Here is a 57,671-nt window from a genome sequence, read left to right as displayed (position 1 = left end):
TAAAAATGAGTTATTATTTGAACATGATCAAAAAGACAGCGTAAGAATCGAATGTCATGTCAGTGGTCATAATGCAGAAAATTTAAAAACTGTGTTGCAGTACCTGATTCAACCGCATTTAACCTGGAATATTCGAAACATTGCGGTTGAATAAGTAAACAAACGCAGCTAGTCTTTTGAAATATAGTAAAAAAATTGAATCTTAGATGGGATGGGTCGATTACAGGCTAACTGAGCAACCTGGCTTCAGTTGGGAATGTAATGGGCAATTGGAAGAGGATAACCAATGCTCGATAAGCGTTATCAGGTTTTTATTTCTACGTCTGGCAGTGAAATGCAGCCAGAACGAATCGTTTTAGCTCAGACTCTCGTGGGAATGGGGTTCTTTTCTTGGGGATTAGAACAACGCACCCCCTTAAGTACGGCATTTGCACGTCGTCAAATTGATGACTGCGACTATGTGGTGATTCTTTTGGGCAGTCAATATGGCGAGCAATCTGTGTCAGGTGTGGGATATATGCACCTCGAATACATTTATGCAGTCACCAAACAAAAACCGATTATTGTCTTTATGCATGATGATCCTGCTTCTCGGGATTTATCTTTACATGACCAAAAACCGGAACTTCGCGAAAAATTTCTTGAATTTCGTAAATTATTACAACAAGAAGCTGATCAAATTTTTACTTACCGCAGCCTTCGTGATTTGGAAATGGCGGTACGTTTTAATATGCCGCAAATGCTTGAACGCTATCCTGTTTCAGGTTGGGTTCGACCACAGAACACGCAATCCTTGCATGATGAAATTGATCAACTCAAAGCTAAAATTGAGCAACTTGAAACAGAAGTGGGCAAACGAGAAGTCGATCCCTTCCTGTCTTTACCCAAAGTTTCCATGCATGAATTATTTTCTTTTGAATATCGAATGCATGCTTATCAAGATGGCAACTTCAAAGAACTGAAAATTCAGAAGAAACTGACCTGGGCACAGTTGCTGAATATTTTAGGCACCATGTTTGTCAATCCGACCCCCGAAGAATACTTTTCTAAATATATGAATGAGTATTTAAATGACACTGGGTTAGAAGATGCACGTGTGGAAATGCCGCGTACACATGCAGTGGCACGTGCACAAATTAATATTCGTGCCTTGCACAGTATTAAAATGCAAATGCGTCAAAATGACTGGATTGTACAATCTGGACGGGATGACCGTCAGCGTATGTTGTGGCAAATAACGTCCAAAGGGCAAAAGCTTTTAGAAAGCAATTTGCTGGATAATAATCGTGTTTTTCAATTTAAATCACCATATTAATCCATATAGAGAAAGTGCAGAAAACTGTTAAAGTAAAGCAGATTCTATATGTTGGAAAAAGGTTTGATGTTTTCTGCACCTAAAGCGAAAGTTACTATTATTTTAGCCAATTTGGGTACGCCAGACGAACCTACTGTTCCGGCAGTGCGTCGTTTTCTGAAGCAGTTTTTATCTGATCAGCGGGTCATTGAAATTCCAAAACCGGTTTGGCAAATCATTTTAAGACTGTTTATTTTACCGTTTCGTCCCAAACGAGTGACCCAGGCTTATGCAATGGTATGGGGACAAGATTCACCGATGCGTGAAATTGTCTTTCAACAGGTTAAAGCGGTTCAAGAGCAATTAATTGAGCGCTATCCGCAGTTTGAATTAAATGTTGTCCCTGCCATGAGTTATGGTAATCCGGGTATTCAAGAATTGCTGCAAAAATTAAGCCTCAATCAACAAGATCACATTATTTTACTTCCGCTATTTCCTCAATATTCGGCAACCTCGACTGCTCCGCTCTATGACGCAGTGGCAAAGTGGATTTTGACCCAGCGCAATTTACCCGGCTTGTCGATTATTCGTGATTATTATCAGCATCCCTTATATATTCAGGCTTTGGCACAGAGTGTACGCGACTATCAGGCTGAGCACGGCGTTGCAGAAAGACTGTTGATGTCATTCCACGGTATTCCACAGCCCTATGCCGATAAGGGAGATCCCTATGCAGACCGCTGTCGTATGACCGGTCAACTTGTGGCACAGGCTTTGGATTTGCAGGAGGGGCAGTGGGAAGTAAGTTTTCAGTCGCGTTTTGGCAAACAGGAATGGATAAAACCGTATACCGATCAGCTGTTGCAAGAGTGGGCAGAGCAAGGGATAAAATCGGTACAGATTATGAGTCCGGCATTTTCTGCAGATTGTCTTGAAACTTTAGAGGAACTGGCGGTAGAAAATGCTGAAACCTTTAAGTCAGCAGGGGGTGAACACTATGCCTATATTCCTGCACTCAATGCCCGTGATGATCATATCGCATTGTTCACCACCTTGCTTCAAGCTAATCTTGATGCATTAACGCAAACATTCGCCCACTAATTTTATCGAGGTTTCGTCATCATGTTGCAAGTCAAAATTGTTCCTGTCACGGCATTTCAGCAAAACTGTTCAATTGTTTGGGATTCAGAAAGTAAAGAAGCAGTTTTGATTGATGCGGGTGGCGAACCTGAAAAATTAACCGCTGAAATTGAAGCACTGGGTTTGACCGTGAAAGCTTTATGGTTGACCCATGGTCATCTGGATCATGCCGGTGCAGTTGGTACCTTAACCAAACGATGGAATGTTCCTGTGATTGGCCCGCATAAAGAAGATGCTTTCTGGCTGGATATGATTCAGGAAGTATCAGCGCGTTACGGTTTTCCAATTCCAGAAAAGGTCGATGTTAGCCAATGGCTCGAAGGTGGGGAAATATTAAAGCTGGGTGATGAAGAATTTGAAGTGCGCTTTGCCCCAGGTCATACCCCGGGTCATGTGATGTTCTATAACAAGAATTATGGTCTGTTATGGACCGGTGACGTGCTGTTTAAAGGTTCTATTGGGCGTACCGATTTTCCACGCGGAAACCATCAACAGTTGCTAGATTCAATTCAGCGTGAATGTTTTAGTTTGCCAGATGAAACTCAATTTATATCGGGTCATGGTCCAATCAGTAGCATTGGTTTTGAAAAACAACATAACCCTTTTGTGGCGAGTAAAGCAGGTTAATACCTTTGTATAAGAGATTGATGAATAAATTTCATCAGTCTCTGCGAAAAGGACCGCTATGTAACTGTCTCAATTCTAAAGCAAAAATAATAGCTGAAAAAATAAACAGGATGCCGATCCAAATAATAATGACATCATGGATATAAATTCCAAAACTTGAACTTACAATACCCAGTAAGAGAAATAAAAAAAACAGAATTTTTAAACACCATAGTCCCATGAGGGGAGCTCCTTTTTTATAGTTATTAATTTTTATCGTTATTAGGTTTCATTACTAAAAAATATCGATTTTAAGTGTTTATTTATTAGAAAATTTTTTACTGGTATTTTCATAATGTTATTATAATTTAAAAAATACTAACTGGTTATCATTTTTACTAATTCATAAGCATAATTTAACAATGGTAAAACATATTGGTCAGTTTCTAATTTTTTTTAATTGTATATTGAAAAAATATTAAGCAATTTAAGACAAAATAATAAAAAAGAGCTTTCAGTCATATTATTTTAAATTTACTTTAAATTGGTAGAGAAAGTTCATGAAACTAGGGTGTGCCAAGGCAACATTATTTATTTTTAGCTTAATGGCATTTTTATGCCTAAGTTTAGCTTTTCCCCGTCACGATCTGATCATTATGGCGCTTGGTATACTTCTTGTTTTTTGCATTATTGTCTCAGGCTTAGAATACAAAAAGCTGAATTCTAACCCCTTTGCTTAAAATTGCTGAGCCTGATTTACTAGCCTGTAAACTGTTTATAATTCTAAAAAATACGTTTAAAACTCATCTTCTCCATGACCGCCATCTGCCTGCGGTGCATCTTGAGTAGGCAATTTATAGTCATCATTTGCCCAAGCGCCCAGATCAATCATTTTACAGCGCTCTGAACAAAAAGGACGGAATTCGTTGCCTTCCCAAGTTGAAGGTTTGCCACAACGTGGGCAAGGAAAAGTGCGAGGCATTTTATTCTCCGGATAAAAATGATGATTCAGTTAGTCAAACTCAGTCGCTCTTGCTAGACTTGAGCCGATTTTTGTTAGTTTGATCTGATTATGCCAATTCGTCAATTTCAAGCACAGCGTATGCATGCGCCTCGTGATTTTCAAATGATTAGCCCAGAGCCAATTTGTGTGGAAATTGGTGCCGGTAAAGGTAAGCATGCCTTGCTTTTTTCGAGTCAGCATCCTGAACATAAATTGATTGCAATTGAACGCACCCGTGAAAAATATGTGGCCATGCAAAAACAGCATGCCTTAGAAGGTCAAACTAATTTACAGGCGATTCATGCCGATGCCATGCCATGGATCGTGCATGCTTTACTACCAGCACAAGTACAGCAATTTTTTATTTTATATCCCAATCCTGAACCGCATAACCCAGCGCAGCGCTGGTTGAATATGCCGTTTTTTGAATTTTTACTGTCACGTTTACAGGTCGGTGGAACGGTGACTTTGGCCAGTAATATTACTGAATATATCGCAGAAGCGCAGCAGCAGTTAATAGAGACCTGGAAATTACCGTTTGTTAAAGAAGTGATTCCGGTGAGCTCTGCACGTACCCATTTTGAAATTAAATATTTGCAGCGTGGTGAATTGTGTCAGCAACTGATCATTACCAAGCCAGAAGGCTACAGCACCCGTTTTGATGATTTTATGCCGCTGCAAGGTCAAAATGCAGTGATCGAAACGGCATCTGAAACTGCTCCAAAAGATGCTGAATAGGATTGCTATGAAAAAGCGGGTCGCAATTATTGGCGCAGGTCCTGCCGGACTAATGGCTGCAGAGGTATTAACTCAGTACGATTATGAGGTACATGTTTATGAGCAGAAACCCTCGGCTGCACGTAAATTTTTAATGGCTGGAAAAACTGGCTTAAATATTTCTCATGCCGAGCCTGTCGCTCAATTTATTCAGCGTTATGACCAAGCCGAATGGCTAGAGCCCTGGGTAAAACAGTGGGATGCCCAATGGATTCAGCAATGGATGAAGGGCTTAGGCATTGAATCCTATATCGGTTCATCCGGGCGGGTATTTCCGGTTGAGATGAAAGCGGCGCCTTTACTTCGTGCCTGGTTGAAACGCCTGGTTGAAAGTGGCGTGATTTTTCATTATCGGCATCAGTGTCTGGATTTAGATGGTTCCACATTACAGTTTGAAAATCTGGTCACGGAACAGGTTGAAACCCAGCAGTTTGATGCCATTGTGCTGGCCTGTGGTGCAGTGTCATGGTCACGGCTTGGCAGTGATGGTGCGTGGCAAAAATGGCTATCTGAGGATGAAATTGAAGCCTTTCAAGCCAGCAATGCCGGCGTAGAGCGAGCTTGGTCCAAATTTATGCAGCCGGTATTTGGTCAGCCTTTAAAACGGGTTGAAGCATGGGTAGAGGGTCAAGCCAAAACCATGGGCGATATTGTGATTAGCCATTATGGTTTGGAAAGTGGCTTGATCTATAAACAGGGGCGTGCGCTACGTCAGCAGCTTAAAGATGGTCAGGCCATGCAACTGTATTTGGATTTAATTCCAGAGCAGACGGTTGAGCAACTCGCGCAAAAATTACAACCGAGTAAAAAGCAGTCTTTAAGTAATGTCTGGCGTAAAGCAGGTCTAGACCCTGCCAAAGCCAGTCTGGTGCGTGAACTGGTGGCTAAAGAGGTGTGGAATAATCCTCTGGCTTTAGCACAGCAGATTAAGCATTTGGCTATTCCTTTAAAAGGCTTTCGTCCGATCGAAGAAGCGATTAGCTGTGCCGGTGGTATTAAACGCGAAGTCTTGTCTGAACAACTCCAGTTAAAGTCAAATCCGCATGTGTTTTGTTGTGGCGAGATGCTGGATTGGGATGCACCAACAGGCGGTTATTTATTGACTGCATGTTTTGCCACAGGTCGTGCTGCAGCTGAGGGAGTACATGGCTATCTTGCTCCTGCCTTGCTGCAAAAATACAGTAAGTAAGAGTTGGAACTGTGATTTGAAGCATGCTAGGGTGAAAGTTCAATCATGATAAAAAATGCAGCTAGTATGTCTGAACACAACCTATATCGCGGAAGCTGTTTGTGTGGCGGTTTACGCTATGAAATTCAGGGTGAAATTGGCGACATTGTGCAATGTCATTGTCAAAAATGTCGTAAAGCCAATGGCACAGCTTTTGCCACCAATGCTCCGATTAAAAAAGCAGATTTTAAAATTTTGCAAGGTGAGCATTTGCTGAAAAAGTTCCAATCCAGCGCAACGACTCAGCGTTGTTTTTGTGCTGATTGTGGCTCACCGATTATCAGTATTAAAACTGAAACACCGGATCTGTACCGTTTAAGAATTGGTACACTGGATACACCACTTCAGCAAAAGCCGACGCAACATATCTTTGCTGCCTTCAAGGCAGAATGGGATACGATTTGCGATGGCTTAGTGCAGCATAACGAGCGACCATAAGTTAAATAATAAAGGTGGAAGGATCAAATGATCCCTGTTTTATGCAGCCAAATTTAGTAGTTAGATTGAGTAGTTTCGGATTTAGCTGTTTCAGCTTTGCTCATTTCCGGATATTGCGATTGCCAATGTTCAAGCTGTTCCTGAGCATGTAAAAACTCACCTAAGCCTTTGACCCGATCGCCTGATTTTTTCATTGCATCTGCTTTGGCATCTTTATCTTCATTATACAGTTTGGCTTGGTTTTGCCAGTATTCTGCCATTAAGCCTTGAATATAGCGGCCTTGCTGGGTCTTTAAGTCCAGTTCTTTCAACATGTTCAATGCCGACTGAACATTGTCACGTTTACGGTCAAGTGCAAATTCATCGGTGAGTGAACCCTTTTCCTGCATTTTCGTCAGCTCGTCTTCCATGTCATCACTCATTTGAGTAAAGCGCCTGTCAAAGTCGATGAGTAAGGCAATATCATGTTGATCATCCGGAGTTTTTTCAAACACTTTCACTGGTTCGGTAATCAGTTCATTCATGACCTTATCTTCAGGTTGAATTTTATCATTTTGAGAAGCGTTATTTTTACTGTTGTCACAGGCAGCAAGGAATACACCTGAACACAATAACACCAGCAGACTCAATTGTTTTAGTTGAAATTTTTTCATGATGATTCCTTTATTGCTAATCAGTTTTTTTAAAAGCATAAGCATGAGTTATATAAGGGAAGCCAATCTCATCGTGTGGATATTTACCAGTGTAGCTGAAGACAATCTGTTCAAATAGGGCTTTTAGTTGCTGTTGTTCTTGCTCTGGCAGTGCAGCAATGAAACTGGTGGAAAGCAGGCGTTTAGACACTACGTTTTCTACTGTACCGACATGCTGCAGCTTAAAAGTCTGGACATTTTTCAGCTGAAATAACGCTTGCTGCTTAAACACATCTTTCCACTTTTCACTATGATAACGAGGTGTGTTACCCTCCAAAGGTTCAATCAGATCTGCCAGTGCCTTGACCCAGTTAACGTTTATATCGCGTTGATTCCAGATCAGCGCCAAATGTCCAGCCGGTTTCAAGGCTTGATGGATTTGCTGTAAATTCTCCATATTGGCAAACCAGTGGAAGGATTGCGCACAGATCACCGCATCCATGCTATTTGCAGTGACAGGCAAATGTTCACTGGAGGCTTGCAGGGTTTGAATCTCTGGATATACAGTTTGCAGTTGTGCCAGCATTTCCTGAACCGGTTCAATCGCGATAATATGTGAAGTAATCTGCTGTAAGTAGGGCAAGAATTTGCCCGTGCCAGAGCCCAGATCAATGACCTGTGAATTTGCGCAAAGTTGCAGCTGATCTTGCAGCCAGCTGACGATATCTTGTGGATAATCGGGACGCACCTGTTGATACAGCTCTGCAGCAGAACTGAAACCTTTTTGAGCAGCTGGATGGAGTGATTGTGTCATATTTTGCGCTTTTTAATATTCTTGGCATCTATAAAATAACATAGTCGCTTTTCGTGAATAGGCAAGCTGTCTATTTGTTCTATTGACTGTACAAAACAAGGGCCGATTTGCTTCGGTGTGGAAATGGAAAAACACATTATTTTTGAAGACGAACAAATTCGTGCCATATTTTTAAAAGGTTCATCGGAGGAGCTGATTTTCTCTTTTGGCGATTTAATTACCCGTGCCAAAGGCTTGTCGATTAATGCTGAAAAATCCTTGCATAAACATGGCTTTAATGTCATTGGGGTTATGCCGAAGCAAAAATCGTGGTTTCCGGAAAGCTCAATGCGGCAGATGTTTGCCGAAATTCAGGAACTGATTGCGCCGTTTGAAAAACGCATTGGCTATGGCGGTTCAATGGGCGGTTATGCTGCAATCAAGTATTCAAATTTGCTTGACTTAAAACGCGTGGTTGCATTGGTACCCCAGTATTCAATCAATCCTGAAGATGTTGAAGACCCGCGCTATAACATGTTTTTCCATGAGGAACTAAATGCCAATATGCAGGTGCAACCTCAGGATGTTTCAGCAGAGCGTGAATACATTGTGGTTTATGATCCGTACTATCCCGAAGATCGTGCGCACTATTTAAAACTTGAGCAGGTTCTGCCTCACATTCAGACCTTAAATTTACCCTTTACCGGGCACGATGCTATTGCGGTTCTGGCCAGTTCAGAATTGCTGCATGACTTCTTGGTGCATGAGTTTGATGAATCCTATTTTTATAAAAAAATCCGTCAGGTCAAAAAGAACAGCAAGTTCTATTATCGTAAAGTGATTGAAAACTTATTGCCGCGACATCGCAATGCTCTGGGTTCGATTTTAATCAACAATGACTTGCAGTTGGATAACCAGTTTTTTGATGCGAAGTTGAAACAGAATTTACTGCGAGAATTGCTGCGTAACAAGCAAGTCAGTCAGCACGATTTACTGAAACTTGGTATTCAGGTGGATTTCCCCCAAGAAAACCGCAGTCATTTACTGGACTGTTTCGGTCATGGTCTGGTATTCAATGTGATTAGCCAGAAAATTGAAAGCTATGCCGCTGGTGCAATTGCCTTAAACCATAAATTTCTGATCCCGATTTTTGCCAAGGGCAGTGGTCTGGTGCAGATTAATTTAAATGATGAGCGTTATGTGGTGGCAATGAATGATCGTCATGTGATGAAGCTGTTTAAGCAACAAGAGCCATTAACCACCGGCATGCATCCCCTTGTGATCAAGAAATATAGCGATTTTTATTTGCTCAGTTATAAGCATTTAAACTTAAGTAATAATGAATACGGCAGTCATGATTTTATTGAAGACACGCCTGAAACTGCTCAATTCGTCACTCAACCGGAACTGTCCTAAACATTATTGAATAGCCTGTTATGGTTTAAAACCAACCCGACTTTGGTCTGATTTTTGATCGCTTGCTTTATATTTTAATCGGTCTAAGATAGAAAATATAAGGCAAGTTAAAGTTGCTAAATGTTGAACAATAAACAAATAAACAAGACAGGGTGCTTAAGGATGAAACGTGATTTTATACCGGCTGTGCTTTTAACCAGCATCTCTATATTCTTACCTTCCTATGCTTTTGCCCAGAGTCCAGATCCGACTTACATCATTATGGGCGGGGGATTGCTTGTGGTTTTTGTCCTGGCAATCTATGTGTTTTATGAATTTCGCAAGTCGATTCAAGTCCATATAAATAAACCCACTAAATAGTGGGTTTTTTCATATCTGCTGCCGGAGTTTAGTTGAAAAAGCATGTGCATCTGGCTTTTAATGTAGAGCAAAGTAATTTCAGCTCCCTCTAAATCAGCCAAGGAATGCATAATGAAAGCCGTATTTTTAGATTATGAATCGCTCGATCAAAATGATTTGGATTTTAGTGCACTCGAAGCGGCTTTTGATGAGTTAAGCCTATTTCCAGGTACCAGCCCAGCGCAAGTTTTAGAACGTGTGCAGCATGCAGATGTCATTATCAGCAATAAAGTGCTGGTGGATGCAGCAACAATTCAGCAATGTCCAAATTTAAAACTGATTTTAATTTCCGCCACAGGCACAAACAATATTGACCTGATTCAAGCGCGTAAGCAGGACGTTGTGGTGTGTAATTGTCAGGGTTATGGTACGTCTGCGGTGGCACAGCATACGCTCGCTTTAATGTTGGCTTTGGCCACTTCATTACTCAAATATGACCGCGCGGTGAAGCAGGGTGAATGGAATAAAGCCTCCCAGTTTTGTTTGCTGGATTTCCCGATTATTGAACTTGAAGGCAAGAGTTTAGGGATTATTGGTTATGGTGAATTGGGACGGGCTGTTGCGAAACGGGCGGAAGCATTTGGTATGAAGGTGCTGATCGGATCACTACCCAATCGTCCAACGGATGCCAGTCGTATTGCTTTTGCGGATCTACTGCCGCAAGTCGATTTCCTGAGTCTGCATTGTCCTTTAACCGACGATACCCGTGATTTGATAGATGCCCAAGCCTTCGATGCCATGAAACCTACGGCATTTTTAATTAACTGTGCGCGTGGTGGAATTGTTAATGAACAAGCACTTGCAGATGCTTTACGCCAAGGAAAAATTGCCGGGGCTGCAACTGACGTTCTGACCGTTGAACCACCGAAAGACGGCAATGTGTTATTGGCAGATGATATTCCGAACCTGATTATTACCCCACATAGTGCATGGGGCAGTGTTGATGCCCGACAACGAATTGTGCAGCAGATGCTTGACAATGTAGCAGCATTTAAAGCGGGTCAGCCGATTCGACAAGTGAATTAACCGACTCCCAATCTCGCCTTCTGCCCATAGGAAGAAGGCATATTTCTTATAAGTTTGTGCGTGTATTGTTTTGTACCGGCTGAGTTCGATTCGAAGGTACGGGTTGAACGGGAACAGAATCCACTCCTGTCGATGACTGACTCAAAGGGTGGGAAACAATAGGTGCAGACTGGTTTTCTGGACTGCCAATAAGACCATCTTTGGTTTCATTGAGTTTATTGTTTACTTTTACCGCAGCATTTTGAGTTTTCTCTATTGCAATCACTGATTTTTCACTGGCAAAATCTTTGGTTCCTTCCCAGGCATTTTCAACTTTAGGTTTTACTTTCGCGATACCTTTTTGCGCTGCATGATCCACTTTTTCAGCTGTGTTTTGCACCGTTGTTTGTGCCTTTTGGGTAAGTACTCTAAAGATATTTGGGTTATCACCATAGGATGCAGCCTGACGCTGGGTTGGAGTCGCTGTTTCGGTCGTAGTTTGAGCAAAAAGGGGAGTTGAAGCCAAAATTGCGCTGGTAATTAATACAGCTTTCATCTTTTTCATTGTGGGTTTTATTCCTGCTTTAACGCTCGTTTCGAGTCATTTCATCTCTATTTAATTTTATTCTATAGGCTAATTTTGCTAGAAATATGAAGGTTGATGAAATGGCTACAGATTCATAACATTAAAAATAAATTCTTGATGGCCTGTAAAAGAAAAAGCCCATAGAAATGAGATTTTAGAGATAAATTTTTAAACACTCAGTTATTCTTGATGACTCACTGACGCATTTGTATCTAGACCTACTTTTGCATTAGCCGCTGGAGTATTTAACTCAACTTTGGTATTTGTATTTAGACCGACATTGCCTGACGGGGAGCTTACAGTTTCTTTGGTTTTTTGCAGTTTTTCACTGCTAAAGTTTTTGGTTTTATCTGCTGTTTTCACAGTTGCATCTTTAACTTTTCCAGCTTTATTTACGACTGTCTGTGATTTTTCTGCAGTAAATTTTTTACTGTTTTCTACAGCATTTTTACCTGTAGTTCGAGTTTTATCAATACCTTTTTCGACCCCGTGATCTACTTTGACCGCAGTGTTTTTAATGCCTTGACCTGCTTTTTATGTTGTATTTTGAATACCTTGACCCACTGTATGGGTGGTATTTTTAACTCCGTTAGACAAGCTATGCAATAAACCCGGTTGTTCTGTTGTTACATCTGCTGTCGCTTGTACTGTGGTATTTGCGAACAGCGGAGAAGTGGCCAATAGTGCAGTCGTAATCAATGCGGTTTTAAGAGTTTTCATTGCTTAAATATATCCTGTATGGCGAAATTCGAATGTTCACCGAATTATAATATTTCACATAATAAAGAGATTAATAGATAAGTTATCGGTTGGAGAATAAAGTCACACGCTTTAGCAACAGTGAATCAACAATATTGATAGGAATATGAAGACACTTTACAGATCTAATTTATAGAATGATTTGAAGTTTATTTGTTTTTATAAAAAATGAGCTTTTGGATGCTCTAAATGTGAATGTTAAAACATCAGATGAAATAGGGATTAAAATCTATATAACTTGCAAGATAAGCAGGATACTGGACTGAAATATTTTGAAAAGAAAAGAATCACCAATTCAAACTTGAGTCAGTGATTCTTGGCGGTATCAGTCACATTGTGCTAAAGCATCTTCATGAAAATGATGGCGTAGTGCAAGGAAGTTTTTTTGCACTTCTGGTGCATTCAGGTCAAAGTTATTTGCTGTACTGGTACCATCTTTGGCAAAAGTTGCTGAGCCACCTGAAATCAGGGTTAAGCCTTTAAAAGCCCATTGTTCTATCGACTTGCCTGCTTTTAGGTTGCCGGTAAATTCAATCACGCATTTCCCAGGAAATTTGGTCAATTTAGCTTTGTTGTGGGTCGTGTTTGGATAGACTTCCAGATTTTGGACTTCCTGTAATACCCCTGTTTCAAGCTGTGGGATTTTGGGTGCAGATGTACACGCTGTAAGAGCAATACCCGCAAGACCAGTCAAAATAATAGCTTTAAATTTCATATGATTCTTTCTTGTTGAGTGTTGTTAAGATGAGTATAGGGATTTGAATGAAAATTGGCTATAGATCAAATTTATCTTTATGACATATCACTGCCAGCGATTTTTTAAATCCACAAAGTTCTCAAAAAAAGTGGGGGAGTCTTTTCGTAAATTAACAATAACGTCTTCAAATGTTGAGTATGTTTTCAATACTTGAGATTTCATCATTCTTTTAACAATTTCTTCATCTAGTTCGTTATATCTGAGTCCGATAGCAATAAACTCATAATAATTCAGAATGTAGTGTATTACCGATTTATCATAATTATTGAAGCCAGTATATTTCTCGTAACTTAATAATTTATGTCCTTTCAACAATTCATATACGTAATCAAATTTCTGGTTATATTGATCAGACAAGCGAGCATTCGCTATCGTGTGAATTGAATGATTTCGCATATTAGTAACAGCTTGCATGCGTACGGTGTATAACCATCCAATGATGGCAGAGCTAATTCCTAGAAAGGTAATAAACTTATCATTAACAGTATCTTGTGTTATTTTTAGACCTAGAAAAAAGTATTCTGAAAAGTAAGAGTTCCAAACTAAACTTAAGATTAATGTGATGGCAACGATCCATATATAAAGATCTATTTTTCTATGGCTTGGAGGCCTTAAAACGAAAGCATCTCTATTTTTAAAATAGTAAATGACATATAAAAGTAGATATGGACAAAGTAATAGTAATGTTTGTGTGATTAAAATCTTATACATAAAGTTAAAATATAGAAAACCCCACTAACTTATAGCGGGGTTTTGTTTAAACTTCAACTAATTAGGTTAATGTTGAAGCACCGAAATATCAGCTACTTTCGTAAATAAGTCACGTAACTGAGCAAGCATACGTAAACGATTTGCCTTAAGGTCAGCATCATCAGCCATGACCATCACGCCATCAAAGAACGCATCCACTGGCGCACGAAGGGAAGCTAAAGCAGACAAGGCAGCAGTGTAGTCTTTGGCAGCAAATAATGGCTCAACCACAGGGGTGATTTTCGCAAGTTCAGCGAACAATGCTTTTTCAGCATCTTCTACCAAGTTTGCTTCAACTACATCACCTGTAGGCGCAGCTTCTTTTGCAAGAATGTTAGCCACACGTTTATTCGCAGCAGCAAGCGCAGCAGCTTCTGGTAAGTCACGGAAGTGATTGACCGCAGTTACACGCTTGTCAAAATCAAGTGGAGATTTAGGCGACAAGGCTTGAACGGCTTGAATCACATCAACTGCAACGCCTTGATCTTCGTATTTGGCGCGGTAACGACCTTCAAGGAATGCAACAGCATCCGCCAGAGTCTTGGCATGATCTGAAACAACATCGCCATAAGCATTGAGTGCAAGCGTAATCAATTCTTCAATTGAAACGTCTAAATCATTTTCAGTCACCAGACGCAAAATACCAATCGCAGAACGACGTAGCGCAAACGGGTCTTTAGAACCTGTTGGTGCCTGACCAATACCGAAAATACCGGTGAGCGTATCTAAACGATCGGCAAGGGCAATGGTTGTACCTGTTTTGGTTTTCGGTAAAACGTCACCCGCAAATTTAGGTAAATACTGCTCACCTAAAGACTCAGCCACTTCATCATTTTCGCCTTCAATCCGCGCGTAATATGTACCTGCAATCCCTTGAAGTTCTGGGAATTCACCCACCAATTCAGACGTTAAATCGCATTTTGCAAGAAGCGCAGCTTTTTCAGCATCGGCAGGGTTTGCAGCTGTAATAGGAGCAAGCGCAACAGCCAATTTTGCAATACGTGTCGATTTATCCCAAAGCGTACCCAGTTGTGCCTGGAATACCATGTTAGCCAATTTTTCTTTACGCGATGCAAGCGGTTGCTTTTGATCTTGCAGGAAGAAGAACTCGGCATCAGACAAACGAGGACGAACGACTTTCTCGTTACCTTCAATAATTTGTATCGGGTCTTTCGACTCAATGTTGGACACAGTAATGAAGTAGGGTTGCAGTTTGTTGTCAGCATTCACCAAGCAGAAGTACTTCTGGTTGTCCTGCATGGTCGTAATAAGCGCTTCTTGCGGAACAGCAAGGAAGCGTTCTTCGAAGCTGGCACGAAGCGCAACAGGCCATTCAACCAATGCTGTTACTTCGTCACGCAGGTCGCTTGGTACAATCGCAATGGCATTGACTTCATCCGCAAGCACTTTCACTTGTTGGTCGATGATCGCTTGACGCTCTTCAAAGTTCGCAACTACGTGAGCAGCTTTTAACTTCGCAAGATATTCATCTGCATGCGTAAGGGTAATGGCTTCAGGTGCATGGAAACGGTGACCATAAGTCACATTGCCTGCTTTGTGATCCTGAATCGTTGCATCAATCACATCGTTGTCTTTCAACAACACAACCCATTTTACCGGACGCACAAATTCAGTACGACTTGCCGCAGAACGCATTCGTTTTGCAATTGGCAGGTTGTCCAAAGCATTTTGCAGAATTTGCGGCAGTAAAACGTCTAGGCTTTGACCTTTGACATCTTTCAAGTAGCAGACTTTTTCAACTTTACCGGCTTGGAAAGTCGATACTTGATCGGCTGTAATACCTTGACCACGCATAAAGCCTTCTAAGGCTTTGGTTGGTTTACCTTCAGTATCATACGCCGCTTGTATAGCAGGGCCGTCAAAACGTTTTTGCGTATCGGCTTGAGCGCCTTCAACATTGACAATTTTTAAAGCCAAACGGCGAGGTGCTGCATAAGCTTCGATTGCATCGAAAGCCAGACCAGCATCTTTTAGGCCTTTAACCGTCTCAGCTTGTAGCGCGTCACGTAATTTTTTTAAGCTTTTTGGCGGAAGTTCTTCACAGCCCAATTCGAACAATACGGTATGTTTAGACATTATTTCTTCTCCGCTGCTTTTTCTGCTTGAGCCGCTTCTGCTTCAACTTGTGCTTTTAACTGTGCAAGGACTTCATCACGTAATTCAGGTTCTGCCATCGGGAAGCCAAGCTTCGCACGAGCAGCTACATAGCTTTGTGCAATTGAACGCGCCAAAGTACGTACACGTAAAATATAACGCTGACGTTCAGTCACCGAAATCGCGCCACGTGCGTCTAACAAGTTAAAGCTGTGTGATGCTTTGATCACTTGTTCATAAGCAGGCAGTGGCAATTCCGCTGCAATTAAACGTGTCGCTTCAGCTTCGTAAAAGTCGAACAGTTCAAACATTTTTTCAACGTTGGCATATTCGAAGTTATAGGTCGATTGTTCCACTTCATTTTGATGGAATACATCGCCATAAGTCACCGTACCGAATTGACCTTTAGTCCAAACCAAATCGTAAACAGAATCTACACCTTGCAGGTACATCGCCAGACGTTCAAGACCGTAAGTGATTTCGCCAGTTACCGGGTAACATTCAACGCCGCCGACTTGCTGGAAGTAAGTGAACTGTGTCACTTCCATACCGTTGAGCCAAACTTCCCAACCTAAGCCCCAAGCGCCAAGTGTTGGAGATTCCCAGTTGTCTTCCACGAAACGAATGTCGTGAACCAAGGGATCAATACCAATCGCTTTTAACGAATCTAAATATAGCTGTTGGATGTTGTCCGGGTTTGGTTTCAGCACCACTTGGAATTGGTAGTAATGTTGCAAACGGTTCGGGTTTTCGCCATAACGACCATCTTTCGGACGACGTGACGGTTGAACGTATGCCGCGTTCCAGGTTTCAGGCCCCAGCGCACGAAGGAAGGTTGCAGTGTGGAATGTGCCTGCGCCCATTTCCATATCGTAAGGTTGTAAAATCACGCAACCTTGTTCAGCCCAGTAAGTTTGTAAGGCAAGAATTAAGCCTTGGAAGGTATCAATATGCGATATGGCGCGACTCATGGTCATCCACTTAAAATTAGAGAAAAATTGTGCTCAATTATAAGGATTTTGTCGAGGAGTGGCAAAGGGTTAATGCGAGGATACTTTTTTGAGAAAAATCAAAGTCTCCTCAAAAGAGACTGCTCATCTATTTGTGTCCTGCAAATTTGTGTTTAATGACCAATTTATCCTGACCTAAAAACCAAGAACAAATCAGATGGATAGCTTTATTTAAATGCAATTATGATAAAGATAAACTGATCTTATACGGTTGCTGGCATGAAATTAGTTTAATCTTCATAGTGTAAAATAATGCTTAAAAATAAGGACGTTCATGACAACTTGTACCATCCAATGCCATTTAAAATACAAGATTGTTCAAACCACAGAATTTGTTTTTCAGATTCAGGCGGCACATCATCCTGATCAAAGCATTATTGAAGAACAACTCACCTTTAATCCGCCCATCGCATGGCGTGAATTTCAAGATTCAAGTCAGCAAAACCGTCATATTCGTTTGCATATCGAACCCTGTGATGCTTTTGAAATAAATTATAACGCGACCGTTGAACGCCATCCTGTAATGGATGCGGATCTTCAGCAAAACCTGAATGAAGTGGCAGTTTCTGATTTACCCGACGAAGTATTGCCTTATTTATTGCCCAGTCGCTATTGTAATTCGGATTTATTGGTCGAAATGGCGAACCGATCCTTTGGCTGGATGAAGCTTGGCTATAGTCGGGTTAAAGCCATTGAACAATGGATTTATAACCATATTTTTTATGTTTCGGGCAGCTCTGACCAGTTTACTACAGCGACAGATGTACTTATCCAGCGGGCAGGGGTATGTCGTGACTTTGCCCATTTGGGCATCGCCTTGTGTCGTGCTTTAGGGATTCCGGCACGGATGGTGGTCGGTTATGTCGAGATTGAAAAATTCCTGCCAGATTTTCATGCCATTTTTGAAGCCTATTTAGAAGGCGGTTGGGTGTTATTTGATCCGACCCGTTTGGCCCCTGTAGAAAATTTAATTCGAATTGGCACTGGAATGGATGCCGGTGAAGTCGCATTTTCGACATTTTATGGTGAGATTGAGCTGATAACGATTGAACCCATCATTACCGATCAAGGTGGTAGGGAGCGGTATTAGCAGAGATTAAATTGTGGCTTAATCCATTAATTTTCTAGCAAGCATTGCTTAATCTTCAGAGACTATCTTTTTTAATATCAGTATATTATGAATTAAATTATTTTTAATTTTATTCCGTAAACAGTGAAAAGATGCAAAATAAATACACCTTTATGCAGCATCATTCTATAATTTGCGACTTCCACTTAAAAACCACAAAAGGCGTGCCGTGTTTCATCCACAACTTGAATGGCTCAATACCCTAAAACCCAATTTTAAAATCCTTCCGCTAAAAGACCGCTTGCTCTGTGGCATAGGTGCCTTGATAGGACTTGCACTTTCATCACTGATCAGTTGGTGGGTGTTGGGCGATATCAATGCCTGGTACATCGCGCCTATGGGTGCATCATCGGTATTGCTGTTTGCCGTACCGGCCAGTCCATTGGCTCAGCCATGGAATATGGTGGTTGGTAACAGTCTTGCAGGCATCATTGGCGTGACCTGTGCAATGTATATTCCTAACTTGACGGAAGCCTTTAGTGTTGCGGTCGGTCTCTCGATTATCTTAATGATGACCACAGATTCCTTGCATCCACCCAGTGGGGCAGTGGCCATTACAGCAGTATTGGGTGGAGAAGCGGTACACCAGCTTGGATACAACTTTATTTTCTATCCGGTTTTATTGAATTCACTTTTATTGCTGGTAATTGCGATTGTGTTTAACCGCTTGCTCGGCAAAAAATATCCGCAAATAGCACAAATTAATCAGCGTTCTAAAGATCCGACACCCACTCAAAAAGTCACTATTCAACCGCAAGATATTCAGGACACGCTGGATCAGCAAACCGAGCTGTTGGATATTAGTGAATATGACTTACAAAAAATTATTTTAGCAGCGCAAGAAAAAGCCAATGCACGAGGTGTGAGCCAGTTCAAGTGTCAGGACATTATGACCAGAGATGTCATTAGCTTAAATGAAAACGATGATATCCATTCTGCTTTGGATAAATTCAAACACATGAATTTAATGAGCTTGCCAGTGACAGATGCTCAGCATCAATTGGTTGGCACCCTGGCTTTATATGAAGTGGTGGAATGGTTTAAACGAGCGACAGACTTGAGAATCACATGGGAACGTCAGGTGAAACATATTATGGTGCGTCAAGTGGTTACTGTAAAACCTGAGCAACCGATCCAGAATCTGGTGCCTTATTTTGTGGAACGTTCTTTTAATTATATTCCTGTAGTTGAACATCAAAAAATGGTCGGAATTATTAGCCGTGCCGATATGATTGCTGCATTAAATCAACAGCTGAATCTGGCGGCTAACCTCTAAAAAATAGGCAAAAAAAAGCTACGACCTATTGGGGTACAAGTCGTAGCATAAAACCGTAAAATATCAAAAGTTAAAACATTAACGGTATGGATTTGAGTCCTGATTTACCGTACGAACCGGATTCTGATAGCCTGATCCAGAATCTATTTGAAACTGTTTCTTGGGCATAATGAGCCATAATACCAAATAGACTAAAATCCCTGGAAATGCCGCGCTCATGAGAGAAACAACTACAAATATAATGCGCAGTAAATTTGCATTCCAACCAAATCGTTCAGCAATACCACCCATTACACCTGCAATCATGTTTTGTCGGTTAGAGCGATATAAACCAACATTGGCCATCTAGATCTCCTTAAAATTAGAAAAAGGTATGATGTTAAAACAACTCACCTATTAATTAAGAAATGGTGATGTAATTTTTTTTTTAAAGTCTGGCGGAATAAAAAATAGTTAAGTTATGTAACCGGCTATGCCTTATCTCTGCAATGCGACATAAAATATATTTATTCTGAAAAAGTTGATTTATTTCAATAAAAATCAATCTACTATCGGAGTTGTTTTATAAGGGAATGAGATTCAAACAGATTACTTATCCAATAAATAATTGAATCTACAACTAAAGAAATCTAACATTTAGGGCTAAGTCAATGTTTCTAAAAGTAGATCAGCGTAAATATATACTGGTGGCAGTTTTATCGGGTCTGGTTGGCTGCAATCAGCCATTCGAAGAGCCGGTGGCTGAACAGATAGAACGAGAAAATCAGGCAGTCAACTCGTCTACTGTAGATACTCAAGGCAATAAACTGACCGAGGTTGCCGGAAAGATCCCTGTACCTGTAGCAGATACAACCACCGATCCTCAGAGAAAAATTCCAGAAAATGCCAAACCTTATGTAGGGCGCTACCAGATTGCCATTAGCTGTACTGATCCTATTGTAAAATGCCAACAGGGGAGTGCAGATTTAGTTATTAATCTATTGGCAGACGGTACGGCATATCGCAGTATTATCCATTTAGGTAAAATCACCTTTACTTCGAACCGTTATCAACGTCAAAATTACTGGTCTTATGATTCCACACATCATCAAGTGATCGTGCATCGATTGAGTGGGGTAGACTTTTTTTATAATATCGATCAAGACCAAAACCTGGTCATGGATCTGGATAAAATTGCGCATGCATCGGCACTCAACGAGCAGTATTTTGCTGAGGGTAATCCATTTCCACAGCAGGCTTATTGTTTAGTCAAAGAAACTACACTCATGAAAACTCGCGAATCCTAAAATTTAAGCAAAAAAAACACTCCAAATGTGGAGTATTTTTTATTCAATAAAATTGAAATTTATTAAAATAATAAAAATTAAATTTGGTGGGTTGTGAGGGGCTCGAACCCTCGACCAATAGATTAAGAGTCTACTGCTCTACCAACTGAGCTAACAACCCTGAACACATTTAAAAACACTGTTTTAAACGAATTACAAGATGAAGCAAAATTTCGAGAATGGCGAATCTACCGAAGGGGTATGGTTTGTCTTGGTCGGAATATTTGCAGGTTTCGTTTCTATTGTAGTACAGAAAGAAGCCTTAAGAAAGATATGGTGGGCCGTCCGCGACTCGAACGCGGGACCAATGGATTAAAAGTCCACTGCTCTACCAACTGAGCTAACGGCCCATATTTTCAGAGAAAATATCTGAGAAGTAAAAAAGCTTCCCTGTAGAGAAGCTCTTTAGAATCTTGGTGGGCCGTCCGCGACTCGAACGCGGGACCAATGGATTAAAAGTCCACTGCTCTACCAACTGAGCTAACGGCCCAAGATAATCAAAAAAATAAGTGGTGGGCCGTCCGCGACTCGAACGCGGGACCAATGGATTAAAAGTCCACTGCTCTACCAACTGAGCTAACGGCCCGAAACCAACATTCAAGCAGTGCTTGGATGTACAGTGCAAGAAAATATAGTATTTTCTAAACACCACTTCGTTTTGATGGGCGTATTGTAGCAAGTTATGAAATGAGCGCAAGTAAAAATTAGCAAACTTGTTGATGTTTGATTATAAATGCAACAAATTTGCTTTATCTACTCAAAAAACAGACGTTTTGAGTTAGAAACGGTATTGATAAGCTTGGATATTGTTAAATATTTCTACTGTTAAATCACAATATTCCGTGGCATTTGGCAATAAAACCAACAAGCGTTCATCTGTTTTATGGGGATCAAAAGCTTGCTCTTTTAACTTGTTCTTTTGATATTTAAATGTACCGGTGGTTTCTACCTGCGCTTGAACCCGCAAGAACACAGGAACAGCATATGCAGGCAAGCATTTTTTAAACTCGCTTGTCATTAGCTTTAAATCTTGTGCTGTTAATTCTGCACCATCTGCCAGTGTAATTGCTGCCATACCGGCACGACCATTGGTATGGGGGATTTCTACCCCGTAAACCACCGCTTCAGCAATTTTTTCATATTCACTGACCACATTTTCAACTTCATTGGTCGATACATTTTCACCTTTCCAGCGAAAAGTATCACCTAAGCGGTCTATAAATTGAGCATGACGGAAGCCAATATCACGTACCAGATCGCCGGTATTAAAGAATGCATCACCCTGTTTAAACACATTTTTCATAATCACGGATTTATTTTTTTCCGGGTCGGTATAGCCATCAAAAGGCGAGCGACGGGTAATTTTACCAATCAGTAAACCTACTTCGCCTTTTTTGACCTTCTTGCACTGGCCTTTGTCATCTTTTACCGGTGCATTGGTTTCTTTGTCAAACTCAATAATGGCATAAGGTGTAGGGGAGAAGCCGACCGTGTTGTCAAAGTTAAACACGTTACTGAAACCGACATTTCCTTCACTTGACGCATAGAGTTCAAGAATTTCTTCGACTCCAAAGCGTTGCTTGAATTTATCCCAGATATTCGGGCGCATGCCATTGCCGATCATCTTTTTGACACGATGGCCGTGTTCAAGTTCAGAAACCGGGGCATCCATGAGATAACGGCACAATTCACCGACATAGCCAATCGCAGAGACATCAAATTTTTGCACATCTTTCCAGAAAGCAGAGGTGGAATATTTTCGTCGTAAAGCCAGTGTGGCACTGCCGGCAATCACGCCGCACCAGCAGACCACGATACCTGTTGCATGATAGAGCGGCAAAGTGACATACATGACGTCGTCTTTATTCAGGTTTAACACATGCCCATAGGTGCCATAGGCCAACGTCCAGCGACTATTGGTGAAAATGACTGCCTTGGGTAAGCCGGTCGTACCCGAGGTATAGATGTAAAACAAGCCATCTTTACCTTGAACACTGTGCGTGGTGGGGGTGTTGAATTTCGGAAAGCTGTCAATTTTATCTGCCAGATTGATCCAGTCTTTCGGTGCTGTACCTGAATCTATTCGAGTAGCTTGATCTGCCAACCAGTGAAAACGATCTTCTAGAAGCACTAAATCTTGACGAACTTCTTCCACAGCTTGACGGCATTCTTCACCGACAATGACGGCAATCGGTTTGACCAGGTTAATGCTATGCATCAGTGCCTTACCAGTTTGCGATGTATTGACCAAAGCTGAAGTCACACCAATTTTCGCTAAAGCGACTACAGTTGCCACCAGTTCAGGGCGGTTTTCCACCATAACGGCAATAACATCACCTTTACGGGCACCAAGGGCGAGATAAAAATGCCCGATTTGGTTGGCCCATTCATTCAGTTGCTGATAACTGAATTTTTGATCTTCAAATAATAGCGCTATACCCTGAGGATTACGCTTGACCGCTTTTTCAAAGGCCATGCCTAAGCCCGCTGGGGTGTTGGGTGTGCGTAAATAGGCTTGTTTCAGACCACTCAAGAGATGAGGGACTTTGCTCATAAATTTGGGTAATTTTACTGCGATATCAGCAATACCAATAAGATCGCTCTGTGTGGTGTGGTTCATAGGAATCCTATTTATTTTTCATAATCCAATATGTCTATTTGTTTGTGGTCATCTGTTCAGGTGTCTTTTTAATCGTTTAATCCTAGTGCAATCAACCTAATTTGACAAAAGTATCAAAAAAAACCTAGTCACCGAAATGACTAGGTTTGTTTTATTCGCTGCTTTAAAGCTAATTATGACTCATTTGCAGGCGTTATTTTCTTTGGAGGGCGACCGCGAGGACGACGGGGGCGGATAGGTTTGTCAGCATCATCATCAGCATCTGGGTTGTCTGGATCAGCTTTTGGCTCAGCCAGTGCTTGGACGTCTTGAGCGACTTCTACCGGTAATTCAGATTTGACCGGTTTTGGCTGCTTTACTGCCTTTTCCACACGGGCTGCTTGCTTGATCGGCTCAGCAACCACTTCTGGAGCTGCTACGACTTCAGGCGTTTCAGTCACGGCTGGAGCTTCTTTGATCACAGCTTCTGGTTCTGTCACCGGAGCAACTTCAGTCGCTGTTGTTTCAACTACTTCTTTTGCAGCTTCAGGTTCATTATGTGCTTGCTTGGCTTGTACTAAAGCCTGTTCAGCAGCAAGTTTTGCCAAACGACGACGTTCACGCGGATCATTGGCAACACGGTTGTCAGAAACAGCAGCAGGCGGGGTTAAAGCCAGCACTGGTGCCGGTTCAGCTTCATGTGCTGCTTTGGTTACCGCAACATCACGCGTAACCGGCTGTGCTGGCGCTTCGGCTTCAGTTGCCTGATGCACGAGAGTCGCCGCATATTGCTCAGTGAATTTCACCAATGCACGGTTGAAGGTTGGGATTAAGCCAAATTGCTCAATCAGCACTGAACAATCCTCACCATAGACATGGCGAATGAGGCTGCCCACTGTATATTGCCCCAACGTTGGAACCTGAGACGGGTTCAATTTTGGAGCTTGAGCCTGTTTTACCTGCGGTTCACGTTTTTTGCGACGACGCATACGCGGATCGTTACTTGCACGTATGTCAGCAGAACGTGGCTGCTGTGGCTCACGAGTTTCAGGGGTTGCAGCAGGTTTTTCTTCCTTCGCAACGACTGGTTTCTCAACTACAGGCGCTTGGGTTTCTGTAACAGCAACCGGTGCAGCTTGAGCGATCGGTGCTTCAACAACAGCAGCTGCTGCATTTAACGTAACAATTTCACTTTTCGCCTGATCAACATTTACCACCAAGGCAGTTGGAATTACATCCTGACGAGGTGTATTAATCACTTCGACTTTAGGCTGTTGTTCGTTAACTACAGGCGCAGCAATGGCTTGCTGAGGAGCAGGAGCCTGTTCGTTCAATACGCTTTGATCGCGGTGGCGATTTGGGCGGTTTGGACGTTGTGGGCTATTGCGGTCACGGCGTGGCACAGCATTTTGCTCTGGTTGAGTTTCAGATGCTTGTTGTTCAACGTGTTGACGTCGTGTCGGGCGCTTATTGTCACGTTGATCTTGACGCTGCTCGTGACGTTGATCTTGACGCTGCTCGTGACGTTGATCTTGACGCTGCTCGTGACGTTGATCTTGACGTGCTTCTTGGCGCGGTTCTTGACGTTGCTCTTGGCGCTGCTCATGACGAGGAACTTGAACAATTTCTTCATGCACTTGATTTTGTTGATTGTCGTGCTGAACTTGTTCACGTTGCTCTTTCGGCTTTGTGGTACGCTTTTTATTGTGACGTTGCGCTTTTTCTTCACGGTCAGAATACTTATCCGCAACTTCATGCTGTTCCTGTTTTGCTGCTACAGGCGCACTTGGTGTTAAATAAATATTGTTGTTTGCAGTCGCCACCGGTTCGCTTACAACTGGTGCAGATGTAGCAACCTGACCGAATTGACCACGGCTCACAGCACCACCATTCACCATTTGTTCAATAGCAGCAGCAGCATTGTTTGCAGTACGTGCTTGATCAACTGTTTTTGCTTGTTTTTGTACAAACAGGTTTTCTAACCATGCACATGGGCTTGCTGAAGCTTGAGCAACAGCTGCAACTTGAACTGGCTGTTGTTGCTGTACTTCTTGAGCAACTTGTTGTGGATGACGTTGTTGCTGCTTGTTGTTTTGGTTTTTGGCTTGTTGCTGAGCAGGCGCTTGAGCAGCAGCTTGAGCAGCCTGTTGTTCACCTTCCAAATGCCATTCAGAAGATTCGTAACCCAGCTCTTTTTCACTTGAACGTGTTGCTTCGGTACGTTCGTAGCTGGTTGGCGCAAAGCCTTCAGCGTTATAAGTGATTTCATAATGTGGTGTTTCTAAGTGCGGATGTGGTAACACCGTTACACGTACATTTGAAGTTTGTTCTAGATACACCAAAGTGTGACGCTTTTCATTCAACATGAATGCAGCGATTTCAACCGGAACTTCGACCTGAACTTCACCTTGACGTTCACGCAGTGCAATCTCTTCCACTTTACGCATGATTGAAAGTGATAAAGAGCGTAAGTCACGCACCATGCCGGTACCATGACAGCGTGGGCATACATAACCGGTTGCTTCTTCTAGCGATGGACGCAAGCGTTGACGGCTCATTTCCATTAAACCAAAACGTGACAATTGACCGAACTGGATACGGGCACGGTCGCTTTGGGTTGCTTCACGAAGTTTTGCTTCAACCATGCGCTGGTTGCGGTCTTTGGTCATGTCGATGAAGTCGATCACCACCAAACCACCGATATCACGTAAACGCAGTTGACGGGCAATTTCTTCAGCAGCTTCAAGGTTGGTATTTAAAGCTGTGTCTTCAACGTCGTGACCACGTGTCGATTTCGCCGAGTTAATGTCGATTGACACTAATGCTTCAGTTTGGTCGATCACGATTGAGCCGCCAGAAGGAAGTTTTACTTCGCGTTCATAGGCTGTTTGAATTTGGCTTTCAATGCCAAAATGAGCAAATAACGGCTCATTTAAAGTGTAGGTTTTAAGTTTTTCTAACTGACGCGGCATGACTGCTTTCACGAAGTTATAGGCTTCGGTATAGGCTTGTTCAGAGTCAATTAAAATTTCTGCAACATCGTCACGTAAATAGTCACGAATAGCACGAGTAACCACGCCCGCTTCTTGGTGCACCAGCATTGGTGATGGACCAGAACTTGCTGTAGTTTGGATTTGTGCCCAAAGATCCATCAAGTGTTGCAAGTCAAGTTGCAATTCTTCTTGTGAACGACCAATACCGGCAGTACGAACAATCACGCTCATGCCACGCGGAATATTCAGTGACGACAACATTTCTTTCAATTCGTCACGAACTGCACCGGAAATTTGACGACTGATACCGCCACCTTTAGGGTTGTTTGGCATAAGCACCAAATAACGACCGGCAAGCGAGATAAAGGTAGAAAGAGCAGCACCCTTGTTGCCACGTTCTTCTTTTTCCACTTGAACCAGAAGTTCTGTGCCTTCAGTGATCAATTCGCGGATGTTTGAAGTCTGGCGAGGGTCTGCCTTGTAGTATGTGTTTGCGATTTCACGCATAGACAGGAAGCCTTGACGACCTGCACCATACTCAACAAATACAGCTTCTAAAGAAGGTTCAACGCGAGTTACGTGACCTTTATAGATATTGGATTTTTTCTGCTCACGGGTACGATTTTCTAAATCAAAATCGTAAAGACGCTGACCAGTGACAAGTGCAACGCGAATCTCTTCGGCATGTGTTGCATTAATCAACATACGTTTCATGGGTGTAACACCTGATAGTGATACACAGCAAAACATCGCTATTCACGCAGCGAACATCACACATTACGGATCAACACCCAGATCTCAAATAAACGCTTGTGGTCTGAGCTTTTTTACCGGCCTTTTTTTGGGCTGCGGTTTTTGATTCACGTATTGATGATGGCAATACGGCTTCAATCTTTAAACGATTAAAGTCACCTGAGCGCTTCACTGGCGGACAAACGGTGCATTAGATGTGAGTAACTTTCACTGTCACGTAGCTTGAAGATCATCCCTTCATTAAGATAGAGAGCGTCTTGATACGGAATTATCATCGTATCTTTGCTTTATGTGCAGATCCAATGCATCAACGTTGTAGCCTGAATGCGACTTCAGGTTGCGATTAATCTGATGTGTATCAGTTTACGTTTAAAAACCAACTTTAAGTTGGCGACATATTTTTTAGAGCAGACTGATTTATGTACCGAAATACAATTAAACGCAACAGTTTGCTTTTTTGCCGATATAATAAGCCTTCGGCGTCGGCATATTCTTTAGGGACCTTTCCGTGTTTAATGTGAATTGTGAAATTTAATTTTTAGCTTCAAAAATATTGAAGGAATTAAATTTTTTCACACTAACGGTGGTATCCGTGCGCTGACTATATCAAACCTTGCATCATCTGCCTATGGGTTAAGCTTATGTTTCTTGTGTAAAGCATAGCCTAAGTGATCAGTTTTTAATCAATTTTAGTATTTTTTTGGGTCATAGTAACTGTATGAATTCTACGCAAGAATGGCAAAGTGTCACTTGGTTTGAAGTTGATGAGCATCAATCAGGCCAACGCATCGATAATTTTCTATTTTCCAGACTTAAAGGTGTGCCGAAAAGTCGTATTTATCGTTTGATGCGTGAAGGACAAGTTCGGGTCAATAAAAAGCGTATTAAAGCGGAAACCAAACTGGCAATTGGTGATCAAGTTCGCGTTGCACCAATTCGTTATGAGCCTAAAGATGAAACGCCGGTACCGGTGTCGGATAAAGTGGCTCAAAGCTTGCTCAGCCGTGTGATTTATGAAGATGAAGGTCTGATGGTGGTCAATAAACCTTCTGGTATTGCCGTACATGGCGGTAGCGGTGTTGCCTATGGTCTGATTGAAGGTCTGCGCGCAGCAAGCGGTAAGAAATATCTGGAACTGATTCATCGTATTGACCGTGATACTTCTGGCCTGGTAATGATCAGTAAAAAACGCAGCACTTTAAAAACCTTGCAAGATTTACTGCGTGAACACAAGATCAAAAAAACCTATGCTGCGATTGTGAAAGGCAATGTTGTGCTCGATCGTCAACTGATTGATGCACCTTTACACCGTTATGAGCTTGCCAATGGCGAGCGTCGTGTGTGCGTATCAAAAGAAGGGAAAGAGTCTAAAACGCAGTGGAATGTGGCTGAGCGCTTTATGCATGCAACGCTTGTATACGCATCACCGCTTTCAGGCCGGACCCATCAAATTCGTGTGCACGGTTTAAGTATTGGTCATCCTTTAATCGGTGATGATAAATATGGTCATGAAACTGCATATAAAGGTCCGAAAGCCCGTCGCTTATGCTTGCATGCACTGCGCCTGGAAATTCCGGGTTATGAAACCATTGAAGCGCCATTGCCGGAAGATATGCAAAGTCTGGTGGCCCAGTTGCGTGCGCAGAAGAAAGATAAAGAACCGGCTTTAACGGATCGTGACGAAGATTATAAATAGTCTTATCTCAAGTAACGGGAATGTTGGATAAATGGTCCCGTTACTCAAAAGCGATTAAAAAACTTTGGCTGTGAAAATGATATGCATCAGGCGACATCTATGTCGTCATTGCGTATCAGATATTTGTCTTGAATTTTCCTTAAAGAAATTTTTCATCTTCTTTTGTCTTATTTGTTTGTAGAAAAGTGGACAGGGAGATTTAAGCGGAAATGCTATGTTTTGCATTGAATCAAATATTGGATTAATTCATGAAAAAAACTTTAGAACTTGTGATCTTTGATTGGGATGGTACTTTATTTGATTCAGTGGGACAAATTGTACAAAGCCTACAATTCGCTGCCAAAGCGTATCAACAACCTTTAACCGAAGAAGCTGCAAAAAGCATTATCGGTTTAGGATTGCCTGAAGTCGCGCAAGTCTTGTTTCCAGATGTGCCTGAATTGCACACTGATATTTTGCAATGCTATGCAGATCACTATGTCGAAAATTCGAAAGCTGATGCCTGGTTTGACGGTGTGGCTGAGATGTTGCACATGTTAAAAGCTGAAGGCATCAAACTTGCAGTGGCAACCGGGAAAAGCCGTAAAGGTTTGGACCGGGTATTAACTCAAACGCAGAGTCATGAGCTTTTTGCCGTGACCCGTGCGGCAAGTGAAACCAGATCTAAACCGCATCCATTAATGCTGGAAGAAATTTTGCACATTACCGGCGTGAATGCTGAAAATGCGATTATGGTGGGGGATACATCCTATGACCTGGAAATGGCACAGAACATTGCCATGCCACGTATCGGGGTGAGTTATGGGGTACATACGCCTGAGACGCTAACACAATACAATCCACTGGCCATTGCCGAGGATGTCGCAAGTCTGCATCAGCTACTCTTAAATCAGGTAAATTTAAAACAGGCGGTTTAAGCTATATTTGATATTGAAAAGGGTGATTTAAAATCGCCCTTTTTTATACGTATTAAATTCTAAATTGACTTATTGGATTCTGAATTTTTGCACATCAGGTTTATGGTTACCCCAACCAGTCCAGTAATTGACCATAGTGACAGTTTTATTTTGAATACTCATAATTTTATAAATATCATTACGCGGCGGTGAAATTTCATTTGGACGAATGACTTCAGTCATCATAAAAATCTCTGGTGTAATCCAGGTTATACGCCAAGTGTCGGTATTGAAGTAGCCGCGGCTACATTGCATTTCATCTTGCCAAGCGGCAGCGGTCGCTTGAGCATTAAATTTTAATCTCGCATAACTTACATAAATTAAAATTAAATATTTGGTTTTGATCTGTTTTTGATAATTTCATACAAAGGCTGTATGACATAAAGTTGTGAGTAAGGCTGTTAATAAAAGTGTTTTGATTTTCAGTGCTAATAGTTTAAGGCATTGTTTTTAATTATTTAAAAATATCATGTTGATTAGACAGTGAATATGCCGTTTTTATTTAAAATGCAGCGATAGTCTCATCTTTTAGTCGTAGTGCTGATTGATTGTTAAAATGAATGGCCTGCATTGCAGAGCTGCTTACTCGGATATCCTGAAATATCTACGCTAACTGCCTTGTTTCACTCAAAAAATAGAATGGCATTTATAGGTAATAGCTATTGTAAAAAATAAAATAAGTATTGGCATAAAAACCGTATTTTTCAGATTCTAAAACTGTTTATACATATACACGTTTGCCAAGATGGGGCAGCACCCATTTGCTGATGGGTTTGATCATTTACATAGATTTTTTCTGATTGTTCATTCCATTTCCATCGATAACGGTATACGTCCAATTTTTTGCAGTTTAAGGAAACATTGATGTCGAATTCTGCTGTTGTTGAATCAGTTGCCCAAGCATTACGTAGCGCTGAATTATCTAAAACTGCGATTGCACCGATTCGCCCACAATTGGGTGGTGAAAGTGCGGATGTAGATATTGCCTACGCAGTTCAAGAATTAAATACCCAACGTGCCTTAAGCGAAGGACGTCGTTTAGTCGGCCGCAAAATCGGTTTGACTTCAAAAGTGGTCCAAGCCCAACTCGGTGTAGATCAGCCTGACTTCGGTATGCTGTTTGCAGACATGTCTTATGGTGATGGCGAAGCCATCCCGGCAGGCCTATTGATTCAGCCTAAAGTTGAAGCAGAAATCGCATTAATTATCAATAAAGACCTTACCAAACAACATCATACCTACGCAGACATTATCAGTGCGACTGAATATGCCTTGCCAGCGGTAGAAGTGGTGGATAGCCGTATCGAAAACTGGAAAATTTCCTTGATTGATACCGTTGCCGACAACGCATCTTCAGCAGCTTTTGTTTTAGGTTCACGTCCTGTGAAACTTGAAAACCTGGATTTGGTGAACTGCAAAATGACCATGACACGTGGTGATGAAGTGGTATCTCAAGGTGTAGGTAAAGCCTGCCTTGCAAATCCCCTCAACGCTGCGGTTTGGTTGGCGGATGAAATGGTTCGTCGTGGCCGTCCACTGTTGGCCGGTGACATCGTTTTGACCGGTGCATTAGGCCCGATGGTTGTTGCACACCCAGGTGATGAATTTAAAGTTGAAATAGAAGGCTTTGGTTCAGTGACAGCAGCGTTTGCAGCTGAATAGGCATTGAGCTAAACACGGAATTTTTGAGAGTACAGATTCATGAAAAAGATTAAATGTGCATTGATCGGTCCTGGGAACATTGGGACTGACTTGCTTTACAAACTTCAACGTAGCGAATGGTTAGAGCCAGTTTGGATGGTGGGGATTGACCCGACATCGGAAGGTTTGGCGCGTGCTGCGAAAATGGGCCTTAAAACCACTGCTGAAGGCGTGGACGGTTTACTTCCGCACGTGCTTGCTGATGATATCAAAATTGCGTTTGATGCAACGTCTGCTTATGTTCATGCTGAAAACAGCCGCAAGTTGAACGAACTTGGCGTACAAATGATTGACTTGACGCCTGCAGCAATTGGTCCATTCTGCGTACCACCAGTGAATCTGGAAGCTTTGCTTGAACAGGGTGAATTGCCGAACGTCAACATGGTGACATGTGGCGGTCAGGCAACCATTCCTATGGTGGCAGCGATTTCACGTGTTCAAGCTGTGAACTACGGTGAAATTATTGCCACGGTATCTACAAAATCTGTAGGTCCGGGTACACGTAAAAATATTGATGAATTTACACGGACTACTGCCGGTGCAATTGAGCAGGTGGGCGGTGCGAAACAAGGTAAAGCCATTATCATCATCAATCCTGCTGAGCCACCACTCATGATGCGTGACACGGTGCACTGTCTGGTTGAAGGCACACCGGATCAGGCTGCAATTACAGCATCTGTGCATGCCATGATCAAGGAAGTTCAAAAATACGTACCCGGTTACAAACTTGTAAATGGCCCGGTATTTGATGGCAACCGTGTATCCGTGTTTATGGAAGTTGAAGGCTTGGGCGACTACTTACCTAAATATGCCGGTAACCTCGATATTATGACTGCAGCTGCTGCACGTACTGCAGAAATGTTTGCAGAACGTCTCATCGCTAACCAAGCAGCGTCAGCTGAAGCTTAAGGAGCAGACCATGTCAAAAATTATTATTAATGATATGACGTTACGTGATGGTATGCACCCGATGCGCCATCAAACTACACCAGAGCAAATGGTTGCAATTGCCACTGCACTTGATGATGCGGGTGTGCCTTTAATCGAAGTAACCCATGGTGACGGCTTAGGCGGCAACTCGGTAAACTACGGTTTTGCAGCTGCGACGGATGAAGAATATTTAACTGCGGTAATTCCACAGCTTAAACAAGCCAAAGTATCTGCGCTGTTAATTCCGGGTATTGGTACGGTTGACCATTTGAAAATGGCGCATGATGTAGGTGTGGCAACGATTCGTGTTGCAACCCACTCTACAGAAGCTGACGTTTCTGAACAGCACATTACGGCTGCGCGCAAACTTGGCATGGACACTGTGGGCTTCTTGATGATGGCACACATGGCATCACCTGAGCATCTTCTTGAAGAAGCGAAAAAGATGGTGTCTTACGGTGCAAACTGTATTTATGTGACCGATTCTGCCGGCTATATGTTGCCGAATGACGTGACTGACCGTGTGGGTATTTTACGTGCCAACTTGGCTTCAGAAATCGAAATCGGTTTCCACGGTCACCATAACTTGGGTATGGGCGTTGCAAACTCTGTTTCAGCAGTTCAAGCCGGTGCAACACGTGTCGATTTAGCGTCTGCAGGTTTAGGCGCAGGCGCAGGTAATACGCCACTTGAATTGTTTGTTGCGGTGGCCAACCGTATGCAAATGGAAACCGGTGTGGACTTGTTTAAAGTTCAGGATATTGCAGAAGAACTGATTGTTCCAATGATGCAGCAACCGATTCGTGCCGACCGTGATGCAGCAACCTTGGGTTATGCAGGTGTTTACTCATCGTTCCTGTTGTTTGCTAAACGTGCTGAAGCAAAATATGGTGTGTCTGCGCGTGAAATCCTGATGGAATTGGGTCGCCGTGGTACGGTGGGCGGTCAGGAAGACATGATTGAAGACCTCGCTTTGACCATGTCCAAAGCAAAAGAGCTTAATGCTTAATTAAAGTATTAAGTTAAACAGAAAAAGCACCCGAATATGGGTGCTTTTTTAATTTTGAATGAGATGACGCAAAATAATTTAATATCCTTAAATGAGGGTTGCATACCCCGACATAATTTTATCAATAATCCTGAATTGTTTTTCTAATTGCTTTGTTGGGTTGAGTGCCAGATTGATCTTTACTGGATTTTATTCTTGGGATCTATCGTTTAAAACAGCTGAATTATTCAGCTGTTTTTTATCATGACTTCTAAAATTTAAAGCTTATTTTCGTAGTACGGTTCTGAATCCAACATGAGAAGTGGCAAGATCAAATTCTTGCGGGTGTCGGGCAGCGGCCCTGTAACGTGCACAATAATTATCTGCACATAAATAAGAACCGCCTTTTATGGTCATAGTCATGACCTGTTTTGAATGGTGACGGGTCATTTGTGGATTGCCCATATGCATGTCGGAATGAGGACCTTTATAAACAGAATTTGTCCATTCCCAAACATTGCCAATCATGTCATGTAGGCCAAAAGGATTGGCTTCAAAACAGCCGACAGGTGCTATACCTTTAAATCCATCTTGATTAGAGTTGGCATAGGGGAATTCACCCTGCCAGTAATTGGCGGTAATTTTCCCATGCGATTTTGGGCCAATATCTTCCTGATCACTAAACCCTTTGGCAAGGTATTCATTTTCTAATTCGGTAGGCAAATCACGACCCAGCCATGTTGCATATGCCAATGCATCATTATAAGTCACATAACGAACCGGCTCATTCAGAGCAGGAAATTTCTCATCAATGTTTTTCCATGAAACATTTTTCAAAAATTTCCACCAGGACATCATGGCAACCTTATCTGTTTCAGGCTGGATGAAAACAGCTGCGCCACCTTGTTTTTCAGCATCGCTAATATAGCCAGTTGCATCTACAAAACTTTTAAACTGGGCCACAGTAACTTCTGTTTGATCCGCCCAGAAAGCGTTTACTTTGAGTTTGTTTTGATAGAAAGGGCGTTCATCTTCATAACCCGTATTTGAGCCAAAAAGAATTTCACCTGCCGGAATTTCAACCATACCGGAGGTTTTGGATTTTCCCCAAAGTGCAGGCAAACCTGAATATTGCTTACATTGACTGACACTGCCCAAAGTGACAATTTCTGTAGATTGCTCAGATTTCGAAGCATTGCATCCTGCGAGGCCAAGCATCAGCAATAGCAGACAACTCCCTTTCATCAAATTTGACATGGGGTATTACTCCGCGAAATCCTGTACACCTACACGTTGAGTGTATTTCACATATTCTTGCTGGAGCTGTTTTACCATTTCCGGGTGTTTTTTACTTAGGTCAGTGGTTTCTGTACGATCATTTTCTAGATCATATAATTTCCAGTCCGGACCACTCAGGTTTTTGGTAATGGTGCGCGTGAGTTTCCATTTCTTGTTGCGCACATAGGCATCGCCATGCAATTCATCTGCATAGATAAAATTTTCGCCATATACGGAACTGGTTTTACCCTTAAGATAACTGATCCACGATTTACCGGAAAGCTGGTTGAACTTGCTAGGATCCTGATAATCCGGTTTTAATGAAGATTGGGTAATTTCAAGAACAGTGGGGAAAACATCTTTTACATTCACAAAGCTATTACTGATTTTAGCTGTGCTGCTATTTGGAAGTTTAACAATAGCAGGTGCACTGACGCCGCCTTCAGCTGCAGTTCCTTTCCAAAGTGAAAATGGTGCACTGCTCACTTCAGTCCAACGCGGACCAATAAGTTCATAAGATTTAGTTTTACCTAAATTATGATAACTATTGTCATAACCTGGAAGTGAACGATAGAACCCTTCTGCGCCATTATCTGACATAAAAATAAACAGCGTATTGTCGTATTGCTTAATCTTTTTCAGATGTTTAATCAGTTTTCCGACATTGTCATCCATATTTTTAATCTGTGCCGCATAAATTTCCATTTTGCGTGCTTCGATTTTTTTCTGTTCAGCCGTTAAATTGTTCCAGGTATCTAAATTCATTGGAGCAAGTTGTTTACTCACCACATTGGCTGTTTTTGTAGAATTAATCAGCTTGAGCTTGAGCATTTTTTCTAAACGCTTCTGTTTTATTGCATCGTAGCCTTGGTCATAGTGGCCCTTATAAATATTCAAATAATTTGTCGGTACCTGAAGCGGCCAATGGGGAGCGGTCAGAGCAACATAGGCAAAGAAAGGTTGGTTTGGCTTGTTATTATCACCAATATATTCAATAATTTTTTGAGTAAAGAAATCTGTTGAATAAAAATTATCTGGTAATTCGACTTTCTGACCATTTTCAGTGTAAATGGTTTTGCGTTCGATACCATCAGGCAGGGTTTTGAAATGTGAGTCTGCACCATTTAATAATGCATAAGAAAAATCAAAACCTCTACTTGCCGGATTGGTCTCGGGGGTATAACCAAGATGCCATTTACCTGCCATAAGGGTTTTATAACCATTATCTTTTAATACTTGAGGCAAGGTCATTGAGCGAGTATTTAAATAACCTTCATAACCCGGTTTACCTAAAAATTGTGGACGAGGAGTTAAATCAAATTTTCCTGCGTCCGCCCGCATAGTCTCCGCCATGGCACCCAAGCCAGCTTGATGGTGATCTGTACCTGACATCAACTCGGAACGTGTGGGAGAACAAGTGCTAGGGGTGTGGTAATTGGTAAAGCGGGTGCCTTGATGAGCCAGACTGTCAATATGGGGAGTCTTGATTTCACTGCCAAATGAACCTAGATCAGAATATCCCAAATCATCTGCCAGAATAATGACCACATTTGGTTTTTGAGCGAAGAGCTGCGTAGAAATTAATAGCGATGTAATTAGCGCTATTTTGTTGAGTCTCATTTCATTCATCCTTGATTATGATTTACAACTATGAGCGTAGTGTAAATGCTTTAAGGTTAACGTCTATTAGACGAAGCATTATTTTAATAAAAATCAAATACATAGGTTTTAATTAGATAGAATATTGGTGGTAATTAGTACATTTTAGATATTAAGTCATACTATTTATGTATTTATATATTGATTTTTTAACTCAGTTCAATGATTGGATATTTATTATAAATACCACTTATAGATTTAAAATCTTATGAGACTGCTTAACTAAAAAAACACTTAATAAATCAATATTAATTCATTTCTTTTTAAAATTAATTTAATTAACAGTAATTTAAATGGATAGTAGTAGCAGTAAGCAAAAACTACTTATTGTTAAAACATATTAAAATTTGGAATTAAATGTTAAAAAAAAGAAAAATAAAGTTATATGAATTGCTGCTTAATACTCTGGTCTGATTTTTTTTAGCGGTAGGGTTGAGCATCATGGTCGCAGCTTAATTTGATTACAGGAATAAGCCATGCGTCGTCAAACACTATGGATAGCAATCTGTGTTGCTGCTGCAACACTAGGTACAACTGCAACGAATGCAGAATTTATCGACGATAGCCAAGTCCAATTAAAATTCAAAAATTTCTATTTAGATCGTCAGTATGCTGATGTACCACAAAATAACTGGGGTAGCTGGTCACAAGGCATTACCCTGGATGCAAAATCCGGTTATCAGGACATCGGCGCTGGTATTCAACTCGGTGCAGATCTTCTTATTCAGCATGCGTTCCGTTTGAATGGCCGTGACAATAATCCTGACTGGGTTATACCGCATCAAGGACCGGGCAAAGGACAAAAAGATAATTTTGGTAAAGTGGGTGCGACCTTAAAAGCCAAGGTTTCTCAAACTGAATTGAAAGTAGGTGAATTACTGCCGGTATCTCCAGTACTGGTCTTCGATCCATCACGTCAGTTGCTGACGACTTATAGCGGTGCATGGTTAGAGTCTAAAGAGATTAAAGATACTAAGTTAACCCTTGCTTATATTGATGGTATTAATAACCGTTATGACAATCAATTTCGTGATTTAACCAAATTTGCTCCGCCTGCATATGATAATGGTGCAGCATCGGATGGCATGTTGATTGCAGGTGTAGATCATCAATTCAATAAACAGATGGGTGCTAGCTACTGGTATGCAGATGTAACAGATATCTATCAGCAGCATTATGTAGGTGTAAATTACAAAACTACATTGGGTGAAAAAGCAAAATTAGAGAGCCATATCCGTTACTTCGATAACTCGGATTCAGGCAACAAGCTGTATGGTGCAATTGATAATCAGGCATTATCTGCAGGTGCAAAAGTCAATTACGGCGCGCACACAGTCGGTTTGGGTTATCAGCAAATGTTTGGTGACAGTGCTTTCCCGACATTGGGTGGCTGGGTGCCACAACCGTATTTAGTGAACTGGGGTGTTGCGACCTTCACTGCGATTGATGAAAAATCTGTCGGCTTAAGCTATGGTTATGACTTTTCTGAATTGGGTGTCAAAGGTTTGAATGCCACTGCGTTCTACATGATGGGCTTTGATGCTGAAGCAAATGGCAAGAAAAATCAGGATTCGGATGAGCTTAATTTAATCGTGAACTACACAGTGCCTGAAGGTCAGTTGAAAGGTCTAGGTTTGCAGATGATGTATATTGATGCTGACTTCGATTATAAATCTGACCTTAAAGAGTATCGTGTAGCCACAACCTATACTTATAAGTTTTAAATCATTGAATCAAAAAAAGAGCGACTGTTGATCAGGTGCTCTTTTTTTACGCTCAGGATATTTTGGCTTGAAATACCTTAAGCAAATTAGGCCTATGGTTTAATTTTAATTAAATAAAAACAAAGACATAAATAATCGTTTTTTTATAGGGTTTGATCGTAAATTTGTATCAGTTTGCTCAGGCTGAACGGTTAATATAAAGCTGTAAAAAGTCATTTTAATGAGTCAACTTGACGTCGAATTCTTGTAATAGAGGGACACGCAAGCTAAAGACTGTAAGAGGAATCAATATGAGCACTGTTCAAATCCCTGACTATCAAACAGATCCATTCTTTGGCTTAGAAGACAAATGGATTGAAACCGCTGAAGGCGAGTTGACGCATTACCACGAAATTGGTGAAGGTACACCTATTCTATTTTTACACGGTTCAGGTACAGGCGTATCGGCGGCTGCAAACTGGTGGTTAAACTTGCCACAAATTGGTGAGCAAGCACGTTGTATCGCAATTGACACCATCGGTTATGGCCAAAGTGTGGTTGCACCGGGCACTGCTTACGGTATCCGCGCTTGGGTTGATCATGCAGTGCGTACTTTAGATGCTTTGGGTATCGAAAAAACTTGGGTCGTAGGTAACTCTTTGGGTGGCTGGTTAGCTTTCCAGATGGCGCTGGATTACCCTGAACGTGTTTTGGGTATCGTGTCTATGGGTACGGGCGGTGCGAAACAGACTGCTGCACTTAAAGCACATGCAAATCCGGTACTTACCGAAGAAGGGATCAAGAAAACCCTGTCTATGTTTGTAGTCAACAAAGACTTGATCACTGATGAACTGGTTAAAGTACGTTTTGATTCTGCGAAAAATGATTACGCATCTGACCGTCTCATGGACGTTGTTGGCGCACGTGACCGTGACCGTTTTGAATTCCCGCTTGATTTCGAAAAAATGAAAGAAATCAAAGTGCCTGTACTTTTGATTCACGGCGTACAAGACGTGGTGATTCCAGTATCTCGTTCATGGGATATCCTGAACATTGTTCCGCATGCTGATGCACACATCTTCAGCCAATGTGGTCACTGGTCTCAAGTTGAAAAATCTGACGAATTCAACACGGTAATTAAAAACTATTTAACAGCACGTGGTGTTTAATCACGCAGTTTGAATGAAATAAAAAAAGGATGACGATAGTCATCCTTTTTTTTATGCCTTTAATTAGCTACTCGTCATTAAGTAGTAATAAAGTTAGCCGCAACATTAATACTGATGGCCAGAATGGTGGTGTTAAATCCATATGCCAACAGCAGGTGCAAGGTATTTAATACCCGCATGGAGCGTGACGTAATGGATACATCTGCGGTTTGCGCCGAGGTTCCAATTACATAGCTAAAATAAATAAAATCTGGATAGGTGGGGTGTGAGGTCTTGGGGAAATCCAGTCCACCATCTTTATGTTTTTCCAATGCCAGATAAAAGTCATGGGTATAATGAATGGCAAAAATGGTATGCATAAAGAACCATGCAGAAACAAGGGTGAGCACCGATAAGATCAAGTGTCCTATTCGAATGTAGGCATCGGGGGGTAAATGATTAATTTCAATCACGATGGCAATGAAGCACATGATTAAAGTCAGGATCACCAGCAGTAAAATTAACCATTTACTGGTATCTTGTTGCTGTGCGCGCTGTAAAATATTTTCATGTTCTGTCCCCCATAATTTTTTTAAGGTTAAGAGTAAATAGCTATAAATAGAGATATTCCAACTGATTAAAAGACAGGTAGACCAGCCCCATTGAGTCAGCCAATGTAAAAAATAATAGAAAACAGCGATGGCAGTAAAAGTAAAAAAGAAATAAGGGTGGGATCGAACACCTGTTTTTATGCGATGCAGCGGGTGGATTTGCATAAGCTTCCCTATATTAGGTTATTTTTTAAAAAGCTTGTACTGGGCTTATTAGACTTAAGTTGTAATTTTTTGATTATGAAATATTTTTATCACTCAGTGAAAGAGAATTTATACCTTATTTCCCATAAAGACAGGCTTTAAAACAGTGAATTTTTATAAGACTTCAGTCTAGTGTGATAGAAAAATAATCAAAATAGTGCAAAAAAAGACACCACTATTTAGCAAAAAAATAATAGTGGGCTCAATTTGGACGCTAAAGGTGGAAAAAATTGATCAATCGCGATTGATATTCAGATAAAACACACGAGTCAGTAATTCAATAAATTTCTGCACAGCCACAGAGCTACTGTTTTTGTGGTAACTGACATACAAGTCGAGGGAAGGGAGCTCAATGTCTAAAGGGCGAATGACGGTATTCTTCATGGTCAGGGGTGCGACATAGCCCGGTAAAATCGTACAGCCTAAGCCCATACCAATTGAGTTGATATTAAACAAGATATTGTCAGCTTTTTGCACAATATTGAATTCAATAGCATTGGCTTTGGCAAAATCCAGAATGGCATTGTGTAGGGTCAGAGACTGTTCCGCAGCAGGAATAATAAAATCTATGCCATTTAAAGCCTTCACCGGAATGCGCTCATACTTCGCCAAAGGGTGATTTTCCGGCAAAAGAAAGATCAATGGCTCGCGTAGCACAAATAAGCTTTCAATTTCATCACTATTGGAGTTGTGGCGGGTAAAAGTGACATCCAGCTCGCCCTTTTTCAATAGTTTCATTTGCTCGGTGTTGTTTAAACTGAGCAATTCGATTTTTAAATCAGGATTTTGTACACGTAAATTCGGTAGCACATAAGGGAAAATCTTCATTTCCGCAACTGGAACGAAGCCAATTCGCAGCATTTGCTGTTTGGCTTGCGAGACTTGACGTGCCATGGCAATGGCTTTTTCTGCTTGAGCCAGTGTTAAACGTGCCTGCTCAAGAAATACTGCACCTTCTTCCGTGAGTTCAACTTTTCGTTTGGTACGATACAGCAGTTGTACGCCTACATCTTCTTCTAGGTCCTTAATTTGCTGACTTAAAGAGGGTTGGGCCGTATATAGCTTTAACGCAGCTTTACTAAAGTTTAGTTCTTCTGCCACGGTGATAAAATATCGAAGGTGTCGTAATTCCATATAACTAAATCCAATGTGTAATCCAAAAAATGTCTTACTATAATTTCGCTAGAGTATAATCTATAAACAACTAAGCGGTGAAGATGATTCTTTCATTTAGAAAATAAATGGTCGGGGATTATTTATGGGGATTTTAATATGGAAAATAATGCTGTTAATAATCCATAAAATATCTTAATTGAAACAAAAAAAATATTTCACTAAAAGCCGCTATAAAACCATTATCCACTAAAAGTTGAGTCTATTTACTTTGTGACAGAGTACGTCACAGGAGAGCTTCTCATGAGTGGAAAAATTAATGTGCGCGAAATCGACGCTTTGGTCGATGCACAAAATGGTCGTATCTCGCCATATATCTACACCGATCCAGATTTATATGAATTAGAGCTTGAACGCGTTTTTGGTCGTACTTGGTTATTCCTTTGTCATGAAAGCCAAATTCCTAAAGCGGGTGATTTCTTCAATACTTATATGGGTGAAGACCCAATTATTGTGGCCCGTCAAAAAGACGGCTCAATCAAAGCATTCTTAAATCAATGCCGTCACCGCTCTATGCGTGTGAGCTTCGCAGACTGTGGTAATACGCGTGCATTTACTTGCCCATATCACGGCTGGTCTTACGGTATTGATGGTTCACTCAAAGATATCCCGTTAGAAGAACGTGCATTCCCGCAAGGCGCATGCAAAGAAAAATGGGGCCTGGTTGAAGTCAACCGTGTTGAGTCTTACAAAGGCTTAATCTTTGCGTGTTGGGATGAAACTACTCCAGATTTAATCGATTACATGGGTGATATCGCTTGGTATCTTGATGGCGTTTTAGACCGTCGTCCAGGCGGTACTGAAATCATCGGTGGTGTGCACAAGTGGGAAATCGAGTGTAACTGGAAATTTGCAGCGGAACAGTTTGCATCGGACCAATATCATGCCTTGTTCTCTCACGCATCTGCAATCCAGGTGTTGGGCGCAAAACCGGATGACGAATCATCGAAAAAATTAGGTGCAGCGCAAACCGCCCGTCCAGTATGGGAAACCGCTAAAGACGCAATCCAGTATGGTTCGCGTGGTCATGGTTCAGGTTTCTTCTTTACAGAAAAACCGGATGCAAACGTTTGGGTAGACGGTGAAGTTGCCAACTACTTCCGTGAAACGTATGACGAAGTGAAAGAGCGTTTAGGCGAAACACGTGCTTTACGTCTTGCCGGTCATAACAATATGTTCCCAACCATGTCTTGGTTAAACGGTACGGCTACACTTCGCGTATGGCACCCACGTGGTCCCAACAAAACTGAAGTATGGGCATTCTGTATTGCCGATGCTGAAGCGTCGCAAGAAGTGAAAGAAGCTTTTGAACGTTCTGCAACCCGTGCTTTCGGTCCTGCCGGTTTCCTGGAGCAAGATGACTCTGAGAACTGGATTGAGATTCAAAAAGTATTACGTGGCTATAAAGCGCGTAATAATCCGCTGATTATGGAAATGGGCTTGGGCAACGAGAAAAAACGTGAAGATGGCATCCCTGGGATCACCAATTACATTTTCTCTGAAACAGCAGCACGTGGCTTATACCGCCGTTGGGCAGACCTGTTGATCCATGAAACATGGGAAGACGTAGAGAAAGCCGCTGACGAATACGAGAAGGAGCTAATGAAATGAGTCAGATCAGTTTAGAACTTCATCATCAAATTAGTCAGTTTCTCTATCGTGAAGGCAAAGCGCTAGACGACTGGAAATTTCGCGATTGGCTGGACATGTTGGCAGAAGACATTTCTTACACGCTACGTACCACGCCAAATGCACAAACCCGTGATCGTCGCCGTTCAATTGAACCACCGACGACTTGGGTATTTAACGACACCAAAGATCTTTTAGAGCGCCGTGTTGCGCGTCTTGAAACCGGTATGGCTTGGGCTGAAGAGCCTCCATCACGCACCACTCACATGGTGAGCAACGTGCTTGTAGAGCCGACTGAAGTTGAAGGCGAATACGACGTGTACGTCACGTATTTGTTATACCGTACGCAAAAAGAGAAAGACGTAACAATTTACTGTGGTAAGCGTCACGACAAGATCCGTAAAGTTGAAACTGATCTGGGCTTCCAGATTTTCAACCGTAAAATTACGTTAGATCAAGTGACCTATAACTCACATAACCTGAGTGTATTCTTCTAATGAATAAGATTTTTGTTTGCCAAGTTGACGAATTAGATGAAGGCGAAGCGCTAAAAGTAGATTGCGGCGTAAACGGTATTGAAGCGCTTGCAGTATTCAACAATGGCGGAGAGTTCTTTGCCATGAATGACCGTTGTTCACATGGTAATGCTTCTATGTCTGAAGGTTATCTTGAAGATGATGGTACGGTTGAATGCCCATTGCATTCAGCACGTTTCTGCTTGAAAACAGGTGAAGCTTTATGTCTACCGGCAACTGATCCAATCAAGACTTTCCCTGTGATTGTTGAAAATGGTCAATTGTTCGTAGAGATGGCAGGAGAGTAATCATGGGTTGGCTACAAGGCGAAGTTGCACTTATTACAGGTGGTGGTTCAGGTTTAGGCTGGGCTTTGGTTGAACGTTTCTTGGAAGAAGGTGCACAAGTTGCAGTTCTGCAACGTTCGAAAGCTAAAGTGGATGCATTGAACGAACACTTCGGTGGTAAAGTTCTTGCGATTGAAGGTGATGTGGCCAACTATGCAGATAACGTCCGTGCCGTGAATGCAACCCTTGAACGTTTTGGCAAGCTCGATTGTTTCGTGGGAAATGCCGGTATCTGGGATCATTATGCAGATATCGTTAATACCTCTGGCGAACAGCTGGAAAAAGCTTTTGATGAAATCATGGGCATTAACACCAAGTCTTTAATTCTTGGTGCCAAGGCAGCACTTGATGCATTGATCGCTTCTGAAGGTTCTATCATATTTACTTTGTCTAATTCGGCACTGTACTCTGCTGGCGGAGGCCCTGTATATACTGCATCTAAGCATGCCGGTGTGGGTATTATGAAAGAGCTTGCCTATGAACTTGCGCCTAAAGTACGAGTGAATGCGGTTGCGCCTTCAGGTATGAATGTGAATATTAAAGGCGCGGCATCTTTGGGTCAGGAAAATCTGGGCTTATTGGATGCGCGCGACCCTGAGAAGATTGCCCGCGGCATGCCGCTGAACTTCTTGCCAGAGCCTGAAGATATGACAGGCTCTTATGTGCTGTTAGCTTCTCGTCAAAATAACCGGACCTTGACTGGTGTTTTAATTAACGCAGATTGCGGCTTAGGCATTCGCGGTTTACGTCAGCCGCGCGCCGGATTCTTTGACGAGTAATCTGCTTTAAAGCGTAATGGATATACTCGGCAGCCTTTTGGCTGCCTTGCGTTTAGGAGTTACTCATGGCTGTAAAACTTATTTGTGCATCGCACAGTCCTTTAATGGAATTTGCTTCTCCCCAAGAAAAGTATAAAGAAGAAAAAGTTCGTGAAACTTTTGCCAAGCTTGCAGCTGAAGTGGAAGCATATGATCCGACTTTAATCATTACCTTTGGTCCAGACCATTTTAATGGTTTCTTCTATGACTTAATGCCAAGTTTCTGCGTGGGGATCCGCGCCACCGCTGCCGGCGATTGGGACTACGGTAAAGACAACAATAAAATTAATGTGCCTGAAGAGACTGCGGTGAACTTGGTTCGCCGTGTGATGGATGAAGGCGTGGATGTTGCGTATTCGTACCGTATGCAGGCAGACCATGGGGTAACACAGCCCTTGCATTTTTTATGCGGCGGTCATTTAGACCGTTATCCAACCATTCCAATCTTTATTAATGGTGCTGCTGCGCCTATGCCAACGACCAAGCGAACGGTCGCTTTGGGCCGTGCCGTGGGGCAGTTCATCAAGTCTTTGAATCTTGAAAATGAACGTGTACTTGTTTTAGGGACCGGTGGTTTGTCGCATGATCCACCCACGCCGCAAATGGGTGCTGTACCGCTTGAAGTGGAAGAATTCCTGATTGCGGGTCGTAATCCAACCCCTGAGGCGCGTCAAGCACGTCAAGCCAAGATCATTGCGGTTGGACAACGTTTAGCAGCCGGTGATACTTCTGTTGCCGTGCCGTTAAATCCTGAATGGGACCGCGCCTTGCTAAAGACTTTTGCGCAAGCAGACTTTGCCGCAATTGAAGCAATGACTGAAGATGAAATTCGTGTTGAAGGCGGCCGCGGCGGTCAAGAAGTCCGTTCTTGGATGGCTGCGTTTGCAGCATTGCATGAAGTGGGTGAGTACGAAATGACGGCTCACTGCTACGAAGATATTAGTGAGTGGATTGCGGGCTTCGGCATCGTATCTGCAGAATTGAAATAAGGATTTACCCATGAGCCAAAATGGTATCGAAACCATCGTTATTGTCGGTGCTGGTCAAGCTGGTGCGAGTGCCATTTTAGAACTTCGTGCCAATAAGTATGAAGGCAAAATCATTTTGGTCGGTGATGAAACGCATCTGCCGTATGAACGTCCGCCGCTGTCTAAAGATGTGATCTTGAAGCCAGAAGACACCAAAATTGAAATTCTGTCAGCGCAAAAACTGGCCGATTTGAATGTGGATCATATTGTTGGCAATGGCGCAGTGAAAATTAATGCTGAAGCACACAGCATTGAACTGCAAAACGGTGATGTGCTTGCATATGACAAGTTGCTTCTTGCAACCGGTGGTGCAGCGCGTCGTTTACCCAACTTCGATGCTCTGGGCAAACATGTTTATACTTTGCGCAACCTTGAAGATTCGCAAGCACTGGTTCCTGTACTTCAAGCCGGTCGCCGTCTCATCCTGATCGGCGGTGGGGTGATTGGGCTTGAGCTTGCATCATCTGCCCGTTTCAAAGACTGCGATGTGACTGTGATTGAAATGGGTTCAATGGTGATGGGCCGTTGTTCGCCGCCTATCCTCAGTGAATTTTTGCTTGCACAGCACCGTGCCAAAGGTGTCGATGTTCGTCTTTCAACCCAGATTGCGGGTTGCCGACTGGATGGCGAAGAAGTGGTGGTCACTTTGGCGGATGGCGAAGAACTTCGTGCTGATGCGGTGGTTTACGGCATTGGCATCGTGCCTAATGCCCAGCTTGCAGTCGATGCGGGTCTTGAGGTTGACGTTGCGATTAAAGTCAATGAAAACTGCCAGACTTCAAATGCTGACATTTATGCAGCGGGTGACGTAGCCACTCAAATCCGTGACTGTGGTCATCACCGCCGTGTGGAAACTTGGGAAAATGCCAACCTTCAAGCCGGTATTTTTGCGCGTCACGTGATGGGTGTTGAACATCCAAAAGCCAACCCGGCTTGGTTCTGGACAGATCAATTGGACATCAACTTCCAGTTTGTCGGTGATATGGCAGCAGCTCAATGGCTGGTTCGCGGTGAAATGGATACTGCCAAAGGCGCAGACAATTCATTCGTAATGTACGGTGTGACCGATGGTCAAATCGTTGCAGGCATTACCGTCAATGCCGCCAAAGAAATGCGTCATTTGAAAAAAATGATCAGCAAAAACACTGCTTTTGAAGCTGAAAAGCATTTAGATTTGGCACAAGACTTACGCAAAATTGCCTAAGTCTTCTTAAGATATTTTTGGACAGATCTATGTTGTGCATAGGTCTGTTTTTTTATGTCTTTTGCTTCTTTGTCATGACCATAATTGGCTTTGTGATTTAGAAATGTGTTTGTTTAGGTATGTTTTACTTTTAAAAGATGAGCCATATATGGCCTAAGGTAACAAAAATCTTCTGATCGTTTGAAGGTATGTCCATACCCCCCAAACGATCGGGCGGCATCCATGCCGGTTTTAAGTTTACTCTTTAGAACAATCAGATTTGAGAATGATATGAAATCTTCATTGCCGGTCACGGCAAGTATTTACGCCTTGCTGGTCTTAATTTGGGCAACGACGCCACTGGCGATTGTCTGGAGTGTGCAGGAGGTTCACCCGATGTGGGTGTTGCTTATTCGTTACTTCGGCGCATCTGTCATTGCCTTATTTTTACTGAAAGTTTTGCGTGATCCTTTACCGTTTGACACAGTTTCAATGAAAAGTTATCTGGCGGGGAGCTTGAATTTAATTGGGGCACAGTTGTTTATTTATCTGGCAGCCAATTATCTGACTTCAGGATTAATGGCGCTGATTTTCGGTTTCTCACCACTGATTGCCGGTTTGATTGGGCATGTGATTTTAAAAACCCATAAGCTGGTTTGGCTGCAATGGCTGGGGATGGCGATTGCCGTTTCAGGCTTAAGTTTTGTTTTTGCCGATTCTGCCGACAGCAAGATCAATCCCTGGGGTGTGGTACTGATGTTGATCAGTATGCTGTCCTATATCAGCTCGATTTTTTGGGTCAAGCAGATCAATGCACCCTTAAGTCCAATGTCCCAAGCCACTGGTTCACTGATCATTTCAGCGCTTGCCTCGTTGTGCTTATTGCCCTTTATCTGGCAGCACATGCCCACCCACATGCCGGGTATGCAGACCCTTATCGGTTTTGTCTTTACCATGATTTTTTCTTCAATTGTGGCGATGCTGTGTTATTTCTGGCTGATTCGCCGTTTGGCCGCTTCTACCGTGTCGCTGAGTAATGTGATGACGCCCCTCATTGCTTTGGTACTGGGCGCCACCTTAAATCATGAGCATATCAGCCCGAATGCTTTTATTGGCATTGCAGTGGTGATGTTCGGCATTGTGCTGTATTTCTGCAAAGAATGGCGCGAGCAGTATTTTTCTAAACTTTAAATCTATCCAGCAAAGTATAGAAGGAAGCTTATGTTTCCTTTTTTCGCTCATGAATTCGAGAAGTAAAATTGAAAATGGATTCGTTTCAATTTTCGTTTTGGGAAGTTATGTACTTTAGTTATGTACTTTAAAGTTCTTGGCAAATTTCTAAAACCGTTGAGTGTTCTAAGGCATATAACAACAAAAAGTAAATAATTTATCAGCATATTTTGGTTAATATGAAATTGGATAAACAGAAAAATCAAATCAATCTATTTGATAACAATAAATTTAGGACAAAGTTGCATGTCTGATTCGAATAAAGTCGTGGTCTATGCTGCCTTATTGGGCAATCTGGCAATTGCTTTGGTCAAGTTTGTCGCGGCCTATATTACCAATAGTTCGGCCATGCTGAGTGAAGCCATTCACTCGGTCGTCGATACCCTGAATGAAATTTTATTGCTGTATGGCATGAAAAAATCGCAACAACCCCCCAATGTCAGGCATCCGTTTGGTTATGGACGTGAACTGTATTTCTGGGCCTTTATTGTTGCCTTGATGGTGTTTGCTTTAGGTGCGGTGGTGTCTATCTATCAGGGGATTCAACATGTGCGTCACCCCGAAGAAATGCTGAATCCTACTTTGAATTATATTGTTTTAACGATTGCAATTGTATGTGAAGGCATATCCTGGTTTGTGGCTTTAAAAGCATTTCGGAAAATTAAAGGTCAGCAAGGTTATTTTGAAGCTTTTCGCCGTAGCAAAGATCCGACAACCTTTACCGTTCTGTTTGAAGATACTGCCGCCTTATGTGGTCTGTTTATTGCCTTGATCGGGATTTATCTGGCGCATGCCTTAAATATCCCGGAGTTAGATGGTGTGGCTTCAATCTTAATTGGTGTTGTATTGGCTGTATCTGCTATTTTACTGGCGCGAGAAACCAAAGGTCTATTGCTGGGGGAATCGGCAGATCCACAATTGCGCAATAATATCTTGCTGATTGCGCAGGAAGACCAGGCTGTACTTTCTGCCAATGGTGTACTGACTGAACAGATGGGCGCCCATCAAGTTCTGGCATCTTTAAGTCTTGAGTTTGAAGACAACTTGAGTTCTGATGACATCGAAGCCTGCGTCAACAGAATTGAAGCGAAAATCAAACAGATTCATCCTGAAATTGTGGCATTGTTTATTAAACCGCAGACTAAAAAGGTGTGGTTGGAACGTATGAAAGGACGTTTGGAATAAAAACGTGATATATATGGCGTAATATTCAAAATATCGGATTTTGAATGTTTAAGTCACACTAAGAAATTGAATGTACATGAAGCAAATGCCTGAACAATTACACTTTCGACTCCCGACTAAAGAATGCTGGTCACATACCTGGCGTCAGCCTTCATTTCAATTTATGCATTCGAATCATCATGATGGTGAACGATTCTTCAATGCGCTACCCAGTCCGGAAGGGCGTGGCCGTACAGACATGATCAAATGGCTGCTCACCCGTAAGTCATCGACTTGGAATGTGGATATTGATAAAGAATATGCAGAATTCCATGCCACTAAACGGGCGATTCCGCAAGATCGTCCAGACGCCAGTATTGATGATTGGCAAGTGTGGTTTGTCGGGCATGCCACGGTACTGTTGCAGATTGGGCCGTATAACCTGCTCACCGATCCGGTGTGGTGTGAATATGTCAGTCCAAAGCAGGGCAAAGGTCCGAAACGGGTCATTCCTGCGGGAATTGCCTTAGAAGAGTTACCGACCATTCATGCGGTGCTGCTCAGCCATAATCATTATGACCATATGGATTTAGCCAGCCTGGAATGGCTGCATGACAAATTTGCCATGCCGATTTATACCGGACTAGGTAACTCATGGTATCTACCGAAAAGTTTCCATGTGCTGGAAATGGAATGGTGGCAGTCTTCTTTATTGCATGATTTAAAAATTATCTATACTCCGGCGCAGCATTTTTCAGGTCGAGGCTTACGCGATAAAAATCGGGCGCTTTGGGGCGGTTTTTCAGTGCTTGCCGGCAAAGATCATTGTTTCTTTGCTGGCGATACCGGTTATTCGCCGCATTTTAAGGAAATTCAAAACCGTTTAGGGGCACCGCGTATTTCATTGTTACCAATAGGTGCCTATGAGCCACGTGAGCTGATGAGCTATATGCATATGAATCCGCAGGAAGCTTTTCAGTCGCATCAGGATTTATATTCAAAATGTTCGCTGGCGATTCATTACCGAACCTTTCAACTGACCGATGAAAGTCGGGAACAGCCTGAACTCGATTTAAAGGTCGCCATGAAAAACAGCTCAAAGCTGATGAATCCTTTTGTCTGTATTCGTGAAGGACGGCGTTTGGTGGTTTGATCTTGTTTAAGCTTGCTGCGTGCGAAGCTTTAAAAGTTGCAGAGCAAGTATGGAAAGGGTGATCATGGCAATATTCATCACCACGGGATTAAATGCAGTGGTGAGCTGTATTGGATCTGTGACGATAATCAGCAGTAATAAGCCACTCAAGCCCAGAATATTAAGCTGATGGATGAAGACTGCTCTTTGCCAAATCAGAAAAGTACAGCCAAACATAATCTCTATCATGCCTGATAGCGAAACACAGATTTTTGCCAGATGTAGTGCTAAGCCCATGCTCTGCCAAATGGTGATTTCCGCACTCGACTGAAACAGTATTTTGGGTATTAATCCCTGATAAATCCAAAGTACAGCCAGCGTAATTTGAATAAGGCGAAGGGGTTTATCCAGCAGAAGCTTATGATTCACGAATGGCATGATCCAGAAAATGCTGTCTGTTTTCAGCAGAAGGAATCAGGCAGTGAGTGGTGGTTCCAAAAAGTTGATAGCGATTTAAAGCTATACGTCTGTAGAGAAAATCTCGAATAAAACGCGGCATGAAATAACCTGAATTCATCAGGGAAAATGGCAGGCCGAGATGTTGCATGACTTTAAGCAGTGCAGTGGATTCTGTATACAGTTGCCCATCTTTAATCACCACTATCGTGGTGTAATGCTCGGTCGGCATAGCATAATATTTTAAGATTTCTTCACCCAAAGCGGATTGGGCAGAAACCAGTTTAAATTTTGCATGTTTATCGTATTTAATTAAAAAATTGGCCCAGCCGTTACAAATCACGCAGACGGCATCAAATAATATAATGTCATATTGCTGATTGATGGCTGCAATTTTATGCTCCATTTTGAATACTTCTTTTTTGCGTTCTGTTTAATATATCTTTTTAAACCGATAAAAAAACCACCCGAAGGTGGTTTTTTAGTGTCCTAAATTAAAGGATTAAAGCCAACCCGGATTGTTTTGACCTGGATCAGTTACACGCGCAGCTTGAGCATCCGCTACAGTCATGCCTAATGCTGTCGCTACACCTTCGCCATAGGCAGGGTCGCAGGCGTAGCAGTTGCGGATATGACGGTATTTAATAAAATCTAGCGCATCGCCCATCGCGCCTGCAGTGTTGTTAAACAATGCCTGCTGTTGTTCAGCTGTCATTAAATTAAACAGGGCACGTGGCTGGCTGAAGTAATCCGCATCATCTGCACGGAAGTCCCAATGTGCTGCATCTCCAGAAATTTTCAAAGGGGGTTCTTTAAATTCAGCCTGTTCCTGCCATTGGCTAAAGCTGTTTGGTTCGTAATGTGGCAAACCGCCATAGTTGGCATCAACACGGCCCTGACCATCACGATGATTGGAATGCACTGGACAACGTGCTGCATTTACAGGAATCTGCTGATAGTTCACCCCTAAACGGTAACGCTGCGCATCGGCATAGTTGAACAAGCGAGCTTGCAACATACGGTCTGGAGAAGCACTGATTCCCGGAACCAGATTGCTGGGTGCAAATGCCGCCTGTTCGACATCCAGGAAGAAGTTTTCCGGATTGCGGTTTAACTCAAACTCACCTACATCCAGCATTGGATAGTCAGCATGTGGCCAGACTTTGGTTAAATCAAATGGATGATACGGCACTTTTTCGGCATCCGTTTCAGGCATGATTTGAACTTGAAGTTTCCATTTCGGAAAATTACCCTGTTCAATGGCATCAAACAAGTCACCCTGATTGCTTTCACGGTCTGCTGCAACGATGGCTGCCGCTTCTGCATCGGTAAGGTTCTGAATACCCTGTTGAGTACGGAAATGGAATTTGACCCAGAAACGCTCGTTATCGGCATTAATGAAACTGTAAGTATGGCTACCAAAACCATGCATGTGACGGTAAGACTTTGGAATACCGCGGTCTGACATCACAATGGTGACTTGATGCAATGCTTCTGGCAGCAAGGTCCAGAAATCCCAGTTGTTGGTGGCACTGCGTAAATTGGTTTTTGGATCGCGTTTCACCGCTTTGTTTAAGTCGGGGAATTTACGTGGATCACGCAAGAAGAACACCGGGGTATTGTTACCCACCAAGTCCCAGTTGCCTTCTTCAGTGTAGAATTTTAAAGAAAAACCCCGAATGTCACGTTCAGCATCGGCTGCGCCACGTTCACCTGCCACGGTACTAAAACGGGCGAACATTTCGGTTTTTTTACCAATTTGAGAGAAAATTTTCGCGCGGGTATAGGACGTAATGTCATGCGTAACGGTAAAAGTACCAAATGCACCTGAACCTTTGGCATGCATGCGGCGCTCAGGAATCACTTCACGGACAAAGTTTGCCAGTTTTTCATTTAGCCATAAATCTTGGGCAAGTAGGGGACCACGTGCACCTGCCGTCAAACTGTTTTGGTTGTCTGTAACCGGTGCCCCAAAAGCAGTGGTGAGGTGGGAGACGGGACATTTTTTAGGGTCTTGGCTCATTATATTTCTCCATGAAGTAGCAGTAAGGGAGAAGCCGGCCGCGTTATAAAATTTCAAACACTGCGGTTTCCAAGCTGCGATAAACCATTTTATTTATCAACACTTACAGCATAGCCATTCCAGACTATCTGTCATTTGCCAATACATTCAATTTTCTATAAAAATTAGAAATTTAAACAACAGAATAAGTAGAGCTAAACAAAGCGCTTGATCTTTAAAGACTGTAAAGCACAGCCTGACTAAAAACAAATGGATTAATCTGCTGTTGTTAAAAGGAATATTCGATCATTCAAATATCTGATTTTTTGCTTATTGCATGAGAGAAGACAGTCGCGTTGAGATTGCAGATAAAAGATTGGGTCGCCGCTAAAATATCTTGGGTTAAATCCTCCCATTCTTTGAAATGAGTATTCACAAGAAGGGTTTGGGAAATGAATCCATAAATGATGCGGTGCAGGTTTAATGCACTGCGTTGTCTGGATTTTTCTGGTTGCATAAAAGGTTGCAACAGTTCATCCCAGAGTTCAGTCATCAGTTGATAATGTTTTTGATAAGATTCCTGACTAGAAACTTGTCGTTCCAGTAAAAAAATGTGCGCCCAAAGCACGTGTTGTTGCTGAATCTGCTGAATTTGAAACTGAATAATCTGGCTTAAATAATCTGAAATATCGTGATATGTGGATAACTCGATCAGACTTTGTGCATAAATTTTTAAGTCCGCGGCATTGTTTTTTACCTGGCGGTGAATGGTCAGCGCGATCAAATCTTCCTTGTTGGAAAAATATTCATAGAAGGTGCCCAAGCCTACACCGGCCAAATCGGTGATTTCCCGAATGGTAATGTCATGTGCAGCGCGCTCATGCAAAAGCCGAACAAAACTTTCCTGCAAGGCTTCTTGGGTGAGCTTGGCCCTTGATTGGCGTGGCTTACGCCGTACTTGAATGTCTGAAATTTTCATCTAAGAAAGCCGAACATCCTATGTTTACTTTTTCTTTATACTGAAGTGAAACGCCAAGAACAACAAGCAGGAAATATAGACCATGAATACATGGACAACTCATCAGATCAGCAACCAGTTTGATGAACTGCAAGATTACAACGTGTTTGAAGCTGACACAGTATTGAAAGAAATTTTGAACCGTTATGGCAGTCAAGATCAGGCCACCTTGTCGCAGATGGGTAAAGTGGTGGGATCAGCTGAATATTATCAATATGCCGATTTAGCCAATCAACACAGACCCATTTTGCATGCTTTTGATGCGCGCGGACGCCGTAAAGATTTTGTGGAATTTCATCCTGCCTGGCATCAATGGATGCGGCTCAACCGTGAGTTTAATAGCCATGCCCATCCTTTCAATCATCCCAATTCATCCTCGAAATGGGTAGAGTGGGCAGCGCGTTTTTACTTAAGCGGGCAGGTCGAATGTGGCAGTTTATGTCCGACCTCAATGACTTTGGGCAGTATTCCGCTCATTCAGCGTGAACCTGAACTGTGGGCCAAAATTGGTAAAAAACTATTATCCACCGAATACGATGAACGTGACCTGCCGATTGCCCAGAAGAAATCAATCTGGCTAGGCATGGGCATGACTGAAAAACAGGGCGGTTCAGATGTGCGTGCCAATGAAACTATGGCTATTCCTGTAGCCGAGTCAGGTCGTGGAAAAGCCTATTTGCTAACAGGACATAAATGGTTTTTCTCGGCACCGATGTGTGATGCACATTTGGTCGTTGCCAAAACCGAGCAGGATGGTTTGGCCTGTTTCTTTGTACCGCGCTGGTTTGAGGATGGCACGAAAAACAAGATTTACATTCAGCGGCTCAAGGAAAAAGTCGGCAACCGCAGTAACTCCAGTTCAGAAGTAGAGTTTCAAGAAGCTTGGGGCATAATGATGGGGGAAGCAGGACGCGGCATTCCGACCATTATTGAAATGGCCAATTACACCCGTCTGACCTGTTCAGTCGGCAGTACCGCCATGCTGCGTCAGGCCTTGGTGCAATGTATTGCTTATACCCGTCAGCGCAAGGCTTTTGGTAAACATCTGGCCGAACAGCCTTTGATGCGTGCAGTGTTGGCCGATTTAGCTTTGGAAACAGAAGCGGCAATGCACTTGAGTTTTCATTTAGCGCATTGTTATGAATCAGATGATGCGTTGTCTTTGGCATGGAAACGCATCATGACCCCAGCCTCCAAGTTCTGGGTCTGTAAACGGGCAGTTGAGTTGACGGGTGAAATGATGGAGGTCTTTGGTGGTAATGGTTATGTCGACACGGGCATCATGGCACGTATTTTTAAAGAAGCCCCAGTCAATACCATTTGGGAAGGTTCCGGCAATGTCATGTGCCTAGATGTATTACGTGCTATTCAACGTGAACCTGAATCTATTGAACTGCTGTTTCAAGATTTAGCTTCTACCGCAATACAAGATGAAACCTTGCAAAATGAACTGCAGAATCTGTTTAAGTTGTTCCAGCAATCAGCTGATGATTTGCAGTTTATGGGGCGGGGTCTGGTGAGCCGTCTGGTGATTCTGGCGCAAGCAGTTTTGTTAAAACGTTATGCGCCTGACTTTGTTGCAAACGGATTTATTCAGTCCCGTTATCGTGCTTTTCACGGACAAGTGGTGGGTATGCTTAACCCTAAGGATGTGGATGTGGAACAGTTGTTGGATCGGGCATTGGCGGTGTAATTGTGTTCTTGCTCCCTCTGGGATGGAAATATATTTCGCAAGAGAGGGAGGATTTAAAAACGATCAATTTGGGTTTGATATTTAAATTTTTTGTACGCTTAAAAGTACTTGAAATTTGTACCCATTAGCGCAATATATGCTTCACATCCACTCGATGTGAAAACCTAACAGCAGGTGACTAAAATGGCGAAAAAAAAACCACAGCTAGAGGTGGTGATCAATAACTTTGTGGCAAAACACATGCACGAGGTCAACAAAAGCCAAGTCTTTGTAGACCGAAAGAAAAATGCAAAACGTGGCTACGACAAGCACAAAAAAGGGAGATACTCAAATGACTATCTCCCTTTTTCTTGCCCGGTATTTGCTATTTTATAACCCTATTTTAAGCACCGACAATCCGTGTTGCAGATTTCACCATATCCGCCAGACCATGGGTCTTAAAGTAATACTCCATCCAGCTTTTCACGATTAATGGATTATCCATTTTCAATACATGTTCCAGCTGTTGTACTGCCTCGGTCATCGGAACATGACAAATCGCTTTTCGTACCCGCAAAATATTACTCGAACTCATCGACAGGGTATTGAATCCCATCGCCATCAATAAAACTGCAGCCAATGGATCACCGGCCATTTCGCCGCAAATGCTGACCGGTTTATCGTATTTATGACATTCTTTGACCAGACGGGTTAAAGCACGTAATACCGCCGGATGGAAATGCGAATAGACGTTGGCAACCCGTGGATTGTTACGGTCAACCGCCAGTAAATACTGGGTTAAGTCATTTGAACCCACCGAGAAGAAATCGACTAACTCGGAAAATTCTTCAATTTGTAAAAGTACGCTGGGGACTTCGACCATAATACCAATTTTTGGCTTGGTAATTTTAACCTGTTCTTCTTCCTGAACTGCTGTCCAATCGCGTTCAAGCAAATACAAAGCCTCTTCAACTTCGCTGACACTGGTCACCATCGGCAACAAAATGTGCAGGTTATTTAGCCCAATACTGGCTTTTAACATGGCACGAATTTGTGATGAGAAAATTTCAGGATGATCCAGGGTAAAGCGGATACCGCGCCAGCCGAGCGCCGAGTTTTCTTCTTCAATGGAGAAATAAGGCAGATCTTTATCGGCACCAATATCTAAAGTTCGCATCACCACCGGTTTGTTGGCAAAGTGACTCAGCTGCTGACGGTAAATGGCACGCTGTTCTTCTTCGCCCGGAAAGCGGTCACGCAGCATAAATGGAATTTCAGAGCGGTACAGCCCGACACCTTTAGCACCCCGCTGTACCCCGCGGACCACATCAATCATTAAACCGGTATTAACGAACAGTTTAACCGACACCCCATCCGGGGTAATCGCATCTTTGGTTTCGTACTGTTTTAAATCTTTGGCCAGTTGTTCTTCTTCTTTCTGAATTTCTTTATAGCGGGTACGCAAGCGCCGCGGTGGATTGATAAAGACCCGGCCCTGATGTGCATCGACAATCATCTCGACATCATCAAGTGTGTTAACCGGCAGTTCAGTTACACCGACCACGGTTGGAATGCCGAGTGCACGCGCTACAATCACCATGTGAGAGTTCATCGCACCTTCAGTGGTGACAATGGCGGCAATTTTATCCACCGGCAATTCAACCAGCGCCGCGGTGGAAATTTCCTCACCAATCAGAATGCTTTCATCGGTTAATTCTCGATGACTGGCATCGGCTTCTTGTAAGGAGGCCAAAATACGTCGACCGAGATCTTTGAGATCTGAAACGCGTTCGCGTAAATAGCCATCTTCCATTTGTGCAAACAGGGCAATATGCTTGTCGATCACAATACGAACCGCACCTTGTGCCCAGTTGCCATCTCGAATTTCGGCTTTAATTTCGGCAGGAAGTGCATTTTCATCCAGCATACGTAAGAACACACTAAACAGAGCACGTTCATCTGCCATTAAAGCCTCTTGCATTTTGTCATCAAGAGATTTAATTTCTTCACGCACAGAACCAATCGCGTGATCCAGCAGTTCCAGTTCTTCACTGATATCATCGGCTTCCCGATCCGGTACAGAAGACAAATCGGCAGGAGGATACAGGATTACAGCACGCCCTAAGGCAATGCCCCCAGAACCAGAAACGCCCTGGAAAGTTTTATATGCTGGCAGATTGTTTGGTTTGCGGAACACATCAATATTTCCGACCGCATGTGCGTGAGCAATCACCCCGGAAAGCTGTGCACACAAGGTGACCAGAAAAGATTCTGCCGCTTCACTAAAGTCTTGCGATTCTTTATTTTGAACGACCAATACACCCATCACTTTACGGCGATACATGACCGGAACACCCAAAAAAGAGTTGTAAATTTCTTCCCCTGTTTCAGGTAGAAATAAAAAGCGTTCGTGCTTGGGTGCATTGTCCAGGTTGACGATTTCCTCACGTTGCCCCACCAGACCGACCAAGCCTTCGCCGGTATGCAGTGAAACGTGTCCAACAGATTCTGCCTTTAAACCTTTAGAGGCCATGAGCAGGTAACGCTGGTTACGTTCGTCCAGCAGATAAATGGAGCAGACATCAACATGCATGGCATTTGCCACCTGATTGACCATAATGTCGAGTGATTCATGCAAACTGGTGGA

The 57,671-nt window shown here is 42.5% G+C and carries 54 protein-coding genes and 4 tRNA genes (2 of these 58 running past the window's edge); 31 read left to right on the top strand and 27 right to left on the bottom strand.

The window, feature by feature from the left end; all coding sequences use genetic code 11:
- The 4 genes from murI to E0H80_RS04035 all read left to right on the top strand — a co-directional run.
- Positions 1-154: the 3' end of a glutamate racemase gene (gene murI / locus E0H80_RS04050; protein WP_131363377.1), read on the top strand. Its footprint begins 719 nt before the window's first position; only the last 154 of its 873 coding nucleotides appear in the window; the start codon falls outside the window, past its left edge; its stop codon occupies positions 152-154.
- 132 nt (positions 155-286) lie between these two features.
- Entirely contained in the window at positions 287-1,315 is a 1,029-nt protein-coding gene (locus E0H80_RS04045; protein ID WP_131363375.1) for a DUF4062 domain-containing protein, read from the top strand.
- Between the two features lie 66 nt (positions 1,316-1,381).
- Positions 1,382-2,395: a ferrochelatase gene (gene hemH, locus E0H80_RS04040; RefSeq protein WP_131363605.1), complete on the top strand. Its 1,014-nt coding sequence runs from the start codon at positions 1,382-1,384 to the stop codon at positions 2,393-2,395.
- A gap of 21 nt (positions 2,396-2,416) precedes the next feature.
- Positions 2,417-3,061 (top strand): MBL fold metallo-hydrolase, encoded by a 645-nt coding sequence (locus tag E0H80_RS04035; RefSeq protein ID WP_131363373.1) that lies wholly within the window; start codon positions 2,417-2,419, stop codon positions 3,059-3,061.
- Positions 3,062-3,836: 775 nt separating this feature from the next.
- On the opposite strand, the gene E0H80_RS04030 is transcribed toward E0H80_RS04035, so the two are convergent.
- On the bottom strand, positions 3,837-4,022 hold the full coding sequence (locus E0H80_RS04030; RefSeq protein ID WP_131363371.1) for a DNA gyrase inhibitor YacG: 186 nt from the start codon (positions 4,020-4,022) through the stop codon (positions 3,837-3,839).
- A gap of 84 nt (positions 4,023-4,106) precedes the next feature.
- On the opposite strand from E0H80_RS04030, the gene E0H80_RS04025 reads away from it, so the two are divergent.
- From E0H80_RS04025 to E0H80_RS04015, 3 genes are all read left to right on the top strand, one after another.
- Positions 4,107-4,781 (top strand): SAM-dependent methyltransferase, encoded by a 675-nt coding sequence (locus E0H80_RS04025; protein ID WP_171457809.1) that lies wholly within the window; start codon positions 4,107-4,109, stop codon positions 4,779-4,781.
- Between the two features lie 7 nt (positions 4,782-4,788).
- The gene (locus E0H80_RS04020) at positions 4,789-6,009 is read left to right on the top strand and encodes a TIGR03862 family flavoprotein (RefSeq protein ID WP_131363367.1); all 1,221 of its coding nucleotides are present in this window, start codon (positions 4,789-4,791) and stop codon (positions 6,007-6,009) included.
- Positions 6,010-6,075: 66 nt separating this feature from the next.
- Positions 6,076-6,486, top strand: coding sequence for a GFA family protein (locus E0H80_RS04015; RefSeq protein WP_131363365.1), 411 nt, complete (start codon positions 6,076-6,078; stop codon positions 6,484-6,486).
- Positions 6,487-6,539: 53 nt separating this feature from the next.
- Here the strand turns inward: E0H80_RS04015 and E0H80_RS04010 are convergent, their stop codons facing one another.
- The gene (locus E0H80_RS04010; RefSeq protein ID WP_131363363.1) at positions 6,540-7,139 is read right to left on the bottom strand and encodes a hypothetical protein; all 600 of its coding nucleotides are present in this window, start codon (positions 7,137-7,139) and stop codon (positions 6,540-6,542) included.
- A gap of 16 nt (positions 7,140-7,155) precedes the next feature.
- Positions 7,156-7,932 (bottom strand): class I SAM-dependent methyltransferase, encoded by a 777-nt coding sequence (locus tag E0H80_RS04005; protein ID WP_131363361.1) that lies wholly within the window; start codon positions 7,930-7,932, stop codon positions 7,156-7,158.
- Positions 7,933-8,055: 123 nt separating this feature from the next.
- Here E0H80_RS04005 and E0H80_RS04000 point away from each other — a divergent pair, with 123 nt between their 5' ends.
- From E0H80_RS04000 to E0H80_RS03995, 3 genes are all read left to right on the top strand, one after another.
- Positions 8,056-9,327, top strand: coding sequence for a hypothetical protein (locus E0H80_RS04000; RefSeq protein ID WP_131363359.1), 1,272 nt, complete (start codon positions 8,056-8,058; stop codon positions 9,325-9,327).
- Between the two features lie 162 nt (positions 9,328-9,489).
- Positions 9,490-9,687 carry a hypothetical protein gene (locus E0H80_RS16580; RefSeq protein ID WP_165494277.1) on the top strand — a complete coding sequence of 66 codons (198 nt, stop codon included), beginning with the start codon at positions 9,490-9,492 and terminating at the stop codon, positions 9,685-9,687.
- 111 nt (positions 9,688-9,798) lie between these two features.
- Positions 9,799-10,752 carry a 2-hydroxyacid dehydrogenase gene (locus E0H80_RS03995; protein WP_131363357.1) on the top strand — a complete coding sequence of 318 codons (954 nt, stop codon included), beginning with the start codon at positions 9,799-9,801 and terminating at the stop codon, positions 10,750-10,752.
- A gap of 46 nt (positions 10,753-10,798) precedes the next feature.
- Here E0H80_RS03995 and E0H80_RS03990 read toward each other — a convergent pair whose 3' ends face one another.
- The 7 genes from E0H80_RS03990 to glyQ all read right to left on the bottom strand — a co-directional run bounded on the left by E0H80_RS03990 (position 10,799) and on the right by glyQ (position 16,669).
- Positions 10,799-11,296 (bottom strand): hypothetical protein, encoded by a 498-nt coding sequence (locus E0H80_RS03990; RefSeq protein WP_131363349.1) that lies wholly within the window; start codon positions 11,294-11,296, stop codon positions 10,799-10,801.
- A gap of 201 nt (positions 11,297-11,497) precedes the next feature.
- Positions 11,498-11,680 carry a hypothetical protein gene (locus tag E0H80_RS03985; RefSeq protein ID WP_131363347.1) on the bottom strand — a complete coding sequence of 61 codons (183 nt, stop codon included), beginning with the start codon at positions 11,678-11,680 and terminating at the stop codon, positions 11,498-11,500.
- A gap of 171 nt (positions 11,681-11,851) precedes the next feature.
- Positions 11,852-12,037, bottom strand: coding sequence for a hypothetical protein (locus E0H80_RS03980; protein WP_131363345.1), 186 nt, complete (start codon positions 12,035-12,037; stop codon positions 11,852-11,854).
- Between the two features lie 364 nt (positions 12,038-12,401).
- Positions 12,402-12,791, bottom strand: a complete 390-nt coding sequence (locus E0H80_RS03975; protein WP_131363343.1) for a hypothetical protein — start codon at positions 12,789-12,791, stop codon at positions 12,402-12,404.
- A gap of 87 nt (positions 12,792-12,878) precedes the next feature.
- A complete protein-coding gene (locus E0H80_RS17105; RefSeq protein WP_165494276.1) occupies positions 12,879-13,247 on the bottom strand; it encodes a DUF4760 domain-containing protein in 369 nt (122 codons plus the stop codon).
- 363 nt (positions 13,248-13,610) lie between these two features.
- Positions 13,611-15,680 carry a glycine--tRNA ligase subunit beta gene (gene glyS, locus E0H80_RS03965; RefSeq protein ID WP_131363339.1) on the bottom strand — a complete coding sequence of 690 codons (2,070 nt, stop codon included), beginning with the start codon at positions 15,678-15,680 and terminating at the stop codon, positions 13,611-13,613.
- A complete protein-coding gene (gene glyQ, locus E0H80_RS03960) occupies positions 15,680-16,669 on the bottom strand; it encodes a glycine--tRNA ligase subunit alpha (RefSeq protein ID WP_131363337.1) in 990 nt (329 codons plus the stop codon). Before glyQ ends, glyS begins: the two co-directional genes overlap by 1 nt.
- Before the next feature lie 313 nt (positions 16,670-16,982).
- On the opposite strand from glyQ, the gene E0H80_RS03955 reads away from it, so the two are divergent.
- Positions 16,983-17,798, top strand: coding sequence for a transglutaminase-like domain-containing protein (locus tag E0H80_RS03955; protein WP_131363335.1), 816 nt, complete (start codon positions 16,983-16,985; stop codon positions 17,796-17,798).
- 208 nt (positions 17,799-18,006) lie between these two features.
- Positions 18,007-19,113 (top strand): HPP family protein, encoded by a 1,107-nt coding sequence (locus E0H80_RS03950; protein WP_131363333.1) that lies wholly within the window; start codon positions 18,007-18,009, stop codon positions 19,111-19,113.
- A gap of 78 nt (positions 19,114-19,191) precedes the next feature.
- Here E0H80_RS03950 and E0H80_RS03945 read toward each other — a convergent pair whose 3' ends face one another.
- Complete coding sequence (locus E0H80_RS03945; RefSeq protein ID WP_131363332.1) at positions 19,192-19,458, bottom strand: PspC domain-containing protein; 267 nt, start codon at positions 19,456-19,458, stop codon at positions 19,192-19,194.
- A gap of 305 nt (positions 19,459-19,763) precedes the next feature.
- Here E0H80_RS03945 and E0H80_RS03940 point away from each other — a divergent pair, with 305 nt between their 5' ends.
- Positions 19,764-20,399 (top strand): hypothetical protein, encoded by a 636-nt coding sequence (locus E0H80_RS03940; protein ID WP_131363330.1) that lies wholly within the window; start codon positions 19,764-19,766, stop codon positions 20,397-20,399.
- Positions 20,400-20,483: 84 nt separating this feature from the next.
- Here E0H80_RS03940 and E0H80_RS03935 read toward each other — a convergent pair.
- From E0H80_RS03935 to E0H80_RS03910, 6 genes are all read right to left on the bottom strand, one after another.
- Positions 20,484-20,559 (bottom strand) — tRNA-Lys (locus E0H80_RS03935).
- A 153-nt stretch (positions 20,560-20,712) separates the two neighbouring features.
- Positions 20,713-20,788: transfer RNA gene (locus tag E0H80_RS03930), tRNA-Lys, on the bottom strand.
- Positions 20,789-20,852: 64 nt separating this feature from the next.
- A tRNA-Lys gene (locus tag E0H80_RS03925) sits at positions 20,853-20,928 on the bottom strand.
- 20 nt (positions 20,929-20,948) lie between these two features.
- Positions 20,949-21,024: transfer RNA gene (locus E0H80_RS03920), tRNA-Lys, on the bottom strand.
- A gap of 192 nt (positions 21,025-21,216) precedes the next feature.
- Positions 21,217-23,058, bottom strand: a complete 1,842-nt coding sequence (locus tag E0H80_RS03915; RefSeq protein ID WP_131363328.1) for a long-chain-acyl-CoA synthetase — start codon at positions 23,056-23,058, stop codon at positions 21,217-21,219.
- Positions 23,059-23,231: 173 nt separating this feature from the next.
- Entirely contained in the window at positions 23,232-26,744 is a 3,513-nt protein-coding gene (locus tag E0H80_RS03910) for an Rne/Rng family ribonuclease (RefSeq protein WP_131363326.1), read from the bottom strand.
- 757 nt (positions 26,745-27,501) lie between these two features.
- Between E0H80_RS03910 and E0H80_RS03905 the strand changes: the two genes are divergently transcribed.
- Together E0H80_RS03905 and E0H80_RS03900 are read left to right on the top strand one after the other, a co-directional pair.
- A complete protein-coding gene (locus tag E0H80_RS03905; protein WP_067866238.1) occupies positions 27,502-28,479 on the top strand; it encodes an RluA family pseudouridine synthase in 978 nt (325 codons plus the stop codon).
- Positions 28,480-28,727: 248 nt separating this feature from the next.
- A complete protein-coding gene (locus tag E0H80_RS03900) occupies positions 28,728-29,396 on the top strand; it encodes an HAD-IA family hydrolase (protein WP_131363324.1) in 669 nt (222 codons plus the stop codon).
- A 69-nt stretch (positions 29,397-29,465) separates the two neighbouring features.
- Here the strand turns inward: E0H80_RS03900 and E0H80_RS03895 are convergent, their stop codons facing one another.
- Positions 29,466-29,690 carry a hypothetical protein gene (locus tag E0H80_RS03895; RefSeq protein ID WP_131363322.1) on the bottom strand — a complete coding sequence of 75 codons (225 nt, stop codon included), beginning with the start codon at positions 29,688-29,690 and terminating at the stop codon, positions 29,466-29,468.
- 609 nt (positions 29,691-30,299) lie between these two features.
- On the opposite strand from E0H80_RS03895, the gene mhpD reads away from it, so the two are divergent.
- Genes mhpD through dmpG form a run of 3 tightly spaced genes read left to right on the top strand, consistent with a single transcriptional unit; the run spans position 30,300 to position 33,075 of the window.
- Positions 30,300-31,097 carry a 2-keto-4-pentenoate hydratase gene (mhpD, locus tag E0H80_RS03890; protein ID WP_131363320.1) on the top strand — a complete coding sequence of 266 codons (798 nt, stop codon included), beginning with the start codon at positions 30,300-30,302 and terminating at the stop codon, positions 31,095-31,097.
- A 39-nt stretch (positions 31,098-31,136) separates the two neighbouring features.
- Entirely contained in the window at positions 31,137-32,045 is a 909-nt protein-coding gene (locus E0H80_RS03885; protein ID WP_067866246.1) for an acetaldehyde dehydrogenase (acetylating), read from the top strand.
- Between the two features lie 10 nt (positions 32,046-32,055).
- Positions 32,056-33,075, top strand: a complete 1,020-nt coding sequence (gene dmpG / locus E0H80_RS03880; protein ID WP_131363318.1) for a 4-hydroxy-2-oxovalerate aldolase — start codon at positions 32,056-32,058, stop codon at positions 33,073-33,075.
- 264 nt (positions 33,076-33,339) lie between these two features.
- Here dmpG and E0H80_RS03875 read toward each other — a convergent pair whose 3' ends face one another.
- Both E0H80_RS03875 and E0H80_RS03870 read right to left on the bottom strand, forming a co-directional pair.
- Complete coding sequence (locus E0H80_RS03875; RefSeq protein ID WP_131363603.1) at positions 33,340-34,299, bottom strand: formylglycine-generating enzyme family protein; 960 nt, start codon at positions 34,297-34,299, stop codon at positions 33,340-33,342.
- 18 nt (positions 34,300-34,317) lie between these two features.
- Entirely contained in the window at positions 34,318-35,952 is a 1,635-nt protein-coding gene (locus tag E0H80_RS03870; protein WP_131363316.1) for an arylsulfatase, read from the bottom strand.
- A 515-nt stretch (positions 35,953-36,467) separates the two neighbouring features.
- Here E0H80_RS03870 and E0H80_RS03865 point away from each other — a divergent pair.
- Complete coding sequence (locus E0H80_RS03865; protein ID WP_131363314.1) at positions 36,468-37,715, top strand: OprD family outer membrane porin; 1,248 nt, start codon at positions 36,468-36,470, stop codon at positions 37,713-37,715.
- Positions 37,716-38,005: 290 nt separating this feature from the next.
- Positions 38,006-38,863 (top strand): alpha/beta fold hydrolase, encoded by an 858-nt coding sequence (locus E0H80_RS03860; RefSeq protein ID WP_067866253.1) that lies wholly within the window; start codon positions 38,006-38,008, stop codon positions 38,861-38,863.
- A 77-nt stretch (positions 38,864-38,940) separates the two neighbouring features.
- Here the strand turns inward: E0H80_RS03860 and E0H80_RS03855 are convergent, their stop codons facing one another.
- Together E0H80_RS03855 and hcaR are read right to left on the bottom strand one after the other, a co-directional pair.
- Entirely contained in the window at positions 38,941-39,618 is a 678-nt protein-coding gene (locus E0H80_RS03855; RefSeq protein ID WP_131363312.1) for a DUF1345 domain-containing protein, read from the bottom strand.
- Between the two features lie 273 nt (positions 39,619-39,891).
- A complete protein-coding gene (gene hcaR, locus E0H80_RS03850) occupies positions 39,892-40,791 on the bottom strand; it encodes a DNA-binding transcriptional regulator HcaR (protein ID WP_131363310.1) in 900 nt (299 codons plus the stop codon).
- A gap of 282 nt (positions 40,792-41,073) precedes the next feature.
- On the opposite strand from hcaR, the gene hcaE reads away from it, so the two are divergent.
- The 9 genes from hcaE (at position 41,074) to E0H80_RS03805 (ending at position 49,897) form a co-directional block, all read left to right on the top strand.
- On the top strand, positions 41,074-42,441 hold the full coding sequence (gene hcaE, locus E0H80_RS03845; RefSeq protein ID WP_131363308.1) for a 3-phenylpropionate/cinnamic acid dioxygenase subunit alpha: 1,368 nt from the start codon (positions 41,074-41,076) through the stop codon (positions 42,439-42,441).
- The gene (gene hcaF / locus E0H80_RS03840) at positions 42,438-42,956 is read left to right on the top strand and encodes a 3-phenylpropionate/cinnamic acid dioxygenase subunit beta (RefSeq protein WP_131363306.1); all 519 of its coding nucleotides are present in this window, start codon (positions 42,438-42,440) and stop codon (positions 42,954-42,956) included. The genes hcaE and hcaF overlap by 4 nt, the downstream gene beginning before the upstream one ends.
- Complete coding sequence (hcaC, locus tag E0H80_RS03835) at positions 42,956-43,282, top strand: 3-phenylpropionate/cinnamic acid dioxygenase ferredoxin subunit (protein WP_131363304.1); 327 nt, start codon at positions 42,956-42,958, stop codon at positions 43,280-43,282. Before hcaF ends, hcaC begins: the two co-directional genes overlap by 1 nt.
- 2 nt (positions 43,283-43,284) lie before the next feature.
- Positions 43,285-44,100 (top strand): 3-phenylpropionate-dihydrodiol/cinnamic acid-dihydrodiol dehydrogenase, encoded by an 816-nt coding sequence (hcaB, locus tag E0H80_RS03830; RefSeq protein WP_067866262.1) that lies wholly within the window; start codon positions 43,285-43,287, stop codon positions 44,098-44,100.
- Positions 44,101-44,165: 65 nt separating this feature from the next.
- Entirely contained in the window at positions 44,166-45,128 is a 963-nt protein-coding gene (locus E0H80_RS03825; RefSeq protein WP_131363302.1) for a 3-carboxyethylcatechol 2,3-dioxygenase, read from the top strand.
- A gap of 10 nt (positions 45,129-45,138) precedes the next feature.
- Entirely contained in the window at positions 45,139-46,371 is a 1,233-nt protein-coding gene (hcaD, locus tag E0H80_RS03820) for a 3-phenylpropionate/cinnamic acid dioxygenase ferredoxin--NAD(+) reductase subunit (RefSeq protein WP_131363300.1), read from the top strand.
- 270 nt (positions 46,372-46,641) lie between these two features.
- Positions 46,642-47,541 carry a DMT family transporter gene (locus tag E0H80_RS03815; protein ID WP_131363298.1) on the top strand — a complete coding sequence of 300 codons (900 nt, stop codon included), beginning with the start codon at positions 46,642-46,644 and terminating at the stop codon, positions 47,539-47,541.
- A 285-nt stretch (positions 47,542-47,826) separates the two neighbouring features.
- On the top strand, positions 47,827-48,765 hold the full coding sequence (locus E0H80_RS03810; protein WP_131363296.1) for a cation diffusion facilitator family transporter: 939 nt from the start codon (positions 47,827-47,829) through the stop codon (positions 48,763-48,765).
- 76 nt (positions 48,766-48,841) lie between these two features.
- Positions 48,842-49,897, top strand: a complete 1,056-nt coding sequence (locus E0H80_RS03805; protein WP_131363294.1) for an MBL fold metallo-hydrolase — start codon at positions 48,842-48,844, stop codon at positions 49,895-49,897.
- 6 nt (positions 49,898-49,903) lie between these two features.
- Here the strand turns inward: E0H80_RS03805 and E0H80_RS03800 are convergent, their stop codons facing one another.
- The 4 genes from E0H80_RS03800 to E0H80_RS03785 all read right to left on the bottom strand — a co-directional run bounded on the left by E0H80_RS03800 (position 49,904) and on the right by E0H80_RS03785 (position 53,313).
- On the bottom strand, positions 49,904-50,305 hold the full coding sequence (locus E0H80_RS03800; protein WP_228259947.1) for a DoxX-like family protein: 402 nt from the start codon (positions 50,303-50,305) through the stop codon (positions 49,904-49,906).
- Positions 50,295-50,738, bottom strand: a complete 444-nt coding sequence (locus tag E0H80_RS03795; protein WP_131363289.1) for a thiol-disulfide oxidoreductase DCC family protein — start codon at positions 50,736-50,738, stop codon at positions 50,295-50,297. The genes E0H80_RS03800 and E0H80_RS03795 overlap by 11 nt, the downstream gene beginning before the upstream one ends.
- 96 nt (positions 50,739-50,834) lie before the next feature.
- Positions 50,835-52,355, bottom strand: coding sequence for a catalase (locus tag E0H80_RS03790; RefSeq protein WP_131363287.1), 1,521 nt, complete (start codon positions 52,353-52,355; stop codon positions 50,835-50,837).
- A 289-nt stretch (positions 52,356-52,644) separates the two neighbouring features.
- Entirely contained in the window at positions 52,645-53,313 is a 669-nt protein-coding gene (locus E0H80_RS03785; protein ID WP_131363285.1) for a TetR/AcrR family transcriptional regulator, read from the bottom strand.
- 82 nt (positions 53,314-53,395) lie between these two features.
- Here E0H80_RS03785 and E0H80_RS03780 point away from each other — a divergent pair, with 82 nt between their 5' ends.
- Together E0H80_RS03780 and E0H80_RS03775 are read left to right on the top strand one after the other, a co-directional pair.
- On the top strand, positions 53,396-55,045 hold the full coding sequence (locus tag E0H80_RS03780; protein ID WP_131363283.1) for an acyl-CoA dehydrogenase family protein: 1,650 nt from the start codon (positions 53,396-53,398) through the stop codon (positions 55,043-55,045).
- A 183-nt stretch (positions 55,046-55,228) separates the two neighbouring features.
- Positions 55,229-55,420: a hypothetical protein gene (locus E0H80_RS03775; RefSeq protein WP_131363281.1), complete on the top strand. Its 192-nt coding sequence runs from the start codon at positions 55,229-55,231 to the stop codon at positions 55,418-55,420.
- 7 nt (positions 55,421-55,427) lie between these two features.
- Here E0H80_RS03775 and ptsP read toward each other — a convergent pair whose 3' ends face one another.
- Positions 55,428-57,671 carry the 3' portion of a phosphoenolpyruvate--protein phosphotransferase gene (gene ptsP / locus E0H80_RS03770; RefSeq protein ID WP_131363279.1) on the bottom strand. 54 nt of this gene lie beyond the right edge of the window, so only the last 2,244 of its 2,298 coding nucleotides appear in the window; its start codon lies beyond the right edge, outside the window; the stop codon is at positions 55,428-55,430.

It is taken from the genome of Acinetobacter sp. ANC 4779, from assembly GCF_004331055.1.
In the GTDB taxonomy this organism is placed as follows: Bacteria; Pseudomonadota; Gammaproteobacteria; order Pseudomonadales; family Moraxellaceae; genus Acinetobacter.
The sequence above is the reverse complement of the archived record's forward strand: the minus strand, read 5'-3'. Positions and strand labels throughout refer to the sequence as shown.

Coding starts and splice junctions, on each gene's coding strand:
- E0H80_RS04045 (WP_131363375.1), top strand. CDS start 287: ATGCTCGATAAGCGTTATCAGGTTTTTATTTCTACGTCTGGCAGTGAA.
- hemH (WP_131363605.1), top strand. CDS start 1,382: ATGTTTTCTGCACCTAAAGCGAAAGTTACTATTATTTTAGCCAATTTG.
- E0H80_RS04035 (WP_131363373.1), top strand. CDS start 2,417: ATGTTGCAAGTCAAAATTGTTCCTGTCACGGCATTTCAGCAAAACTGT.
- E0H80_RS04030 (WP_131363371.1), bottom strand. CDS start 4,022: ATGCCTCGCACTTTTCCTTGCCCACGTTGTGGCAAACCTTCAACTTGG.
- E0H80_RS04020 (WP_131363367.1), top strand. CDS start 4,789: ATGAAAAAGCGGGTCGCAATTATTGGCGCAGGTCCTGCCGGACTAATG.
- E0H80_RS04015 (WP_131363365.1), top strand. CDS start 6,076: ATGTCTGAACACAACCTATATCGCGGAAGCTGTTTGTGTGGCGGTTTA.
- E0H80_RS04010 (WP_131363363.1), bottom strand. CDS start 7,139: ATGAAAAAATTTCAACTAAAACAATTGAGTCTGCTGGTGTTATTGTGT.
- E0H80_RS04005 (WP_131363361.1), bottom strand. CDS start 7,932: ATGACACAATCACTCCATCCAGCTGCTCAAAAAGGTTTCAGTTCTGCT.
- E0H80_RS04000 (WP_131363359.1), top strand. CDS start 8,056: ATGGAAAAACACATTATTTTTGAAGACGAACAAATTCGTGCCATATTT.
- E0H80_RS16580 (WP_165494277.1), top strand. CDS start 9,490: ATGAAACGTGATTTTATACCGGCTGTGCTTTTAACCAGCATCTCTATA.
- E0H80_RS03995 (WP_131363357.1), top strand. CDS start 9,799: ATGAAAGCCGTATTTTTAGATTATGAATCGCTCGATCAAAATGATTTG.
- E0H80_RS03990 (WP_131363349.1), bottom strand. CDS start 11,296: ATGAAAAAGATGAAAGCTGTATTAATTACCAGCGCAATTTTGGCTTCA.
- E0H80_RS03980 (WP_131363345.1), bottom strand. CDS start 12,037: ATGAAAACTCTTAAAACCGCATTGATTACGACTGCACTATTGGCCACT.
- E0H80_RS03975 (WP_131363343.1), bottom strand. CDS start 12,791: ATGAAATTTAAAGCTATTATTTTGACTGGTCTTGCGGGTATTGCTCTT.
- E0H80_RS17105 (WP_165494276.1), bottom strand. CDS start 13,247: ATGCAAGCTGTTACTAATATGCGAAATCATTCAATTCACACGATAGCG.
- glyS (WP_131363339.1), bottom strand. CDS start 15,680: ATGTCTAAACATACCGTATTGTTCGAATTGGGCTGTGAAGAACTTCCG.
- glyQ (WP_131363337.1), bottom strand. CDS start 16,669: ATGAGTCGCGCCATATCGCATATTGATACCTTCCAAGGCTTAATTCTT.
- E0H80_RS03955 (WP_131363335.1), top strand. CDS start 16,983: ATGACAACTTGTACCATCCAATGCCATTTAAAATACAAGATTGTTCAA.
- E0H80_RS03945 (WP_131363332.1), bottom strand. CDS start 19,458: ATGGCCAATGTTGGTTTATATCGCTCTAACCGACAAAACATGATTGCA.
- E0H80_RS03940 (WP_131363330.1), top strand. CDS start 19,764: ATGTTTCTAAAAGTAGATCAGCGTAAATATATACTGGTGGCAGTTTTA.
- E0H80_RS03915 (WP_131363328.1), bottom strand. CDS start 23,058: ATGAACCACACCACACAGAGCGATCTTATTGGTATTGCTGATATCGCA.
- E0H80_RS03910 (WP_131363326.1), bottom strand. CDS start 26,744: ATGAAACGTATGTTGATTAATGCAACACATGCCGAAGAGATTCGCGTT.
- E0H80_RS03905 (WP_067866238.1), top strand. CDS start 27,502: ATGAATTCTACGCAAGAATGGCAAAGTGTCACTTGGTTTGAAGTTGAT.
- E0H80_RS03900 (WP_131363324.1), top strand. CDS start 28,728: ATGAAAAAAACTTTAGAACTTGTGATCTTTGATTGGGATGGTACTTTA.
- E0H80_RS03895 (WP_131363322.1), bottom strand. CDS start 29,690: ATGCAATGTAGCCGCGGCTACTTCAATACCGACACTTGGCGTATAACC.
- mhpD (WP_131363320.1), top strand. CDS start 30,300: ATGTCGAATTCTGCTGTTGTTGAATCAGTTGCCCAAGCATTACGTAGC.
- E0H80_RS03885 (WP_067866246.1), top strand. CDS start 31,137: ATGAAAAAGATTAAATGTGCATTGATCGGTCCTGGGAACATTGGGACT.
- dmpG (WP_131363318.1), top strand. CDS start 32,056: ATGTCAAAAATTATTATTAATGATATGACGTTACGTGATGGTATGCAC.
- E0H80_RS03875 (WP_131363603.1), bottom strand. CDS start 34,299: ATGAAAGGGAGTTGTCTGCTATTGCTGATGCTTGGCCTCGCAGGATGC.
- E0H80_RS03870 (WP_131363316.1), bottom strand. CDS start 35,952: ATGAGACTCAACAAAATAGCGCTAATTACATCGCTATTAATTTCTACG.
- E0H80_RS03865 (WP_131363314.1), top strand. CDS start 36,468: ATGCGTCGTCAAACACTATGGATAGCAATCTGTGTTGCTGCTGCAACA.
- E0H80_RS03860 (WP_067866253.1), top strand. CDS start 38,006: ATGAGCACTGTTCAAATCCCTGACTATCAAACAGATCCATTCTTTGGC.
- E0H80_RS03855 (WP_131363312.1), bottom strand. CDS start 39,618: ATGCAAATCCACCCGCTGCATCGCATAAAAACAGGTGTTCGATCCCAC.
- hcaR (WP_131363310.1), bottom strand. CDS start 40,791: ATGGAATTACGACACCTTCGATATTTTATCACCGTGGCAGAAGAACTA.
- hcaE (WP_131363308.1), top strand. CDS start 41,074: ATGAGTGGAAAAATTAATGTGCGCGAAATCGACGCTTTGGTCGATGCA.
- hcaF (WP_131363306.1), top strand. CDS start 42,438: ATGAGTCAGATCAGTTTAGAACTTCATCATCAAATTAGTCAGTTTCTC.
- hcaC (WP_131363304.1), top strand. CDS start 42,956: ATGAATAAGATTTTTGTTTGCCAAGTTGACGAATTAGATGAAGGCGAA.
- hcaB (WP_067866262.1), top strand. CDS start 43,285: ATGGGTTGGCTACAAGGCGAAGTTGCACTTATTACAGGTGGTGGTTCA.
- E0H80_RS03825 (WP_131363302.1), top strand. CDS start 44,166: ATGGCTGTAAAACTTATTTGTGCATCGCACAGTCCTTTAATGGAATTT.
- hcaD (WP_131363300.1), top strand. CDS start 45,139: ATGAGCCAAAATGGTATCGAAACCATCGTTATTGTCGGTGCTGGTCAA.
- E0H80_RS03815 (WP_131363298.1), top strand. CDS start 46,642: ATGAAATCTTCATTGCCGGTCACGGCAAGTATTTACGCCTTGCTGGTC.
- E0H80_RS03810 (WP_131363296.1), top strand. CDS start 47,827: ATGTCTGATTCGAATAAAGTCGTGGTCTATGCTGCCTTATTGGGCAAT.
- E0H80_RS03805 (WP_131363294.1), top strand. CDS start 48,842: ATGAAGCAAATGCCTGAACAATTACACTTTCGACTCCCGACTAAAGAA.
- E0H80_RS03795 (WP_131363289.1), bottom strand. CDS start 50,738: ATGGAGCATAAAATTGCAGCCATCAATCAGCAATATGACATTATATTA.
- E0H80_RS03790 (WP_131363287.1), bottom strand. CDS start 52,355: ATGAGCCAAGACCCTAAAAAATGTCCCGTCTCCCACCTCACCACTGCT.
- E0H80_RS03785 (WP_131363285.1), bottom strand. CDS start 53,313: ATGAAAATTTCAGACATTCAAGTACGGCGTAAGCCACGCCAATCAAGG.
- E0H80_RS03780 (WP_131363283.1), top strand. CDS start 53,396: ATGAATACATGGACAACTCATCAGATCAGCAACCAGTTTGATGAACTG.
- E0H80_RS03775 (WP_131363281.1), top strand. CDS start 55,229: ATGGCGAAAAAAAAACCACAGCTAGAGGTGGTGATCAATAACTTTGTG.